Annotated in this window: 49 protein-coding genes (1 of these 49 running past the window's edge); 42 read left to right on the top strand and 7 right to left on the bottom strand. The window is 48.2% G+C overall.

All coding sequences use genetic code 11. From position 1 onward, the window contains the following. Positions 1 to 937: 937 nt before the first annotated feature. From DFP94_RS07320 to DFP94_RS07205, 24 genes are all read left to right on the top strand, one after another. The gene (locus DFP94_RS07320; RefSeq protein WP_114495830.1) at positions 938 to 2,803 is read left to right on the top strand and encodes an assimilatory sulfite reductase (NADPH) flavoprotein subunit; all 1,866 of its coding nucleotides are present in this window, start codon (positions 938 to 940) and stop codon (positions 2,801 to 2,803) included. Between the two features lie 53 nt (positions 2,804 to 2,856). After that, a complete protein-coding gene (gene cysI, locus DFP94_RS07315) occupies positions 2,857 to 4,587 on the top strand; it encodes an assimilatory sulfite reductase (NADPH) hemoprotein subunit (RefSeq protein ID WP_114495700.1) in 1,731 nt (576 codons plus the stop codon). A gap of 148 nt (positions 4,588 to 4,735) precedes the next feature. Beyond that, the gene (locus DFP94_RS07310) at positions 4,736 to 5,464 is read left to right on the top strand and encodes an FHA domain-containing protein (protein ID WP_245954548.1); all 729 of its coding nucleotides are present in this window, start codon (positions 4,736 to 4,738) and stop codon (positions 5,462 to 5,464) included. A gap of 45 nt (positions 5,465 to 5,509) precedes the next feature. After that, positions 5,510 to 6,493 carry a glycerophosphodiester phosphodiesterase family protein gene (locus DFP94_RS07305; protein ID WP_114495699.1) on the top strand — a complete coding sequence of 328 codons (984 nt, stop codon included), beginning with the start codon at positions 5,510 to 5,512 and terminating at the stop codon, positions 6,491 to 6,493. A gap of 373 nt (positions 6,494 to 6,866) precedes the next feature. Next, a complete protein-coding gene (locus DFP94_RS07300; protein ID WP_114495698.1) occupies positions 6,867 to 8,597 on the top strand; it encodes a proline--tRNA ligase in 1,731 nt (576 codons plus the stop codon). Positions 8,598 to 8,667: 70 nt separating this feature from the next. Continuing rightward, positions 8,668 to 9,723: an ABC transporter ATP-binding protein gene (locus DFP94_RS07295; protein ID WP_114495697.1), complete on the top strand. Its 1,056-nt coding sequence runs from the start codon at positions 8,668 to 8,670 to the stop codon at positions 9,721 to 9,723. Beyond that, complete coding sequence (locus tag DFP94_RS07290) at positions 9,716 to 10,519, top strand: ABC transporter permease (protein ID WP_114495696.1); 804 nt, start codon at positions 9,716 to 9,718, stop codon at positions 10,517 to 10,519. Before DFP94_RS07295 ends, DFP94_RS07290 begins: the two co-directional genes overlap by 8 nt. A 5-nt stretch (positions 10,520 to 10,524) precedes the next feature. Beyond that, entirely contained in the window at positions 10,525 to 11,313 is a 789-nt protein-coding gene (locus tag DFP94_RS07285; protein ID WP_114495695.1) for an ABC transporter permease, read from the top strand. 254 nt (positions 11,314 to 11,567) lie between these two features. After that, positions 11,568 to 12,431: a phosphotransferase family protein gene (locus DFP94_RS07280; RefSeq protein WP_114495694.1), complete on the top strand. Its 864-nt coding sequence runs from the start codon at positions 11,568 to 11,570 to the stop codon at positions 12,429 to 12,431. 30 nt (positions 12,432 to 12,461) lie between these two features. Beyond that, positions 12,462 to 12,887 (top strand): hypothetical protein, encoded by a 426-nt coding sequence (locus DFP94_RS07275; RefSeq protein WP_114495693.1) that lies wholly within the window; start codon positions 12,462 to 12,464, stop codon positions 12,885 to 12,887. 309 nt (positions 12,888 to 13,196) lie between these two features. Further along, positions 13,197 to 13,628, top strand: a complete 432-nt coding sequence (locus tag DFP94_RS07270; protein ID WP_114495692.1) for a VanZ family protein — start codon at positions 13,197 to 13,199, stop codon at positions 13,626 to 13,628. A 291-nt stretch (positions 13,629 to 13,919) separates the two neighbouring features. Next, positions 13,920 to 14,177 (top strand): DUF2164 domain-containing protein, encoded by a 258-nt coding sequence (locus tag DFP94_RS07265; protein ID WP_245954544.1) that lies wholly within the window; start codon positions 13,920 to 13,922, stop codon positions 14,175 to 14,177. A gap of 89 nt (positions 14,178 to 14,266) precedes the next feature. Further along, positions 14,267 to 15,076, top strand: a complete 810-nt coding sequence (locus tag DFP94_RS07260) for a DUF2785 domain-containing protein (RefSeq protein ID WP_114495691.1) — start codon at positions 14,267 to 14,269, stop codon at positions 15,074 to 15,076. A 199-nt stretch (positions 15,077 to 15,275) separates the two neighbouring features. After that, positions 15,276 to 18,950, top strand: a complete 3,675-nt coding sequence (locus DFP94_RS07255) for a nitrate reductase subunit alpha (protein ID WP_114495690.1) — start codon at positions 15,276 to 15,278, stop codon at positions 18,948 to 18,950. Then, positions 18,940 to 20,481, top strand: a complete 1,542-nt coding sequence (gene narH / locus DFP94_RS07250) for a nitrate reductase subunit beta (RefSeq protein ID WP_114495689.1) — start codon at positions 18,940 to 18,942, stop codon at positions 20,479 to 20,481. The genes DFP94_RS07255 and narH overlap by 11 nt, the downstream gene beginning before the upstream one ends. After that, the gene (gene narJ, locus DFP94_RS07245; RefSeq protein ID WP_114495827.1) at positions 20,474 to 21,043 is read left to right on the top strand and encodes a nitrate reductase molybdenum cofactor assembly chaperone; all 570 of its coding nucleotides are present in this window, start codon (positions 20,474 to 20,476) and stop codon (positions 21,041 to 21,043) included. The genes narH and narJ overlap by 8 nt, the downstream gene beginning before the upstream one ends. Continuing rightward, a complete protein-coding gene (narI, locus tag DFP94_RS07240; protein ID WP_114495688.1) occupies positions 21,030 to 21,728 on the top strand; it encodes a respiratory nitrate reductase subunit gamma in 699 nt (232 codons plus the stop codon). The genes narJ and narI overlap by 14 nt, the downstream gene beginning before the upstream one ends. 25 nt (positions 21,729 to 21,753) lie before the next feature. Further along, entirely contained in the window at positions 21,754 to 22,215 is a 462-nt protein-coding gene (locus DFP94_RS07235) for a GAF domain-containing protein (protein ID WP_114495687.1), read from the top strand. Further along, positions 22,212 to 23,267 carry a sensor histidine kinase gene (locus tag DFP94_RS07230; protein WP_114495686.1) on the top strand — a complete coding sequence of 352 codons (1,056 nt, stop codon included), beginning with the start codon at positions 22,212 to 22,214 and terminating at the stop codon, positions 23,265 to 23,267. Before DFP94_RS07235 ends, DFP94_RS07230 begins: the two co-directional genes overlap by 4 nt. Positions 23,268 to 23,323: 56 nt before the next feature. After that, positions 23,324 to 23,971 (top strand): response regulator, encoded by a 648-nt coding sequence (locus DFP94_RS07225; protein WP_114495685.1) that lies wholly within the window; start codon positions 23,324 to 23,326, stop codon positions 23,969 to 23,971. A 21-nt stretch (positions 23,972 to 23,992) separates the two neighbouring features. Beyond that, a complete protein-coding gene (locus DFP94_RS07220; protein WP_114495684.1) occupies positions 23,993 to 24,508 on the top strand; it encodes a hemerythrin domain-containing protein in 516 nt (171 codons plus the stop codon). A gap of 187 nt (positions 24,509 to 24,695) precedes the next feature. Further along, positions 24,696 to 26,204, top strand: a complete 1,509-nt coding sequence (locus DFP94_RS07215; protein ID WP_114495683.1) for a nitrate/nitrite transporter — start codon at positions 24,696 to 24,698, stop codon at positions 26,202 to 26,204. Between the two features lie 66 nt (positions 26,205 to 26,270). Beyond that, on the top strand, positions 26,271 to 27,293 hold the full coding sequence (gene moaA, locus DFP94_RS07210; RefSeq protein WP_425459234.1) for a GTP 3',8-cyclase MoaA: 1,023 nt from the start codon (positions 26,271 to 26,273) through the stop codon (positions 27,291 to 27,293). Positions 27,294 to 27,319: 26 nt separating this feature from the next. After that, the gene (locus DFP94_RS07205) at positions 27,320 to 27,733 is read left to right on the top strand and encodes a hemerythrin domain-containing protein (protein WP_245954542.1); all 414 of its coding nucleotides are present in this window, start codon (positions 27,320 to 27,322) and stop codon (positions 27,731 to 27,733) included. Positions 27,734 to 27,845: 112 nt separating this feature from the next. Here DFP94_RS07205 and DFP94_RS07200 read toward each other — a convergent pair whose 3' ends face one another. Further along, a complete protein-coding gene (locus DFP94_RS07200) occupies positions 27,846 to 28,562 on the bottom strand; it encodes a YwiC-like family protein (RefSeq protein ID WP_114495682.1) in 717 nt (238 codons plus the stop codon). A gap of 198 nt (positions 28,563 to 28,760) precedes the next feature. Here DFP94_RS07200 and DFP94_RS25935 point away from each other — a divergent pair, with 198 nt between their 5' ends. The 12 genes from DFP94_RS25935 (at position 28,761) to DFP94_RS07140 (ending at position 38,500) form a co-directional block, all read left to right on the top strand. Further along, positions 28,761 to 29,183 (top strand): zinc ribbon domain-containing protein, encoded by a 423-nt coding sequence (locus tag DFP94_RS25935; RefSeq protein ID WP_245954540.1) that lies wholly within the window; start codon positions 28,761 to 28,763, stop codon positions 29,181 to 29,183. Between the two features lie 30 nt (positions 29,184 to 29,213). After that, positions 29,214 to 29,723 carry a DUF4362 domain-containing protein gene (locus tag DFP94_RS07190; RefSeq protein WP_114495681.1) on the top strand — a complete coding sequence of 170 codons (510 nt, stop codon included), beginning with the start codon at positions 29,214 to 29,216 and terminating at the stop codon, positions 29,721 to 29,723. Next, the gene (locus DFP94_RS07185; RefSeq protein WP_114495680.1) at positions 29,716 to 30,369 is read left to right on the top strand and encodes an HD domain-containing protein; all 654 of its coding nucleotides are present in this window, start codon (positions 29,716 to 29,718) and stop codon (positions 30,367 to 30,369) included. Before DFP94_RS07190 ends, DFP94_RS07185 begins: the two co-directional genes overlap by 8 nt. After that, a complete protein-coding gene (locus DFP94_RS07180) occupies positions 30,366 to 30,875 on the top strand; it encodes a GNAT family N-acetyltransferase (protein WP_114495679.1) in 510 nt (169 codons plus the stop codon). Before DFP94_RS07185 ends, DFP94_RS07180 begins: the two co-directional genes overlap by 4 nt. 301 nt (positions 30,876 to 31,176) lie before the next feature. Next, entirely contained in the window at positions 31,177 to 31,899 is a 723-nt protein-coding gene (locus tag DFP94_RS07175; RefSeq protein ID WP_114495678.1) for a YebC/PmpR family DNA-binding transcriptional regulator, read from the top strand. A 43-nt stretch (positions 31,900 to 31,942) separates the two neighbouring features. Further along, entirely contained in the window at positions 31,943 to 32,167 is a 225-nt protein-coding gene (locus DFP94_RS25430; protein WP_114495677.1) for a hypothetical protein, read from the top strand. Between the two features lie 170 nt (positions 32,168 to 32,337). Continuing rightward, on the top strand, positions 32,338 to 32,748 hold the full coding sequence (locus tag DFP94_RS07165) for a VOC family protein (protein WP_114495676.1): 411 nt from the start codon (positions 32,338 to 32,340) through the stop codon (positions 32,746 to 32,748). Between the two features lie 124 nt (positions 32,749 to 32,872). Next, on the top strand, positions 32,873 to 34,705 hold the full coding sequence (locus DFP94_RS07160) for a UbiD family decarboxylase (RefSeq protein WP_114495675.1): 1,833 nt from the start codon (positions 32,873 to 32,875) through the stop codon (positions 34,703 to 34,705). 171 nt (positions 34,706 to 34,876) lie between these two features. After that, positions 34,877 to 35,587, top strand: a complete 711-nt coding sequence (locus tag DFP94_RS07155; RefSeq protein ID WP_114495674.1) for a response regulator transcription factor — start codon at positions 34,877 to 34,879, stop codon at positions 35,585 to 35,587. Continuing rightward, positions 35,584 to 36,951: a sensor histidine kinase gene (locus DFP94_RS07150; protein WP_114495673.1), complete on the top strand. Its 1,368-nt coding sequence runs from the start codon at positions 35,584 to 35,586 to the stop codon at positions 36,949 to 36,951. The genes DFP94_RS07155 and DFP94_RS07150 overlap by 4 nt, the downstream gene beginning before the upstream one ends. A 60-nt stretch (positions 36,952 to 37,011) precedes the next feature. Beyond that, the gene (locus tag DFP94_RS07145) at positions 37,012 to 37,758 is read left to right on the top strand and encodes a PepSY domain-containing protein (protein ID WP_114495672.1); all 747 of its coding nucleotides are present in this window, start codon (positions 37,012 to 37,014) and stop codon (positions 37,756 to 37,758) included. Between the two features lie 124 nt (positions 37,759 to 37,882). Beyond that, positions 37,883 to 38,500 carry a PepSY domain-containing protein gene (locus tag DFP94_RS07140; RefSeq protein ID WP_181873039.1) on the top strand — a complete coding sequence of 206 codons (618 nt, stop codon included), beginning with the start codon at positions 37,883 to 37,885 and terminating at the stop codon, positions 38,498 to 38,500. 383 nt (positions 38,501 to 38,883) lie between these two features. On the opposite strand, the gene DFP94_RS07135 is transcribed toward DFP94_RS07140, so the two are convergent. The 3 genes from DFP94_RS07135 to DFP94_RS25930 form a co-directional block, all read right to left on the bottom strand. After that, positions 38,884 to 39,594, bottom strand: coding sequence for an ABC transporter permease (locus tag DFP94_RS07135; protein ID WP_114495670.1), 711 nt, complete (start codon positions 39,592 to 39,594; stop codon positions 38,884 to 38,886). Further along, on the bottom strand, positions 39,569 to 40,516 hold the full coding sequence (locus DFP94_RS07130; RefSeq protein WP_114495669.1) for an ABC transporter ATP-binding protein: 948 nt from the start codon (positions 40,514 to 40,516) through the stop codon (positions 39,569 to 39,571). The genes DFP94_RS07135 and DFP94_RS07130 overlap by 26 nt, the downstream gene beginning before the upstream one ends. Positions 40,517 to 40,660: 144 nt before the next feature. Further along, positions 40,661 to 40,903 carry a hypothetical protein gene (locus DFP94_RS25930; protein ID WP_245954538.1) on the bottom strand — a complete coding sequence of 81 codons (243 nt, stop codon included), beginning with the start codon at positions 40,901 to 40,903 and terminating at the stop codon, positions 40,661 to 40,663. A 391-nt stretch (positions 40,904 to 41,294) separates the two neighbouring features. Here DFP94_RS25930 and DFP94_RS07120 point away from each other — a divergent pair, with 391 nt between their 5' ends. The 4 genes from DFP94_RS07120 to DFP94_RS07105 all read left to right on the top strand — a co-directional run bounded on the left by DFP94_RS07120 (position 41,295) and on the right by DFP94_RS07105 (position 44,455). After that, on the top strand, positions 41,295 to 41,954 hold the full coding sequence (locus DFP94_RS07120) for a TetR/AcrR family transcriptional regulator (protein WP_114495668.1): 660 nt from the start codon (positions 41,295 to 41,297) through the stop codon (positions 41,952 to 41,954). A gap of 247 nt (positions 41,955 to 42,201) precedes the next feature. Continuing rightward, positions 42,202 to 42,504 carry an ArsR/SmtB family transcription factor gene (locus DFP94_RS07115; RefSeq protein WP_114495667.1) on the top strand — a complete coding sequence of 101 codons (303 nt, stop codon included), beginning with the start codon at positions 42,202 to 42,204 and terminating at the stop codon, positions 42,502 to 42,504. A 164-nt stretch (positions 42,505 to 42,668) separates the two neighbouring features. Continuing rightward, positions 42,669 to 43,844, top strand: coding sequence for an MFS transporter (locus tag DFP94_RS07110; protein ID WP_114495666.1), 1,176 nt, complete (start codon positions 42,669 to 42,671; stop codon positions 43,842 to 43,844). Positions 43,845 to 43,915: 71 nt separating this feature from the next. Then, on the top strand, positions 43,916 to 44,455 hold the full coding sequence (locus DFP94_RS07105) for a DinB family protein (protein WP_245954596.1): 540 nt from the start codon (positions 43,916 to 43,918) through the stop codon (positions 44,453 to 44,455). Between the two features lie 107 nt (positions 44,456 to 44,562). Here DFP94_RS07105 and DFP94_RS07100 read toward each other — a convergent pair whose 3' ends face one another. The 3 genes from DFP94_RS07100 to DFP94_RS07090 all read right to left on the bottom strand — a co-directional run bounded on the left by DFP94_RS07100 (position 44,563) and on the right by DFP94_RS07090 (position 47,768). Then, positions 44,563 to 45,435 carry a carbohydrate ABC transporter permease gene (locus tag DFP94_RS07100; protein ID WP_114495665.1) on the bottom strand — a complete coding sequence of 291 codons (873 nt, stop codon included), beginning with the start codon at positions 45,433 to 45,435 and terminating at the stop codon, positions 44,563 to 44,565. Positions 45,436 to 45,455: 20 nt separating this feature from the next. Continuing rightward, the gene (locus DFP94_RS07095; RefSeq protein ID WP_114495664.1) at positions 45,456 to 46,313 is read right to left on the bottom strand and encodes a carbohydrate ABC transporter permease; all 858 of its coding nucleotides are present in this window, start codon (positions 46,311 to 46,313) and stop codon (positions 45,456 to 45,458) included. A 111-nt stretch (positions 46,314 to 46,424) separates the two neighbouring features. After that, positions 46,425 to 47,768 carry an ABC transporter substrate-binding protein gene (locus DFP94_RS07090; protein WP_114495663.1) on the bottom strand — a complete coding sequence of 448 codons (1,344 nt, stop codon included), beginning with the start codon at positions 47,766 to 47,768 and terminating at the stop codon, positions 46,425 to 46,427. 308 nt (positions 47,769 to 48,076) lie between these two features. Between DFP94_RS07090 and DFP94_RS07085 the strand changes: the two genes are divergently transcribed. Together DFP94_RS07085 and DFP94_RS07080 are read left to right on the top strand one after the other, a co-directional pair. Next, positions 48,077 to 49,090 carry a UDP-N-acetylmuramate dehydrogenase gene (locus DFP94_RS07085; protein ID WP_114495662.1) on the top strand — a complete coding sequence of 338 codons (1,014 nt, stop codon included), beginning with the start codon at positions 48,077 to 48,079 and terminating at the stop codon, positions 49,088 to 49,090. Between the two features lie 254 nt (positions 49,091 to 49,344). Continuing rightward, positions 49,345 to 49,905, top strand: partial view of an NAD(P)/FAD-dependent oxidoreductase gene (locus DFP94_RS07080; RefSeq protein WP_114495661.1) — the 5' portion only. The gene runs 60 nt beyond the window's last position; the window shows 561 of its 621 coding nt (coding positions 1–561); it begins with the start codon at positions 49,345 to 49,347; the stop codon falls past the right edge of the window.

Below are 49,905 nucleotides of genomic sequence, written 5' to 3'. Positions count from 1 at the left end.
TGCTGTGCTGTACTCTCATATGGACTACCTCCAGCTAATTTTTATTGTATATTGTTTAGCCTGTAAGTGTCCAAGGTGATTAGGGGGCTTTATAGTAAGGTGTCAACAGGTGCCAACTTAACTGGAAAACCTACAGCTAATTTCGAAGAATTAGCTGTTTTGAGACAATTAACTGGAAAACCTGTAGCTAATTCGGAGGGTTTGAGCCATTTCAGTAAAAAAGCGTGAAATTAGCTGGAGTTTTTCCATCTAATTCACTCCGACCGCCCAAACAAGCCTAATTAACTGTAGCAAATCCAGTTAATTGAGCAGAATATGGAGATTGTTGAGAAGTCGATGGAAAGGTTGCCAATTCAAAGATAAGATACGACACTTACGTCGGATAAATTAGGATAATGGATATAATAACAAGCATATATCCCTCAAAAAAGGAATTGAATCCAAGATCGCAAACTAATCTGGTTTTTCAACCGTTTCATATTTTGAGCCTTTCTTAAATCTATCAGCATGTCATGGACGAATAAGTTTAATTGGTATAAAATCTATATAAAGTTAAATTATTACAAATGATAGTGTCACAAAAAGCAATATCTCATGTTTTTTGGAAGTAGGGGTACATACGGTTTGACTACAAGAACAAAATATATTTTAGTAACTCTGCTAAGTTTATTACTTATTACCGGTTGTTCAGAAGAAAAGCGAGAAAGAGTAAGCCTGCTTTCGAACAGATTAGTTTACTTTGAATGCCATGAGCATTACCGTTTCCGGTAGTGCTCTTTGTTGTTTCAAGGCTATATTCCCCTTTATCAGTAAACCTAATCGAACCTATAAGATCATTCGAATTGACCGTATACAACGAGCTATGATAAGTTCAAGTAAGAATAATTCTGATTATATTGGTAGGAATTGAATTTATGGATGCTACGAGGTGGAAATGGTGGAACTTCTAGTTACAAACAGTCCTTTTAATCAGGAGCAAGCGGAATTGCTGAACCGTCTGCTGCCTTCATTGACTGAAATTCAGCGTATATGGCTCAGCGGTTATTTGACGGCTGTGCAAGGGACGACGGCCGCTAATGCGGCTCTGACAGGAACGGTCTCTATAACAGGAACAAATACTGCGGGAAATACATTGGCGACAGCACAAGCTGTTCCCAAAGAGGTAACTGTATTGTTCGGGTCTCAAACCGGCAACAGCAACGGGTTGGCAAAGAAGCTTGGTAAACGTTTGGAGGAGCAGGGTTTTCAGGTTACGCTCACTTCAATGGGTGATTTCAAGCCGAACACGCTGAAGAAGGTTGAAAACCTGCTGATTGTCGTAAGTACGCATGGAGAAGGAGAACCGCCGGACAGCGCGATCGCTTTTTACGAGTTCTTGCATAGCAAAAGAGCGCCGCAATTGGACGGCCTGCGGTATTCGGTACTTGCGCTCGGCGATATGTCTTACGAATTCTTTTGCCAGACCGGCAAAGATTTCGATAAGCGTTTGGCGGAGCTCGGCGGTAAGCAGATCGTTCCGCGGGTCGACTGCGATGTTGATTTTGCAGAGCCGGCCGCGGAGTGGATGACTCAGGTACTCGGCGTACTGGCGGAGGGTGCGGGAAAAAATACTGCAGGTGCAGATGCTGCTTCAATTTCGGCAGTAAGTGCCGTAACAGGCAGTGATACAGAGGAGGAATACTCCCGAAGCCGCCCGTTCCAGGCCGAGGTACTGGAAAACCTGAACCTGAACGGCCGCGGCTCGGCCCGCGAAACGCGTCATGTGGAAATTTCGCTGGAGGGCTCGAATCTCCAGTACGAACCGGGTGACAGCCTTGGGATTTATCCGGAGAATCATCCCCGTCTTGTGGATGAGTTAATCGGTGCGATGGGTTGGAATGCGGAAGAGTCTGTCCCTGTCAGTAAAAACGGGGATAGCCAACATCTTCGCGAAGCGTTGTTACGTAATTTTGAAATCACGGTGTTGACCAAGCCGTTGCTTACCCAGGTGGCCGAGCTGACCGGAAATGCAGGTTTACAAGAACTTCTGCGTCCCGATAAAGCAGAAGAACTCAGGGCTTACCTTAATGAACGGGATTTGCTAGACTTGATACAAGATCACTCTCTCAGAGGCGTTCCGGCCAATCAATTCATCTCGATTTTGCGCAAAATTCCACCGCGGTTATATTCGATCGCCAGCAGTCTAAAGGCAACTCCGGATGAGGTGCATATTACCGTTCGGGCGGTGCGATACGAAGCTAACGGACGTAACCGTTACGGCGTATGTTCCGTGCAATTAGCCGAACGTCTGGAGCCAGGTGCCTCACTGCCGGTATTCATTCAGCACAATCCGAACTTCAAACTCCCCGAAAATCCGGATACCCCGGTCATTATGATCGGTCCCGGGACGGGCGTAGCCCCATTTAGGGCGTTCCTCAGCGAACGTGAAGAAACGGGAGCGCCAGGAAAGACCTGGTTGTTCTACGGAGATCAGCATTTCTCGAGCGATTTCCTGTATCAGATCGAATGGCAACGCTGGTTGAAAGAGGGCGTTCTTACCCGCATGGATGTAGCCTTTTCCCGCGATACGGATCAGAAGGTGTATGTACAACATCGGATGCTGGAGAAGAGCCGCGAGCTTTACGAATGGCTGCAAGAAGGCGCGATCATTTATGTTTGCGGTGATGAGAAAAAGATGGCCCATGACGTGCACGCAGCGCTAGCGACTATTCTAGAGCAGGAAGCCGGATTCAGTCCGGAGGAAGCTGCGGAATATTTGACCCGAATGCAGCAGCAAAAACGTTATCAGCGGGATGTCTATTAATTCGTAAGTACGATGAAGGTTGAAGCCCTTGACCCGCGAGAGGAGAAAGATACATGTCAGAAAACCATTTATTGTCGCCGAACAGTGCGCCGCACAGCGACGTGGAAGATATTAAAATCCGAAGCAATTATTTGCGCGGAAAGCTTGAAGAAGTGCTGGAGGACCGGATCACCGCCTCGATCCCGGAGGACGAAAACCGGCTGATGAAGTTTCATGGCAGCTATATGCAGGATGACCGCGACCTCCGCAATGAACGCAATAAACAAAAGCTGGAGCCGGCCTATCAATTTATGCTGCGGGTCCGAGCGCCGGGAGGCGTGGTGACTCCAGACCAATGGCTGATGATGGACCGGATCTCGCAGGCTTACGGAAACGGGACGATCCGTTTAACGACGCGTCAGTCTTTTCAATTGCACGGGGTCTTGAAATGGAATATGAAAAAGACGATTCAGGAAGTGCATCAATCTCTGCTAACTACGCTGGCGGCTTGCGGCGACGTTAACCGGAACGTGATGTGCAATCCAAATCCGCATCAATCGGAAATTCATGCCGAAGTATATCGTTGGGCGAGCCGGCTGAGCGAGCATCTGGAGCCGCAAACCAAGGCTTATCATGAAATTTGGCTGGACGGTGAAAAGGTCCTGGACAGCCAAGGGCAAGAAACCGAGGATAAACAGGAACCGATTTACGGCAAAGTGTATCTGCCCCGCAAATTCAAAATTGGTCTCGCAGTTCCGCCATCGAATGATGTAGACGTTTTTTCCCAGGATTTAGGTCTGATCGCGATCGTCGAAGACGGCAAGCTTAAAGGCTTTAATGTTGCGGTGGGCGGGGGCATGGGCATGACGCATGGGGATGTGAAAACCTATCCGCAGATCGCCCAGGTGATCGGCTTTTGTACACCGGAGCAAGTCATCGAGCTTACGGAGAAGACGGTAACGATCCAACGCGATTACGGGGACCGTTCGGTCCGCAAGCATGCCCGGTTCAAATATACGATCGACGACCGCGGAATCGACTGGTTCGTGGAGGAGCTTACCCGCCGTCTGGGATGGAGACTGGATGAGGCGAAGCCTTACCACTTCGAGGACCATGGCGACCGTTATGGCTGGGTCAAAGGAAACGGCGGCAAATGGCATTGTACTCTTTTTATCGAGAATGGCCGGATCAAGGATGAGGAAAATTATTTGCTGATGACCGGACTCAGGGAAATCGCTAAGGTGCATATCGGAGATTTCCGCTTGACGGCGAACCAGAACCTGATCATTTCGAATGTATCAACCGCAAAAAAGAAAAAGATCGATGAGCTTATCGCCCAATACGGGATTACTTCCGGGCAGCGGTATACCGCCCTTAAGCTCAACTCCATGGCTTGTGTGGCGCTTCCGACCTGCGGATTAGCCATGGCCGAATCCGAACGTTATCTGCCTTCGCTCTTGAACAAAGTGGAGCCGCTACTAGCGGAGAACGGCCTGCAGGATGATGAGGTCGTCATCCGGATGACCGGCTGCCCGAACGGATGCGCCAGACCGGCGCTGGCGGAACTTTCTTTTATCGGCAAGGCTCCGGGCAAATACAATATGTATCTCGGCGGCGGGTTTGCCGGAGAAAGACTGAACAAGCTGTACAAGGAAAACATCGGGGAACCGGAAATACTGGACTCTCTGCGGACTCTTTTTACCCATTATGCCCAAGAGCGACGTGAGGGCGAACATTTCGGGGACTTCACGATTCGCGCAGGTTATATTAAAGAAGTGACTTCAGGACAAGATTTTCATGCATAATCAACTATAGAATTATTAATGGACAAGAGCTTTTGCCGTTTACAGCGGTGAGGGCTCTTCTTTGGTTTACGGAAGTGTTTATCAGTCAAATATGAGGATTTTATCATTCAGCGGCGATTTTGTTAGAATAAGAGATAAGCTAAGATTAATGAAGACAGGGAGTCTGGAGGGAAATCAACTGGAAACCTACGCATGTTTGTATATTATCCGCGGGGAGCCGTACCAGCCCGGCACATGCTTTAATTTAAACGAAACGGAGACCGAGGTGGGCAGGGCGACGAAAGTTAACGCACCGGTTGTGGCATTCACCAACATCTTCATATCCCGGCGGCATTTGAGCATTCGGCTGGAGGGAGAGAAAGCGGTGCTCTATGATTTGGGAAGCCGGCACGGAAGCGAAGTCAATGGAGTCAGGGTCATTCCCCATGCCCCGTATGTACTCGAAAACAACGACAGGATTCACTTGGCGCGAGGAACCGTTATCCTGCATTTTTCTTACACATCTGGGGAGCAGACGTTGGAATTCGACTCGATCAAGGAAGCAACGGATACCGCGGAACGGGAGTCGGGGCATGTCGTCATTTTGTGGGAAAAGCGGGAGTGCCATATTGACGGCCGGAAAATTCCGATGTCGGAAAAAGAGTTTCTTCTGATTCGGCTGCTGCATGAGCATTCGAACCGGCTCGTCTCTATAGTAGAGATTAAGAATATCGTATGGCATGATCGGAGTCTTGGTGCAGACGGATTGCCGGATGTGTCGGCAGATGAAATCAGCGCCCTCATTTATCGGATTCGAAAGAAATATGGCAAGCATGCTTTTCAGATTACCGCTGTCCGCGGAAATGGCTATATTCTCGAGAACGACCTATTTACATAAGTCCGGAGCGGTAGTTAGGCCGAGTTTCAAATGGTGGAGGACGGTATGAAAAAATTGAAGCGATTGTTCAAGCGTAAGCGATTTTGGATTTTGGCAGGATTGATCCTGTTCATCTATTTAAACAATTCCTCGCTATTTGTCGGCGAACGCGATGGAGGTCCCAAATTGCTGGCCCACCGTGGTTTGGCTCAGACCTTCTCCATGGAAGGCATCGAGAACGACACATGTACGGCAGAGCGGATCTATGAGCCGGAACACCCTTACCTGGAAAATTCGATCGCCTCCATGGAAGCGGCTTTTAAGGCTGGGGCGGATATGGTGGAGCTTGACGTCAAGCCGACAAAAGACGGGCAATTTGCGGTGTTTCATGACTGGACGTTAGAGTGCCGTACGGAGGCGCAGGGGACGACGAAAGATTTTACAATGGCTGAGTTGAAGCTGCTGGACATCGGTTACGGTTATACGGCCGACGGAGGGAAAACCTACCCTTTCAGGGGCAAAGGGATTAATCTGATGCCTTCGTTGCCGGAGGTGCTGAAGCATTTTCCGGATCGATCGTTCTTGGTGCACATCAAAAGCAATGATGCGGAGGAAGGGGTTCAGTTGGCGCAGTATTTTGCGGATTTGTCTCCGGAAAAGCTGGAGCAATATACGGTGTATGGCGGCGACGAACCGGTTGCAGCATTGAAGGAAGCGCTGCCGGATCTTCGGGTCATGTCGAAAGCGACGCTGAAAAAGTGTCTGGTCTCCTACGAGGCGTCCGGCTGGACGGGATATATCCCGGCGGCCTGCCGGAACACGGAGTTGCATATTCCCGAGAAAATCGCCCCCTGGATCTGGGGCTGGCCGGATAAATTTCTATCCCGCATGGATCGCGCAAATACGCGGGTGATCGTTGTGGGGGGAGACGGCAGCGATTTTTCAAGCGGCTTTGACAGCCTGGAAGATGTGAAACGGCTTCCTTCCGGGTACAATGGTTGGATTTGGAGCAATCGGGTCGACCGGATTGCGTCGGTCAAGCAGAAATAAAAAAATTGAGCAAAAATTGAATATACGTTACTGCTTGACTATTGCGGACTTATCATGTAATTTAGGCAATACAACTTCTATAAACGAAAATGCTTTGACCAAGGCCCCATTGTACAAAATCGCCACTCAGAGAAGAAACCCCAGGCTGAAAGGTTTCCCGTAGCGATGTAACGATGATCCTACCTTGCGAGCAGCAACGAGCATGCCTTTTACTTGAGCCATTCAGCTTCGTTGCCGGCTTTAGCCGTTATCATTTTAAGGACCGTATCTCTTGCGGTCAAAACTAGGGTGGTACCACGACACATTCGTCCCTGACGGATGTGTCTTTTCTATTTTGCGAGGCATGTTGAAATGCCGAAGGGAGAGTTATGCCATGCGTCAAAGTAAATTACTGCTGAATACTTTACGGGAATCCCCTGGAGATGCCGAAACGGCCAGCCATCAGCTGCTGCTTCGCGCCGGCTTGATACGCCAGTTGGCTGCGGGAATATATACATATATGCCGCTCGGCAGACGGGTGCTTCGCAAAGCGGAGCAAATCGTGCGGGAAGAAATGGATCGTGCCGGAGCGCTGGAACTGCTGATGCCGGCGTTGCAGCCAGCAGAACTGTGGCAGGAATCCGGCCGGTACGAGGTGTATGGGCCGGAGCTGATGAGACTGTCCGACCGCCACGGACGAGAATTCGCTCTTGGACCTACGCATGAGGAAGTCATTACTACGCTGGTGAAACAGGAGATAAACTCTTACCGCAAATTGCCGGTAACTTTGTATCAAATCCAGACGAAATACCGGGACGAGCGGCGTCCGAGGTTCGGCTTGCTGCGGGGCCGGGAATTTCTGATGAAGGATGCCTATTCGTTTGATAAGGACTTTGAAGGGCTGGACCGGTCGTATTGGGAGATGTACCATGCATATCATCGGATATTTGAGCGCTGCGGAATGAATTTTCGCGCGGTTGAAGCGGATGCAGGGGCCATTGGCGGTGAAGGGGGAACCCACGAATTTATGGCACTGGCAGAAATCGGTGAGGATACCATTGCGGCTTGCACGTGCTGCGATTATGCAGCAAACCTTGAAAAGGCGGAGTCGGGCTCATCTTCCAAATTCATTATTGGAACCGGGACGGGAAATTTGGAAAAGCCGGAAAAGTTCCATACGCCTAACATCAAGACGATTGATCAACTTGTGGCATCGCTAGGAGTAAAGACAACGGAAATTCTAAAGACCATTGTGTTCGTGGCTGACGGTACGCTGGTGGCCGTCGTGATCCGGGGAGACCAGGAAATCAATGAATTGAAGGTGAAAAATTTCTTGGGGGCTGAAATGATCGAAATCGCCGATCCGGCGGACGTGCAGGCCTGGACCGGGGTTCCTGTCGGTTTCGTCGGCCCCCATGGGTTGAATCTTCCGATACTATTGGATCACACAGCTGCTGGGATGGAGCAAGGCATCGCGGGGGCGAATGAGCTGGATTATCATTACCGCCATCTTGTCCCGGCGCGGGACATGAAGCAGGCAAAAATCGGCGATTTTCGTACTGTGAAGGAAGGCGACCCATGCCCTAGATGTGAAGAAGGAACCTTGAAGTATTACCGTGGCATTGAGGTTGGGCATGTGTTCAAGCTTGGAACCAAATACAGCGCAAAATTGGGCGCAACTTATCTGGACGCTTCCGGTCAGGCCCAAAGTATGATCATGGGTTGTTACGGGATAGGAGTATCGCGTATTTTATCCGCAGTCATTGAGCAAAATCATGACGATAACGGGATTATCTGGCCGCTGGCATTGGCGCCGTATCAGGTGCATTTGATTCCGGTATCGCATAACGATGAGACTCAAATGCAGCTTGCGATGAATTTGTACAGGCTACTGCAAGAAAAGGGAATCGAAGTGTTGCTGGATGACCGCGATGAACGGGCCGGCGTAAAATTCAAAGATGCGGATCTGATCGGACTCCCTGCGAGGATCGTGATCGGCAAGGATGCCGGTCAGGGATGGGTTGAATTTGCTGAGCGTCGCACGCCTGGGATCAAAACAACGATCCCCGTTGAGGAAGTCTTGGAACGCATCAGGATGAACCTTGGACTGGCGCTTTTTCCATAGCTGCTATATAATCGTAAAGCGATCTTTGAATCGATTTATTCATCTCAAGTTTAGCGAGGTACATCACAATATGAATGCAATTGAAGTGAAGGATTTGCGCAAGACGTTCAAGGTTCAGAAGAACCGTGAAGGGTTGAAGGGCGCTTTTCTCGATTTGTTTAAACGGGAGTACAATGAAGTCGCCGCGGTGAAAGATATCTCTTTTAGAATTCCGCAAGGCGAAATTTGCGGATACATTGGCGAGAACGGGGCAGGTAAATCGACGACGATCAAAATGTTGACCGGGATTCTCGTACCAACGTCGGGCCATTTGTCGGTAGGGGGCTATGTCCCTTACGAGGAGCGCGAGAAGTTCGTGCAGCATATTGGCGTGGTATTCGGGCAGCGGAGCCAGCTGTGGTGGGATATCGGGGTGATCGAATCCTTCCAGTTGCTGCGTAAAGTTTACCGGGTGTCCGAGCAGGACTTCAAGCACCGGCTGGACGAGCTGGTGGAACGGCTGCAGTTGCAGGATTTGCTCAACCGCCCCGTGCGCAAGTTAAGTCTCGGCCAGCGGATGCGCTGTGAGCTTGTAGCAGCTCTACTGCACAATCCGTCGATCGTGTTTCTGGACGAGCCGACAATCGGACTGGATATCGTGGTCAAATCGGAAATCCGCGAGTTTCTGAAGGATATGAACCGGGAGCATGGGACAACAATTCTGCTGACGACCCACGATCTCCAGGATATTGAGGCGCTCTGTTCGCGCGTCATTATGCTGGACGATGGCCGGATTATCTATGACGGCGGACTGGAAGAATTGAAGAATCGCTGGGGCACCGGGCGGGAGGTGCAATTCCAGTTCGGTACCGGCACGAAGCTGGCTCAGCTTCAGAGTTGGACGGCGGGACTGCCGCTGGAATGGTCGGCGGACAATGATCTCGGCGCGAAAGTATGGATTCCGCTGGAGATTAACGTATCCGACGTGCTTGGACAGGTGGTCGGCAAAGCCGATATCACCGATATCAAAATCGTGGAAACGAACACGGATGATATCGTTCGCAGCATTTATCAATCCGGTTCGGCCGAAAAGAAAAACGGTGAAGCGGCGGTTCAACAGGACGAGGGCGTGGTGACCCATGTTTAACGGAACCAGCGCTTACTTGGACTTTATCCGGATCCGGTTTCTGACGATGCTCGCTTACCGGGTAAACTATTATACCGGAATTTTAATTTATACGTTGAATATTGGCGTTTATTATTTTACCTGGAAAGCGATCTATGGAGGCGGGGGAGAACTGGGGGGATTCACGGCCTCGCAGATGACGACGTATCTGGCCGTTTCGTGGATGGCCCGGGCGTTTTATTTTAACAATCTGGACCGCGAAATTTCGACAGATATCCGCGACGGGAGCATCGCAATTCAATTTATCCGGCCTTATAACTATATTATGGTGAAAATGATGCAAGGTTTCGGCGAAGGCTTGTTCCGGTTTATGTTGTTCATGATTCCCGGGATGGCGATCGCCATGCTGCTCTTTCCCGTCAAGCTTCCGACCGCGCCCGAAGCCTGGGCAGGTTTTCTGGTCATGTTATTCTTCAGCTTTCTGATCAATTCGCAGCTTAACGTGATTACCGGGTTAATGGCGTTCTTCGTGGAAAATAACGAGGGTTTTATGCGTATGAAGCGGGTCGTAGTCGACCTGTTTTCGGGATTGATTATTCCGATCAGCCTATTCCCGGGCTGGCTTGGCGATATTATGGGCTTTTTGCCCTTTCAGGCGATTACCTATCTCCCGGGTTCCGTGTTCACGGGCCGGATTCAAGGGGTAGGCATCTGGCAGGTGCTCGGGATCCAGGTTCTCTGGTTCGTCCTGCTGCTGATTCCGATGGTCTGGCTATACCGGATGTCGCGGAAGCGCCTGTTTGTGCAGGGAGGTTAAGGAAGATGAAATATTACTTGGGTCTCATCGTAGAATACTTGAAAAACTACATCAAAACCCGGATGACTTACCGGGCCGATTTCTGGGTTGAGGTCATCTCGGATCTGCTGTTTCAGGCGACGAATCTGATCTTTATCTTCGTAATCTTTATGCATACCGACAGTTTGGGTGGATGGAGCCAGGGCGAAGTCGTGTTCGTCTACGGATTTTTTATGGTGCCGTTCGGCGTGTTCAGCTGTTTCATAAATCTTTGGGGATTCAGCGAACGCTACATCGTCAAAGGCGAGATGGACCGGGTCATGACCCGACCGGCGCATAATTTGTTCCAGATTTTCCTTGAAAATGTCGATCCGCCTGCGCTAGTCGGCTCCATTATCGGGATCGTAATCATGGCGGTCAGCGGCTCTCAGTTGGGTCTGCCGTTTGAATGGTGGACCGTTCCCGCCATGCTAGTATTGACGATTAGCGCCGTGGCGATCTATACGGGCATTTACACCGCCCTGACGTCACTGTCCTTTTATTCCGACGCGCCGACAGGCATATTGCCGCTGATGTACAACGTCCAAGGTTACGGGCGATACCCTGTAACCATCTACAACCGGGCCATCCAGGTACTGCTTACCTGGATCCTGCCGTTCGCCTTCGTAGGCGTCTACCCGGCATCGCTGTTTCTCGAGCGCGAGGAGATGAGGAACATGGCGTTCCTCACCCCGCTCGTCGGCGGAGTTTTCCTGCTCATTGGACTGACCGCCTGGAATTATGGGGTAAGACGGTATCGTGGAGCCGGATCCTAAATAAGCTGGTTTCTATTAAGGATTAGATATTTTTGAGCCTTAGAAGGGAAGATCCTTCTAGGGCTTTTTTTGATGAAAGACTAGACCGGTCCCGAAAGATAGGGGCTATCTCCATTCATGATCACATTGTATAATTATGGAATGCGATTGGCCGAAAAACGCCTCAATCCAAGACAAGAGTTCTCTAGGCTGGGGCGTTACGTGGTTATATGAAGTATAGCGTTATATGACAGAACACTGGGGGATGAGCAATCATGCTAAATCCAATCACCCAAGTCTATTGGGTGGAGAGAAAGTTCGATCCATTATTGGAATCAAGTGACGATGATTCAATTAGAATTAGTTCATTGGATTCGGGACTCGAAGCTGAAGTGACCCGAATTAGCACCGATCATCAAAGTTATGTGCTCAAAGTTTGGAACCGGGACTCCAGGCCGGACATCGGCTATCAATACCGGTTGCTGGACACGCTTAACAACCGGGGGTTCTCCGTCTCAAAACCATACGGTTGGGGTTACGATCAAGACAAGAATCAGGTATTGTTAACCAGCTTTGACGGAAGTCCGATCGGGAAAATCAATCAAAAGATTCTTAAAACTCTAGCAAAAATGTTGATCAATATACATAGTATTCCATTAGAAGACTTGGATAGATGGCAGTTACACAAATATGATTTCATGACCTACTTTTACCCGACTGCTGAAGACCACCCCGATATAAAGGCTTTGTTAGTCCAATTACTTCAAAGCACTGACCTGAAACAAGATCGAATTATTCATGGTGATTATAATCTCGGAAATATATTGGAGGCGGAGGGGAAGTACACTATTATCGACTGGAGTAATATCCAGCTTGGAGATCCAAGATATGATATGGCCTGGTCGACGATTCTAATGAGAATCTATGTCGGTGAACGGTATGGTTCGCATTTTCTTTCGGCATTTTTAAGTGACTCTCCTTATTCAATAGAGGAGATGGAATTGTTTGAAGCGATTGCGTGCCTACGGTGGTTATTGTTGAATAGGATCGCTCCTGATCTTCCGAAAACGAAGGATACTTTATCCCGGGTAAAAATGATTTTGAAGAACAACCCGCATTTATCTGAAGAATTTCTTTAAAAATATGTTGAAAGAAAGATGGGGTTAATTATGCAGAGAAATTTGAAAGACGATATTATTTCCACTTCGGAAAGTTTTTCCACTAATTTCGCCGACAAGGGAAACTTTGATTTTAGTGTAGAAAGCCTGCAAGCCGTAGATGATATTCTGGAGGAATTGAGTGATTTTGAAATGGATGAAGAAATGTTGGATTCGGTATCTTCGATGGCAGGGTGTTATATTTTTGAGGTAGCAAGAAGAAATTTTGGCGGGGAGTATTTTTGGATCGAGAAAAAAGAGCAGCCGGTTCTGATCACGGGTGAACCTGATTTTTCAATTTCTTTATATGCTTTCGATAAAGTTAAGGGAAGAATAGAAAATGGAAAAGAGGATCATATTCCATTTTACTTTGACGGATTTATCAGTGCAGTTGAAAAGGGAAGAAGATCAAGTGGTTATTGCGCAACTATAGTCTAGTGTATCAAGCTATTCTGGAAATACCTGAATTTTGGGAGTATTTGAAAGATAATGAGGATTGCATTTTTTATACTGCCTTTCAAAATATCACTTCATTTTAGATGAAGTTGATGAATTTGTGGAGCATACCGTTTCGATAATCAAAGACAAAGCTGGGAATAACCTTGGCTTAATCCGCCTATGGAGGATGAATATGAACCGTTCCTATGAAAAACAATCCGTTGATAAAAAGTGGAAGGCTTTGCTAATAGTATTCGGTATCTGCGTATTTATTTATATTATTGGTACTGTTTTTAATGGATTGGTAGCATGAAGAAGAGAAACTCAAATACCATCATCCCTATAGTTCTATTAATCGCTTATACCATCTTGCTGACCTATTGGATGGTTTGGGGGTTTGGGAGAAGCACGCAGGCGGATTTTATGTATAATTTAAAACCACTATTCACCATTAAGCAGTTTCTTCACGTTGATAGCAGTCATAGTGATGCTGCGATGATCAACCTCATTGGAAATATTGTCGTATTTACTCCATTTGGAGTTTTATTGCCCATGATCCTCAAAGGAAGGTTGTCTAAGTCGTTGCTTATCTTTATTGCCGGACTTTTTATTTTGGAGACCGTACAGTTGTTGTCGCGAAGAGGAAGTTTCGATATTGATGATTTTATCTTGAATTCGCTAGGATATTTAATCGGTTTTGGGGTTTACAAGCTTTTCATTAGGGGAGCGCGCAATGTGTAATACTATACAATTATGTTTAGCGCAAAGTGAATCCGATATAAGGTTGTTCTGGGATACGTTCAATAACTACATTAACGAGCTGGCTCTTCATGTTTCATTAGGCGATGATTTTGACCGGGTATGTCACTTATTTTGACGAAAACGGGAAATGCTTTTTGATGGAATACTATGTGGAGCCGCATTACCGCAATTTAGGGTATGGTACATTGAAGTCCATGGATATGGATGAAGACCATAAATACTTTTACCGCAAAGCGTTGTAAGAATCTATGCATTACAGGAGGAGAATCCATGATCATTCCAGTAAAAATTCCAAAAGAACATAAGGAAGAAATGATAAAAAGCGTTCAGGCCTTTTTTGAAGAAGAACGATCGGAAAGCATCGGGGAGTTGGGCGCTGACCAACTCATCGACTTCATGATAAAAGAGTTGGCTCCTTATCTTTATAACAAGGGTATCGAGGATGCCAGAAAAGTAATCTTGGAAAAAATGAACCAGGTCGATGATGAGTTATACGCACTGGAAAAGCCGATCAACCGTAACAGATAAGCGTTGAGCAAAGTTGGAAGATACCCATGGCACGATTTAAATTGTTCTAATATAGACTTGAAGCGACGGCAAACCAAAGGAGAACAAGCATGAATCTCAAACAACAACTACAAGAAATAAGCGAAAATGAGTATAAGATTCCGGAAGGTATTTCGATCGATACATTGGTTTGCGAAATGATGTCCAGCATTGGTTCGGTAGATAGTGAACTTAGAGATAGTTTAATTTATATGACTTTGTATTATTGGACAATAAGGAATGAAATCAGTCCGGAAATAATGAAAGAAATGCTTTACACATGCCTGGATGAAGACCACTTATTTCTGGGGCTTGGCGAAAATGAGAGCGACACGGTTTTTACGCGTGCTTTTTCGGTATTGGTGGTTCCTTTAGCATTAACTTGTAATACACAGATCAATTTTTTGACTGAAGAAGACATTCAATACACGTTTGACAAAATTACAACCTATTTTCATCAAGAGAAAGATTTTCGGGGTTATGTTGAAGATAAAGGCTGGGCCCACGCCGTGGCGCATGCGTCGGATGCTCTTGAATCCATCGTTAATTCTTCGTACGTAAGAGCAGACGGCCTGCTGACAGTGTTGGAGTTAATTTTAGAGAAAACGCATGTAAGTAACCCCTATTACATTCATCTTGAAGATGAAAGAATGACGAATGTGATAGTTACGATCATTAACAGAAACGTTTTGAGCGATGAACAGTTAATGAATTGGATACGCCGAGTCGGGACTTATCCTGAAACGGGGATCATATCCGATGATTTTAATCGAAAAGGGAATGCAAGGAACTTGCTGCGCAGCGTGTATTTTAAACTAATAGATCAGCAGAAGGAAGGCCTACTGCTCAGTGAAATCATAACTGTATTGAATAAGATGTAAAATTTATATAACAGATTTAAGCCCAAAAAATGCTCGACATTTTTTGGGCTTTTTTGTGAATAGGGGTTTCTAAGGGATCATGAGGGATTTCCCTTATGGGAAGCGAGGATAAACACTTTCATAATGTAAGTAGAAGAATGAATGCAATTGGATTCCCCTCTAATGAATTCATTCTAGGAAGAAGGAGTGATCACTTCGCATGAAAAAGAGATCAGGTCTAAAATTTTTCAAACCTATTGAGAGTTATTCGGGAAACTGGTCGATTCTTGAGGAAAAAAGCCGGGAATGGGAAAACATGTACCGCGGACGCTGGTCCCACGATAAAGTGGTGCGCACAACGCACGGGGTGAACTGTACCGGTTCCTGCAGCTGGAAAGTGTTTGTCAAAAACGGAATTATTACTTGGGAAAATCAACAAATCGATTATCCGTCCTGCGGACCGGATATGCCGGAATTCGAACCGCGCGGCTGTCCTAGAGGAGCTTCCTTCTCCTGGTATGAGTACAGTCCGCTTCGGGTGAAATACCCTTATATGCGCGGCCGCTTGCTGCGGTTGTGGAAAGATGCATTGGCAAAACATGATAACCCTGTTGATGCTTGGGCGAGCATTGTGGAAGATCCGGAAGCCTCCAAATCTTATAAACAGGCCCGCGGTAAAGGCGGCCATGTCCGGGTGACCTGGGAGGTTGCATCCAAGTTAATCTCGGCCCAACTGATTTATACCATCAGAAAATATGGACCCGACCGTATTGCCGGGTTTACGCCGATCCCGGCCATGTCGATGATCAGCTACGCTTCCGGCGCGCGCTTCATTTCCCTGCTGGGCGGCGAAATGCTCAGCTTCTACGATTGGTATGCGGATTTGCCGCCGGCATCCCCGCAGATCTGGGGCGAACAAACCGACGTTCCGGAATCGTCCGACTGGTACAATTCGGGATATCTCATCATGTGGGGATCCAACGTTCCGTTGACCCGGACACCCGATGCGCATTTCATGACGGAAGTCCGTTATAAAGGAACCAAAGTCGTATCCGTGGCACCCGATCATGCCGAAAACGTAAAATTCGCGGACAATTGGCTGGCGCCTAACCCTGGAACCGATGCGGCGGTTGCGCAAGCGATGACGCATGTCATTCTGGACGAATTCTACATGCAACGCCAAGAACCGATGTTTATCGATTATGCCAAGCAGTATACCGATATGCCGTTCCTGATTATGTTGGAACCCCATGAAGGCAAATACAAAGCAGGCCGTTTCCTGCGTGCAAGCGATCTTGGAAACGATTCGGAACATGCGGAATGGAAGCCGGTCATTTATGACGAAGCGGCTAACGAAATCATGGTTCCAAACGGGACGATGGGCCAACGCTGGGAGAAAGACGTGAAATGGAACCTGATTCTCGAACGGGAAGACGGAACCAAGATCGAACCGGCGCTCTCCGTAGAGAACCATGGAGCAGAGTGGACGGAAATCGTATTCCCTTATTTCGATGCCAACGGAAACGGGACATTCAACCGGACGATCCCGGTTAAAACCATTACCTTGGCCGACGGCAGTACTCGGCTCGCCGCAACCGTGTTCGATTTGATGCTCAGCCAGTATGGCGTGAAGCGAATCGACAGCGGTTTGGAAGCGAAAGGGTATGACGACTCAAGTTCTCATTATACGCCTGCCTGGCAGGAGAAAATTACCGGAGTGAAGGCTTCGCTGGTCGTACAAATCGCTCGTGAATTTGCCCAAAACTCCCTCGATACCGGCGGACGGTCGATGATTATTATGGGCGCCGGCATCAATCACTGGTTTAACAGCGATACGATTTACCGTTCGATCTTGAATCTTGTTGTGCTTACGGCGTCGCAAGGCGTCAACGGCGGGGGCTGGGCTCACTATGTAGGCCAGGAGAAATGTCGTCCGATTGAAGGCTGGTCGTCGATTGCCTTCGCCAAGGACTGGCAAGGCGCTCCACGTCAGCAAAATGCGACCTCGTTCTTCTATTTTGCGACGGACCAATGGAAATACGAAGAAATGAACAACGAATCGCTCAAATCGCCTACAGGCGGCGAGATCAAATATAGCCATCCCGCGGATTACAACGTGCTTGCGGCACGGCTTGGCTGGTTGCCTTCTTATCCGCAGTTCAATAAGAGCAGTCTCGCTTTTGCGGAAGAAGCGGCGGCCAAAGGCCAAACGAGCAATGCGGATATTATTCAACATGCTTATGAACAAGTCGTATCCGGGGAGACGAAATTTGCGGTAGAAGATCCGGATGCTCCGGAAAACTTCCCGCGCTCCCTGTTCGTATGGCGTTCGAACCTGATTTCCAGTTCGGCCAAAGGCCAGGAGTTCTTCATGAAGCATCTGCTGGGAACTCATAACGGGCTGCTGTCTACGGCGAATGAGGAAGAGAAGCCACAGGAAATGGTCTGGCGCGATGAAGTGGAAGGGAAGCTGGACCTGCTGGTTGCCCTGGATTTCCGGATGACGGCTACGCCAATGTATGCGGATGTCGTTTTGCCGGCGGCGACGTGGTACGAAAAAGTGGACCTTTCCTCCACGGATATGCATCCGTTCGTGCATCCGTTCAATCCGGCGATCGATCCGCTCTGGGAATCCAGATCGGACTGGGACATCTACCGATCGCTGGCGCAAACCTTCTCGGAAATGGCGAAGGAGCATTTGCCGGGCGTATACAAAGACGTTGTATCCTCGCCGCTGGGGCATGACTCCGTCGCGGAAATTAGCCAACCGTTCGGCCAAGTCAAAGACTGGAAGAACGGGGAAGTGAAGCCGGTACTCGGCAAGACGATGCCGAACTTCTCCATTGTGGAGCGGGACTACACGCAGATTTACGACAAGTACATCACGCTGGGTCCTAACCTGGAGACGGGAAAAGTCGGCGCCCACGGGGTTTCGTTCCCGGTTCACGAAGAATATGAGGAACTGAAAAAAATCAACGGCACGCACTTCGATGAAAGCATCAAGAACGGGCGTCCTAAGCTCCATACCGCCAGACACGCAGCGAATGCCGTGCTGCACATCTCTTCGGCGACGAACGGGAAAGTATCGCAGCGGGCTTGGGAAGCTGCCGAACAGGATACCGGTGTTCAATTAAAGGATATATCGGCCGACCGTGCAGCGGAGCGGATCACGTTCGCCAGCATCACGGCCCAGCCGCGTGAAGTCATCCCTACGCCGGTGTTCAGCGGGTCCAACAAGTCGGGCCGGAGATACTCTCCGTTCACGACGAATATCGAGCGTCTGGTACCGTTCAGAACCTTGACGGGCCGCCAGCATTTCTATCTGGATCATGAGATCTTTATGCAGTACGGCGAATCATTGCCGGTGTATAAACCGACATTGCCGCCGATGGTGTTCGGCCCTCATGACAAGCAGGTGTCCGTCGACAAGGATACCCTAGTGCTTCGCTATTTGACGCCGCATGGCAAATGGAACATTCACAGCACCTACCAGGATAACCTGCACATGTTGACTTTGTTCCGCGGCGGTCCGACCGTATGGATCAGCCGGGAAGATGCGGAGGCGCATCAAATTAACGATAACGATTGGGTTGAAGTATATAACCGCAACGGTGTCGTAACCGCGAGAGCCGTCGTCAGCCATAGAATGCCAATGGGAACCATGTTTATGTACCACGCCCAAGACAAACACATTAATGTTCCGGGATCGGAAATTACGAAAGAACGCGGCGGCAGCCATAATGCGCCGACGAGAATTCATATGAAACCGACGCAAATGGTCGGCGGTTATGCCCAATTGAGTTATGGTTTCAATTACTATGGGCCGATCGGCAACCAACGGGATGTTTACGTGGCTGTCCGCAAAATGAAGGAGGTCGATTGGCTTGAAGATTAAAGCGCAAATTGCCATGGTGATGAACCTGGATAAATGTATCGGCTGCCATACCTGCAGCGTTACCTGTAAGAGTACATGGACTAATCGCGAAGGCGCGGAATACATGTGGTTTAACAACGTGGAAACGAAGCCGGGGATCGGATATCCGAAACGCTGGGAAGATCAGGAGCAGTATAAAGGCGGATGGACGCTGCGCAAAGGGAAATTGGAGCTAAAAGCCGGAACGAAGCTGTCCAAAATCGCATTGGGTAAAATTTTCTATAATCCGGATATGCCGGAGATGAAGGATTATTATGAACCTTGGACTTACGACTATGAAAAACTGACCAACTCGGGCGAGAAGAAGCACCAGCCCGTAGCCCGTCCCAAGTCGGCCGTAACCGGCGAAACCATGGATTTGAACTGGGGGCCGAACTGGGAAGACGATTTGGCCGGCGGACATATTACCGGTCCTAAGGATCCGAACATCCAGAAAATCGAAGAAGAAATCAAATTCAATTTCGAACAGTCGTTTATGATGTATCTGCCGCGGCTGTGCGAGCATTGCCTGAATCCAAGCTGCGTCGCTTCTTGCCCTTCAGGAGCCATGTACAAACGGGATGAAGACGGAATCGTGCTCGTCGACCAGGAAGCCTGCCGCGGATGGCGGTATTGCATGACGGGTTGCCCTTATAAAAAAGTGTATTTCAACTGGAAAACCAACAAAGCGGAAAAATGCACGTTCTGCTTCCCGAGAATCGAAGCCGGTCTGCCGACGGTATGTTCCGAGACTTGCACAGGGAGAATTCGCTACTTAGGCGTGCTCCTCTATGATGCCGATAAAGTGCTGGAAGCGGCGTCGACGCCGGACGAACAAGATCTTTATAAAGCGCAGTGCGATCTCTTCCTGAATCCGAACGATCCGAAAGTCATCGAACAAGCGCGCAAAGACGGACTTTCCGAAGAATGGATTGAAGCGGCCCAGAACTCGCCGGTCTACAAACTGGCGATCGAATACAAGCTGGCTTTCCCGCTTCATCCCGAATACCGGACCTTGCCTATGGTATGGTACGTACCGCCGCTTAGCCCGATCATGAGCCATTTCGAAGGGAAGGACTCGATTCAAAACCCGGACATGATCTTCCCGGCGATTGAAGAGATGAGAACTCCGGTTCAATATCTCGCCAACATGCTGACCGCCGGTGACACCCAAACGGTAAAAGAAGCGCTGCAGCGCATGGCGATGATGCGCCAGTATCAACGGGCCCAGTTCTCGAAGCAGCCGTTTGATGACAGCCGGTTGCAAAGAGTAGGCTTGACTGCCCGTCAAATCGAAGAAATGTATCGCTTGCTGGCCATCGCCAAATATGAGGATCGCTTCGTAATCCCGACTTCCCACAAAGAAGGGTACATGGATCCTTACCGTGCGCAAGGCATGGAAGGATTCGGCATGGACTGCGACGGTTGCGGCCCGGCTTCGCCGAAAGCTAACACCAAGAGCGGCAGAGAACTGTACGAAGAGAACTTCTATGGGGGGATTTGGCGTGATTGATTTGGCGAAGCTTAACGACCACAAAGAAGCCTTCGGCTTTTTTGCCCGGCAATTGGCCTATCCCGATAAACAAACTTTTACGGAAATGACGATGGACGGGGCATTCGCCCCCTCCATCGATCCTCTGATCGAGACTTACCGGGGAAACATGCAGCGGCTTAGCATGGACGAAATCGAAGAGCTGTACGTGCAAACCTTCGATTTCCAGAAAGCATCGACCTTGTATATGACTTTTGCCAAATATGAAGACAGCAAAGAACGCGGAAACATGTTGACCGCGCTGAAGGCGATTTACGAAATGTTCGGTCTGGACATTACGGAGAGCGAACTGCCCGATTACTTGCCTTTGATGTGCGAGTTTCTGTATGCGGCAGAGTGGCCGGACAATGAACACGCCGAAGCCGGCATCAATACGATGGTAAACATCGTGGAAGACGGGTCGTATCCGTTGATGAAATCATTGGAAAAGTATAACAGCCCATATTATTATCTCGTGAAGGCTTTGAGAGAAACGTTCAAACTTTGTCTCCGGAAGGAGGTTGAAATTCATGAACATGATTGATCAATTTGCCTGGGTGATCTTTCCATATTTATGCGTTGCCGTCTTTGTTGTAGGCCACATTTTCAGATACCGGTACGATCAGTTCAACTGGACCGCCAAATCCAGCGAGTTCATTGAAAAGAAGCAGCTTATGGTTGGCAGCCTGTTGTTTCATATCGGGATTATTCCGGTCATCATGGGTCATGTCGCCGGTTTGGGGATTCCTAAAGAATGGATGAACGCGCTTGGCGTTAATGATCATTTGTATCACATCGGCGCGATGTATGTCGGAGGACTGTTCGGGGTAATTACTTTTGCCGGCATGCTGATTTTGACGGCGCGCCGGATTACGAAACGGTCGATTCGCAAGTTAAGCTCGACCTCCGATATCATCGTAAACCTGTTACTGGTCTTTATCGTTTTTATGGGGATGTATTCAACGCTCGTTACAAACAATGTGCAGCCGGAATTCGACTATCGCGAAACGATTTCCATTTGGTTCAGAAACTTGTTCCTGTTCCGTCCGGAAGCTGCATTAATGACTTCCGTTCCGGTGACATTTAAGATTCATGTACTGTCCGGATTTCTCATTTTAGCCTTTTGGCCGTTTACGCGCCTGGTCCATGTTTGGAGCGTCCCCTTGAATTATGCCCGGAGAAGCTATATCCTTTATAGGAAGAATCGTGGGCAATCTGCACGGCATTAAGGAGCTATATTTAGGAGACATGGATATGAGTCAATCCTCCAATCAGTACCAGACGAAAATAGATCAAATCAGAGAGCGGTTGGGATATGATTTCGTCTCGCTTGCCTTTGCGCAGTCTGCCCAGAATGGATTTGTCATCACCTGGCAGTATGCTTCCGGCAATCTGAACAACCGCTATAAGCGGATTGTGCTTCAGTCGGGCAAGGGGATCGCTGGCCTGGTCTTTAAAACAGGCAAACCGATGCTGGTATCCAGCGTAAAAGACGAGTTGAACCCTCGAGATATGTTTAATTATCCCATCGTTGTGTCGGAACGTTTGAATAGCCTTGCTGCTATTCCTTTATATCATTTGGAACGGGTTGAAGGTGTATTGTTAGCCGGCTACCGGGGCGGCAAGGTGATTACGAGCGAGAATTTCCGCCAATTATATGAGTCATTACAGGGACAATTCGGAGATTATGGGATAAAGGAGTCGACATTCCGATGATCCAACCGTCTACCGAGGTTTCGACCGAGTTATTGCTGAACATGTACGAGAAGAGCTCGGATGCGATCTTCTTTTTTGATGCGGACAATCGCATTATCGCAATGAACCAGGCGGCCGGTAACATTACCGAACCTCCTGTGGCGAGTGATACCGGATCCGGAGAAATCGATGAATTTTGCTTTACATGCCGGGGCTATACGAGTGATGATGAACAGATGTCATGTCTGAACTGCTACTTATCCAATTCGTCGAAGGACTTCTCTTCGTTTCAGGTGTATCTTGAGACGAAGAGTCGGGGAATCATTCCGTACTCCGCAAGTTTTCAACAGATCGATTTGGAAGCCGGCGTCCGGGTTCTCATGCTGCGCGATTTAACCAATCAATTGCAGACGCAAGAGAGCTTGAACCGGAACACGATGATGAAGAGCATTATTAAAGCACAGGAAGACGAGCGAAAACGGATTTCCCGGGAGCTGCACGACAGCGTCGCCCAAGAGATCCTTAGCTCCCTCGTAGATTTGCGCATTCTAAAATACTTGAATGTGCAGGATGATGCGCTGCAGAAAATTCAGCAAACCGAAGCTTCACTAACCCGCCTGCTTGATCAGATTCGCAATTTGTCCGTGGAACTCCGGCCGGCTTCGCTTGATGATCTGGGGCTGGAAGCCGCTTTTCGCTCGCATTTCAAATGGGTTGAGAAAAATTATGGAGTGATCGTGCATTTTACGGCGGAGCTCAATGGAGGCCGTTTTAACAGCGAGATCGAAACCGTAGTTTACCGTGTTTGTCAGGAATCCATGCTAAATGCGATGAAATATGCGGATGTCGACGAAATTGCGGTGCGGTTATTCGAATCCGAGCATGCCTTGGAGATGGTCGTAATCGATCAAGGAAACGGCTTTAATGTCAACGCCAGAGATCCGAAAGGAACGGGTCTGGGGTTATATGGGATGAAAGAGCGAGCCGAGTTGGTGAACGGGGAATTGACGATCACTTCGGAGATCGATAAAGGCACGACCGTGCATTTGGTGATTCCAACCAGACCCGCCTGATGAACTTCGTGATAAGCAAGCGAAATAAATGAATCCAACAGACGGGGGGATTGTGAGTGAAGATTGTGATCGCGGATGATCATGCGGTAGTGCGAAGCGGTTTTGCCATGATCATTAACTTTCAGGACGATATGGAAGTCGTAGCGACTGCGGCTGACGGGATTGAAGCTTATAAAATGGTTTCAAAGCATAGGCCGGATATCCTTCTGATGGATCTTAGCATGCCTCCCGGTGAGAGTGGACTCATTGCAACCGCTAAAATTAACGAAGATTTCCCGGATACCAAGATCTTGATTCTTACGATGTACGATGATGAAGAGTATCTGTTTCATGTGTTAAAGAACGGCGCCAGGGGCTATGTTCTGAAAAATTCGCCGGACGAACAGCTGGTGTCGGCCATCCGGATGGTGCATCAAGGCGGGATTTATATCCACCCCCAAATCGCGACATCGCTCGTCCGGGAATTTATTAATAAAGATCAGCGGGTCGATGAAAGCAATCCGTATCAGCTTTTGTCGACACGTGAAATAGAAATATTGCCGCTAGTAGCCAAAGGGTACGGAAACAAAGAGATCGCGGAGATGCTTCATATCTCCGTGAAGACCGTCGAAGCTCATAAAGCCAAATTGATGGATAAGTTGAACTTAAAGACCCGGCCTGAGCTGGTAGAATATGCATTGAAAAAGAAGCTGCTTGATTTTTAACGAAAGAGGTCGCATAAGAACATGGAGAACACCAAGTTTAGGACCCCGTTGCCTGCCATGCGTATCCTTGAAAATGAGCATGGCTACTTGTCTCACCTAATGAGTCAATGGCATTCCATTGTGCTGAATCTTCAAAATGACCGGTACACTACGGACCAGGCAGGGCAGGAATTCGTACGCTTACGTCAGCTTTTGGCCGAGTTCAAGGCACCATTGGAGCAACATACGAAGAAGGAAGAGGCCTTTTTCTTCCCGCTGTTAGGGCAGTACATCGGGCATGATCAAGGCCCGCTTGTGTCGATTGAAAATGAACATGAAGAAATTGTCGCCTACATTGATCACTTTCTTCATCATTCTGACGGAAATTTTTCGATGCAGGAGATGAAGGATATGTCACGCGATGCGGGTGAGGCATTCGAGATCCTGACAGTTCATTTCGTGAAGGAAGAATCGGTGCTATTCCCTATGACGGCGCAGGTTTTGAAGCAAGCGGAGCAAGAGCGGTTGTACGAGGAGTTGCACACCTTAATACTTTGAGGCAGGGAAATGCCTGATGAAAAAGCCCCAAATCAGCAACATTGATTTGGGGCTTTTTTGTGACTATAGGGATTTCGCGAACCTGATTAGGGGAGTTCCCTATGAGGATACGGGGAATGTCTGCGTTACAATACGGGTGGGGAATCTTGAATTGGTTCATTCATAAACTTGGAAAAGGTGATGCTGTTTGATTAAAAAAGTCCAATTACCATTACAAACACTGAATCTCATCGTCGGCTTTGCAGTCTGGGTCATTATTTCTTCTTTACTTCCATTTATGAGAGAAGACATTAACATTCCCGCAAGTCAAACCGCAATTATTACGGCGATCCCGGTTGTACTTGGCTCCGTGCTACGAATTCCGCTGGGTTATTTCGCAAACATCATAGGCGCACGTCTGGTCTTTTTAATCAGCTTTGTTTTACTGTTGTTTCCTGTATATTATATAAGTGAAGCGAATTCTTCTACAGATTTGATCATCGGCGGATTGTTCCTCGGGATCGGCGGGGCCGTATTTTCGGTCGGCGTTACCTCTTTGCCGAAATATTACCCTAAGGAACGGCATGGTCTGGTTAACGGAGTATATGGTCTGGGCAACATGGGAACCGCGGTTACCACGTTCTCGGCTCCGCTGATTGCCAACCAATTCGGGTGGGCGACTACCGTTAAATTCTACCTGGTCCTGCTGCTCGTGTTTGCGGCATTAAACTTTTTATTCGGCGACCGGAAAGAACAAAAAGTAAAAACCTCCATGATCGAGCAAATCAAAGGTGTTTATAAAAATGAAAAGCTTTGGCTTTTTTCGTTGCTATATTTTATTACTTTCGGTTCTTTTGTGGCATTCACGGTGTATCTACCTAACTTCCTTGTCACAAACTTTGATCTTAGCAAAGTGGATGCGGGCATCAGAACTGCCGGGTTCATTGCGCTTGCCACCTTTTTGCGCCCTGTCGGCGGCTGGCTGGCGGACCGGTTTAACTCCTTGTATTTGTTAGTCGGCGTATTTTCTTTGTTTACCGTTTCCGCCATCGTGTTGGCGTTTTCTCCGACCATTGCGCTGTACACGGTAGGATGTTTGGCCATCGCTGTCAGCGCCGGCATCGGCAATGGTGTCATTTTCAAACTGGTGCCGCAATATTTTAATAAGCAAGCGGGGATCGTTAACGGGATCGTATCGATGATGGGCGGCCTAGGCGGATTTTTCCCTCCATTAATGCTTTCTTTGATTCACTCGATCACGGGACAATATTCGATCGGTTTCATGCTGCTTTCCCAGGTTGCCTTGGCGAGCTTGATCCTGGTCATTTGGATGGTCTATCAAAATAAGCTGAGTATCTCCTCGGAAGTGTTCAACCGTACCGCACAGGGCATTTTGGTCACGGATCAGAAGGGAACGATCACGGCGGTCAATCCGGCCTTCACGGCATTGACGGGCTTTACGGAAGAGGAGGCGCTCGGCAAAAAGCCGAATATTCTACGAGCGGAAAAACAGTCGGCCGATTTTTATGAAGTGATGTGGAATAGCATCAAAGAAAACGGAATGTGGCAGGGCGAGATTTGGAACCGGCGCAAAAATGGCGATGTCTATCTGCAATGGTTGAATATCAGCGCGATTAAAGATGAGACGACCGGTGAAGACATCAGTTACGTGGGGGCTTTTTCGGAGCTGACGAACGATCAGAGAAAAAGTGGTTAATACTTACAGTAAGCCCTAATTGGAGCGGTTTGAATTTGGGATCACGCTAGCGAAAGGATAATAGACATGATGACGTCAAAGACCAGAGTACATGACACGCTGCAAAGACCTTTGCGCGATCTGCGGATCTCCGTAACGGATCGGTGTAATTTCCGCTGCATCTATTGCATGCCGAAGGAGATTTTTGGGGACGATTATGCTTTTTTACCTAAAAATGAGCTCTTATCCTATGAAGAGATCAGCCGGCTGGTTGAACTGTTCGTTTCCCTGGGCGTCAAAAAGATTAGGCTGACCGGCGGAGAACCGCTGTTGCGAAGTGATCTGAAAGAGCTTGTCAAGAAAATCGCCTCGATCGACGGGGTGGAAGATTTGGCATTGACGACAAACGGCTTACTGCTTCATCGGTACGCAAGCGAACTGTATGAAGCGGGTTTAAGACGGCTGAATATTAGCCTGGATGCACTTGATCCCGAACTGTTCGGAACGATGAACGGAAGAGGGATTCATCCTTCGCGGATCCTTGAGAATATCGATGAGGCGAATCGGATCGGATATGAAGTCAAGGTAAATATGGTTGTCCAAAAAGGAATGAACGACCGGGAGATCATTCCTATGGCAGAGTATTTTAAAGACCGGAAGATTACGCTTCGCATGATCGAATTTATGGATGTCGGCACGGACAACGCCTGGAGTTATAAGAAAGTAACGACAAAAGCGGAAATGATGCAAACCATCGGCCAAAAATACGAACTTACTCCCGTTGAACAATCTTATTACGGCGAAGTGGCCAAATACTACCGTTATGATCAAAGCACCGCCAAGCTTGGCTTTATAACCTCGGTGTCCGAATCGTTCTGCTCAACCTGTACACGTGCCAGACTGTCTTCGGAAGGCAAGCTGTTTACTTGTCTTTTTGCAACGGAGGGTTTTGATTTGCGATCGATGTTGCGCGCAGGAGCGTCAAACGAAGAGCTGCTGGAAGCAATTATGAAGGTGTGGGAGCTGAGAACCGACCGGTATTCCGATGAACGGACCGAGTATTCGGCGAAGCATAGAAGCAAAATCGGGATGTCCTATATAGGCGGTTGATCCCGTTTAAAGAAAGGAAGATGACGATGGCTGTTGGACCTTCCCTGCGGCAATTACATGCCCACAAAGCAATTCATAGCGGCGGACTTGCGGGTGCAATATCCAAGACGGAAGAGGTTCTTGAACTATTTAAGGGCGGCGAATTCGAGATGGCAAACACTGCGGCGGATGACTTGCTTCTATATTGGGAAAACCGGATCATTAGTCATGCCGATGCGGAAGAGGAAGGGTTCTATCGGGAGATTGCGACCGGTAAGCCTGAAATGCAGGAAACCATTACAAAGCTGACCCGGGATCACGACCTGCTCCGAATTATTGTTGCGGATATTCATAAACTGCGTCAAAGTGAAGGTTTAAGTCAGGAAGTGCTCAGAATGCTTCATGCTCTGATTGTCGTGAATGAAATTCATAGCCGGGATGAAGAAAGCTTGCTTTTTTAAATCACCGGCAAAAGTAGATATAATTATTAAGGTTCCTATGCGGCATTACGAATGCCGGGATAGGAACCTTTTTACTAGCAACATTATTCAACTCAGGTCGCGGATCGTGAGATTAGAATAGGGCCAAAGCCGTGCCGGCCACCAGGACAGAGAAGGCAATTTCCATCATGCCGCTTTGTTTGACGGTTGTTTTGGTTTTTGGAATCCAGATCGCCCGGACAAGCAAGATCAGCAGCGGAATCAGGATTCCCGGGGGGAACAGAAGGGCTGCAATCACGAGCGAAGCCAGATGATAACCAATGGAGAAACGGAAAAATACCGCATTGTTTTTTTCCCGGATAATCGTTTTTACATAAAAAATGGTACCCGTGAAGTAAAGGATGCTGAGGATGAACAGCTCTGCAGCCATTCTCCAGTTATCGCCGCCGCCGATATGATAAGACACAAACAGGATCAGGCTGAACTGAATGACCGCGGCAAGATCGTTCGCAAAAGCGCGTTCGCGTTTACGTTTGGCGTAATAGCAGTTAACTGCAAAAAGCGGGAAAAACATAGGAATCCACTTCCATAATTCCGGGGCCATAACCAGCAGGCTTACGGCAACCGGTATCAGCAAAACACCATAGAACAGCATGGGTTTTCCATACACCTGCAATTTCTTGGTCCGCACCCATTGCAGAAAAGGAAAAGAAAACAAATATACCAGCAACCAGCCCAGAAATAGCACTCCATGCAGCAACACCGGCTTAGCCGCGAACATGCCGAACAAAAACGGGATAAGCAGCATGGCCCATGCGCCGTGCTGGTTGGGAATGTAACCTTTTTTCATGGGGGAAAATCCTCGCTTTCACCATATCAACGTACACCTTTAATTTTACCGCTTAGAAGCGGTTGAACAGGTGACGGTGGTCACTTCTATCCTATTTGTTTATAATTAGGTATAAATAAAATACCACCAGCGACCCGGCTTAGGATATGTGATATCTAAGGCCGGGTTTATCGGTTTCGGCAAGGAGCGATTTGGAATATGCTGGAATGTCCATGGTGCAATCGGGAGATCGAAATCAAACATGGCCGATGCCCGGAATGTCACCGCAAACTCTACGAAGTTTCGGGAAAAGATTTTGAAACCGTAAGCTATGAAGATGACGGCGAGGACACTATGAACTTCGTTATGTACAACGATGATTCACTCAATGATCTGTCCGTCGAACAAATGATAGAAAACCGGTTCAAGTGTTCGAAGTGCGGAGAAACCGAATGCAAGGTCCGGGAAGTGGCCATGACCGGGATAGGATTAAGCAAGCTGCTGGATATTCAACACCGCCATTACCTATTTGTGTCATGCACCACTTGTGGTTCCGTGGAAGTTTACGATCCTGATATTTTGCATGGCATAAAAGCGGGCAGAGCGGGCACGATCATGGATATTCTTTTTGGCGGGGGATAAGGGAACAAACCGAGGAGGGAGGTGCTTGTCATGAAAAAACATCGGTGGTTCGTGGTGACCATAGTTATTTTGCTGACCTCTTGCAGCCCGGTTCCGGGCAAATCATCGCCAGCCTCGTCTCATCCGAAGCTGAATTCCAGCGAAGCGGCAAACCGGGGTTTTGTGGTAGCGGGACCGTCAGGAATGTATAATGTGGAGGTCATAAAACAATTTGTAGATAATTTTAAAAAGAAAATGGCTGGCAAGATTACACTTGCCCGGTATACGGATGAAGGCGATCCGATTTATGTCGACCTTGATTATAACGGGAAAGAGATCTCTTATAGCTATGATAACAGCTGGGACGAATACGGCGGAGGCAACCGCGGAATCAGCACCGCGATCTGCTCCACGATCGGCGAGAGAACCGATTCCCTGGGGGAACGCAACGGGACGGAGTACTATTTGTCATCCTGTACGGGCGACGCACCCAATAGCTATCCGGAAAAGAAAGAATATTTTTTGTTGTTCGTAGAGGAGACGGAAGAAAAAAATGAATAACCATAGCATTATTGAAGCGGCCGTAAGCTTCGTTAAAAATGAATTGGAATTTGAGCCGAGCGGACACGACTGGTGGCATATCGAACGGGTAAGAAACCTGGCGGTTGCCATTGCCAAGCAGGAACAAGCCGATCTTTTAGTATGTGAATTGTCGGCCCTTCTTCATGATATCGCCGATGAGAAGTTGAACGATACTAAAGAGGCCGGATTGGAAAAGGTTTGTTCGTGGCTCATGAGTCACGGAGCCGAGCGGCGGTTGATGGATCATGTCATGCTCATCATTTCCACCATGTCTTATAACGGAGGTAAAAATCCGCCGATGGACACCATCGAAGGGAAAGTAGTACAGGATGCGGACCGTCTGGATGCCATGGGCGCCATAGGCATTGCTAGAACCTTCATCTATTCGGGGGCGACGGGGCGGCCGATGCATCAGCCGGGAAAAGATTTCAGCGACGCCGATTACAGATCTAGCGAGAAATCGGCGATCTATCATTTTTATGAGAAGCTATTGAAGCTCAAAGGTCTTTTGAATACGGATTATGCAAGGGAGTTGGCCGAGGAGCGTCATGCATTCATGGAGTCTTATTTGAATCAGTTTTACAAAGAATGGGACTTGATGGAAGAGGGGGGCGATACTAGATGATTATTATGGAGACAAACCGGCTATGGATCCGGCAGCATTCAGCCGATGACTTGGAAGAGCTGCACTGTATTCTGGGAGACGCAGACACGATGTCGTTCTGGCCGGCCCCTTTTACAAAAGAACAAACGTCATCCTGGCTTCAAAAGAATATAGAGGCTTATAGTACTTTAGGATTCGGCCGATGGGGAATGGTCCTGAAGGAATCCGGAAAACTCGTTGGTGATATCGGATTTATGAGAGTGGAACTGGATTCGCAGTTGGAGAATGATCTCGGATATATTATCTCCTCTTCTTATTGGGGCCGGGATTTGGGTACGGAAGCCGCCGCCGCTTGCCTGGAATACGGATTTAGTACTCTGGATATGCGGCGTATTTGCGCCAACATGCCGCTGGAGCACCATGCCTCGAGACGGGTTGCCGAAAAAATCGGGATGACTTGCGAGAAGCAGTACATAAATCAAAGAAATCGCGAGAAATGGACGTATTTGTATAGCAAAAGCATGTAACGGAACCCGAGCAAGTAAGATCTGTCATTTAAACGCCGACCCCTTGATTACAGAACACATCAAATGGAACGCGCCAAGCTTCTGTTATCGGCACCGCGCGATCGTCAAATTTACAAATCGGAATGAAGTAGAAGCAAACCGGGAGAAGCTGGCCGAGTGAGTAACCCAATGGATTGAAGCGGCAGGGTCATCCGAAACCTGGTCGCTTTTCTATGGAAACGACATAAATCCGTAGTTTTTTCATCCACTAATTAGGTGTTATAATAGAAAACGTAAATTTTATAAAGAAAGCAGGTACACCATGGGTCGTAAATGGAACAATATCAAAGAGAAGAAAGCTTCGAAAGATGCAAATACTAGCCGGATCTATGCGAAGTTCGGCGTAGAGATTTATGTGGCGGCCAAAAAAGGCGAGCCCGATCCCGAATCGAACCGGGCTTTGAAAGTCGTGCTTGAACGTGCTAAAACATATAACGTACCCAAAGCGATCATCGACCGCGCGTTGGACAAGGCTAAGGGCAGCGCGGAAGAAACTTACGAGGAACTGAGATATGAGGGATTCGGTCCTAACGGTTCGATGGTTATCGTGGATACTCTAACGAACAACGTCAATCGTACCGCATCGGCCGTACGCTCCGCATTTAACAAGAGCGGGGGAAACATGGGCGTCAGCGGATCCGTTGCTTATATGTTTGATGCGACTGCTGTATTCGGCGTTGCCGATAAAAGCCTGGACGAAGTGTTCGAGCTTATGATGGAAGCCGACGTGGAAGTCCGCGACATCGTGGAAGAAGACGAGACGGTCATCGTTTACGCTGAGCCGGATCAGTTCCATGAAGTTCAGGAAGCTTTCAAACAAGCCGGGATTACGGAATTCACCGTAGCCGAATTAACGATGCTCGCCCAAAACTATATTTCTCTTCCGGAAGACTCGATACCGCAATTCGAAAAGCTGGTAGACGCGCTGGAGGATCTTGAAGATGTTCAGCAGGTGTATCATAACGTAGAATTTGAAGAGGAATAAATTACTTCAACTATGTATTACATGTTGAAAAAAAGCCGCTAAAATGCGGCTTTTTTTTATCTCTATTACCGGAGGTACCTCCAGCATCGGGATAGTCATGGCGATGGCGTTCGTCAAAGAGAGCGCCACGGTAGCGATTGCCGATTTAAACGAAGAGCTGGGCGGTCCCCGGGTCATTGCGGCTACTCCCGGTACAGTCCCATACGACTTCGGCAGCCGGTTCATCGAAGCCATTGCCCAACAACGCGATGGAAATCAAAAAAAGTAAATGGAAATGACCTGCCTATACGTGCGGACCTCACTTCAATATGAAGGAAGGTCCGCATTCCTGTTAGAGATATCTGAAATTTTTATTTCCCAAATTTCGGATTTCGTGGTAGGATATCTACGAACCTTTGTTCCTGAAAATCAAAAATATTTCGATGAGGTGATATCCGAATGGCAGTTCAATTGAATCAGATTTTTGTCAATTTACCGGTCAAAAATTTGGACAAAACCATGGTTTTTTTTAAGCAAATCGGCTTTGAATTCAATCCCCAGTTTACGAATGAGCAAGCGGCTTGCTTAGTTATCAGCGAGCATATTTTTGCGATGCTGTTAACCGAACCCTACTTCAAAACGTTTACCGAGAAGGAAATTGCGGATTCGACCAGTCATACAGAAGTTATTCTGGCCTTTGCCGCCAGCAGCAGAGAACAGGTGGATGAAATCGTAAACCGGGCCTTGGCGGCCGGTGGGTCTAAATATAATGATCCGGTGGATCACGGATTTATGTATAGTTGGAGTTTCCAGGATCTCGACGGGCATTTGTGGGAAGTCATGTATATGGATCCGGCGACTTTGCAGTAAGGAAATTTTCCGCAAAATTCAATTGAACCGCGGTTGATACGTTCGGGAAACTAGATTATGCTAATATTACTTGCTTATAAAATCAGGGTATCAGCATATGTCAATAGAATGGAGTTAATCCCGAATGTATCGCAATATGGAAGAATGCATCCTCGATCTCGAAAAACACGGACATCTGATCCGGATTCATGAAGAGGTAGACCCTTATCTTGAAATGGCGGCGATCCATCTCAGAGTTTATGAGGCTGGGGGGCCCGCTTTGTTATTCGAACGCGTCAAAGGCTCCAAGTTTCGCGCGGTCTCGAATTTGTTCGGCACGGTGGAGCGGAGCAAATTCATTTTCCGTAAAACCTGGAACAACACGCAAAATATTATCGCTTTGCGCAACAATCCTCTGTCTGCGCTTAAAAATCCATTGAAGAGCGTGGGTACCGGTTGGGCGGCCTTAAAGGCGCTGCCGATGAAGCAACTCGGGAGCCGTCCGGTCGCGGCGCAAGAAATCAGTATCTCCGACCTTCCGTTAATTCATCACTGGCCGATGGACGGTGGAGCTTTTATCACGCTTCCCCAGGTTTATACGGAAGATCCGGACAAGCCGGGGATCATGAACTCCAATTTGGGCATGTACCGGATCCAACTCAGCGGGAACTCCTATGAGCAGGATCGTGAAATCGGAGTCCACTATCAGATCCACCGCGGCATCGGCATTCATCAGCATAAGGCGAATAAAAAAGGAGTTCCGCTGAAGGTAAGCTGTTTTGTCGGTGGACCGCCAGCGCATACGTTATCCGCGGTGATGCCGCTGCCGGAAGGCCTCAGCGAACTGACGGTCGCCGGGATGTTGAGCGGACGCCGTTTTCGCTACAGTTATCTCGACGGGTTCTGCGTCAGCAATGAAGCTGATTTTGTCATTACCGGCGAAATCCATCCCGGCGAGACCAAGCCGGAAGGTCCCTTCGGTGACCATTTGGGATATTACAGCCTGGCCCATCAGTTTCCGGTAATGCGGGTACATAAAGTGTACGCCAGACCGAACGCGATCTGGCCGTTTACCGTAGTCGGCCGGCCTCCACAAGAGGATACCGCCTTCGGCGAGCTCATCCATGAGCTGACGGGCGATGCCGTCCGGCAGGAAATTCCCGGCGTCAAAGAGGTGCACGCGGTCGATGCCGCCGGCGTGCATCCGCTGCTGTTCGCGATCGGAAGCGAACGCTATACGCCGTATCAGCAGGTCAAACGCCCGGCGGAGCTGCTCACGATCGCGAACCGGATTCTTGGAACCGGACAACTAAGTCTGGCGAAGTATTTGTTCATTACGGCCGAGGAGAGCATCCCGCTGGACACCCATCGCGAGGACGATTTTTTAACTTACATTCTGGAGCGAATGGACTTGCATCGGGATATTCATTTTCAGACCCAAACGACCATCGACACGCTCGACTATTCCGGCACCGGATTGAACAGCGGCAGCAAGGTCGTGTTTGCGGCCTATGGGGATAAGAAAAGAGAATTGTGCCGGGACGTTCCGGAAGTTCTGCAGGGAATCCGCGGATTTGAAAATCCCCGGCTGATTATGCCTGGCATCGTGGCGTTGCAAGGACCGCAATTCGAGAACTATCAACAAGCGCAGCAGGAAATGGAAGCCTTCAGCCTGGCCGTGCAGGAAAAGGGATCGCTGGATTCTTGTCCGATGATCATCGTATGTGACGACAGTTCCTTCTTGAGCGAGACTTTGCGGAATTTCCTGTGGGTTACTTTTACCCGCAGCAATCCATCCCATGATATGCATGGGGTAAACAGTTATTATAAGGACAAGCACTGGGGCTGCGATAACGTCATCATCGACGCTAGATCCAAGCCGCACCAAGCTCCGCCGCTAATTCCGGATCACTCCGTGGAGCGGAAGATCGACCGTTTGTTTGCCCAGGGGGGCAGCTTGAGCGGGATCAAGCTATGAATATGCATTTGTTTAATAGAAATCACAGATCATTTAAGGAGAAACGCCTCGAGAAGGGGCGTTTTTTTGTTTGTGGCCGGAAAATCTCGCCGTTTCAAGAAACCGCTGCTTAGAGTAGCCGGTTTAGTATAATATTAAAATGAGGTAGCACTTAACAGCGGAGGGTAACGAATGAAAGAAGCGATATTGATCATTGAAGATGAAGAAAAAATCGCACGGCTGCTTGAAATAGAATTGGAAGCGGAAGGTTATGGCGTTGGTAAAGCCAAGAACGGGACGGATGGTATCGATGCGTATCGCAGCGGCCATTGGGATCTGATTATGCTTGATATTATGCTCCCGGAGATGAGCGGAATTGAAGTGCTCCGCCGCATACGCCAGTTGGACGAGCGTATCCCCGTCATTTTACTTACGGCTAAAAGCTCGGTCGAAGATAAAGTATCCGGCCTTGATCTCGGGGCCAACGATTATGTGACAAAGCCGTTCCGGATCGAGGAGCTGTTGGCCAGGATCCGGGCCGCCTTACGTTTGCATAATACAGTCGCAAATACTCCGTCAGCGGAAGCTTTGCCGGAAGGGGATTGGATAAGCTTCGCCGGACTGAGGCTGAACGAGCAAACGCGGGAAGTTCTTCGCGACGGCGATCCGGTGGAACTGACCCCGCGTGAATACGATCTACTGGTGTTTCTGCTTAAGCATCAACGCCAGGTATTAAGCAGGGAGCAGATCTTACAGGGGGTATGGGGTTACGATTATTACGGGGATACCAATATTGTGGATGTATATATCCGGTATGTCCGTAAAAAGATTAATCATGACAGAGCTCGGGAACTGATTCATACCGTACGCGGGGTAGGATATGTTCTGAAGGAGCAGTCATGAAGCTGAGAAGCAAAATACATTTTTATACTTCCGTTTTATTCGCCGTGCTGCTGATCACGGTGAATTTATCGGTTTATATTTTGTTCGCGCGAATGTCCGTCGGCAACGAGATCAAGCGGGTCGAAGCGGGAGCGGAATCGATCGTTAAGGGCGTGCGGCAATCGGCGGGCTTAATTCCGCCGGACGATCTCTTAAGGGCGTACGCTCCGCTGGATGGGATGTTGCGGGTCGTAAAGGAAGACGGTACCAGCACGCCGCCGGTAACGACCTCTACGGAGCAGCAGCTCAGCAAGCTTGAGTATGCCTTCGAGGAAGAGCGGCAGACCAAACGCATTGAAGTCGGACAGACAAGTTATGTCTGGGTCTCGGTGCCGGTGATTTGGACCGACGGGAAAGTCGTCAACGTCCAGGTCATGGAAAGTATAAATAATACGGAAAACAGTCTCTACGCGCTTCGAACGGTGCTTGTCGTGGTAACCTTTATCGCCTTGATTCCCGCGGTCTTGTCGAGCCGGATTTTAGCGGAGCGAATGATGAAGCCGATCACTTCAATGATCGGCACGATGAAGGAAATTATGTCGAGCGGACGGTTCAAGCGGCTTAGCCAAAGCGGAGCTTCCAAAGACGAACTGAGGGAAATGGAAGAGACTTTTAACGAGATGATCGGCAAGCTGGAGTCTAATTTTGAACGTCAAGAGCGGTTCGTTTCGGACGCATCCCATGAACTGAAGACGCCGCTAACGGTGATCGAGAGCTATGCAAGTTTGCTGGAGCGGCGCGGAAAGGAACGTCCGGATCTCTTTGACGAGGCGGTTGAAGCCATTCTATCGGAAACCGTCCGCATGCGCGAGATGACGGAACAACTCCTCATGTTGGCCCGGCGGCCGGAAGGTTGGAGCATCAAGCTGGAATCATTTGATCTGGCCCGGGTGGCCGAGGAATCGGTTCGTTCTTTTCGCAATGCCTATCACCGTGAGATAACCTTCTTCGCGGAAGGCTCCTTTTGGCAAACTACGGATGCAAGCAAGCTGAAACAGCTTTTGTTCATCTTGCTCGACAATGCGCGAAAATACAGTGAAGCAGTGATTACCGTGCGCGTAGGCGGAGACGAGCAAGCGCATTGGATTACGGTTGAGGACCAGGGGATCGGCATACCTAAGGATGAGCTGGACAAGGTATTCGACCGCTTCTATCGGCTGGATCCTGCAAGAACAAGAGGGTCCGGCGAGGGCGGCTATGGATTGGGGCTTGCACTGGCAAAAGATATCGCAGAGGCTATCGACGTAAGAATTCAGCTTGACAGCATCGTGGATCAGGGGACGACCGCCTCCCTTATTTTTCGGAAAAAGCAAAATGGTGAATGATTCTCATGAAATTCTCATTTTTACCGGATATACTGGGGTGGACGGGAATGATGAAAGGTGATGGCAATGTTTTCACAGATGAGACTTAGATTCTGGTTTGCAGGGATTCTGGTGATTGCAGCGTTTGCCATGTTGATGATATGGCGGCCTTGGGAGAGCGGGGAACCGGCGATTACCGCACAGGATGCCGAGCAAACGGTCCTTGATCAATATCCCGGTAAAATTGAACAATCCGTTTCTGAAGACGGTCAATATAAGCTGCGGCTTCGCTCTGAATCGGGATTGTATCAGGTGGATGTCGACGCGGATTCAGGAAAAGTCATTTCAATTACGCAAGTAGAAAATAAGGGGGATACGGAACCAAAATCGCTGCTAAGCCGTGAGCAGGTGAAGGCGGGTTTGCAATCTAGCACTAAAGGGGGGGAAATTGTTAAGTTGGAGCTTATCGATCAGGCTGGGAAGCAAGTATACCATGCGGTTGTTCGTCAGCAGAACGACGGTCCCCTGGAAATGACCCTTGACCCTTATACGGCAGAAATACTGAGTTCCCGAATTGTTTCATCCTCACAACAAGGAAAAGGGCCGCAGGATAAGCTGCTAACGGAAAGCGAAGCCTCCAAGCTTGCCTTAGCCGAAATTCCCGGGGAAGTGGACGATGTGGAACTCCGCGGCGTGGACAGCGGCACGCCATATTATTTAGTGGAAATCGATCTTGTCGACGGCCGGGAAGCAACGGTGGAGATTAACGCAATTTCGGGCGTGATCCGGACGGTGACCTGGGATGAGGATGAACCCGATAAAGATTGAAGAATAAGCTTATCTATCATGTTCTCAGCAAATTCTAATGTTTCTCTTTCCGACTTCTCATTCGGGCGAGGTAATCTAAATGTGCGGACAACGCAAGACAGACTTTCGAAGGAGGCATTTTGTGATGAGGAAACGAAATTTGTGGGTAGGTGCAGCATCCATCATGCTGCTGATAGGGGCTACTACGGTAGCGGCGAGCGGCAATGTCACGGGCGAAAGTACCGGCGCTATCCAAAACGGGACGGGCTCGGCTGCTTCTTCCAAAACTGCGGTTCAGCCGGCGGGAAAATCCTATATTACGATTGAACAGGCAAAAGCCGCGGCATTAAAAACAGAAGCAGGGCGCGTCAAGGATGTGGAACTCGAGCGCAAAGCCGGCAAGGTATATTACGAAGTTGAGATTGATCAGACAAATGGAGATGTGGATGTACTTGTGGACGCCGTGACGGGGGAAATTTTGGGAGTCAAGGATAAGGAAAAAGACGATGACGATGATGATTTCTTCAAGGAATCGAACACAACGGTGCCTGACAAGGTAAAAATTACATCCGATCAAGCTTCCGCCATAGCGGTTAAGCAAGTTACAGGGGGGAAGGTCGTAAAGGTCGAACTTGATTACGATGACGGTCGTTACAAGTATGAAGTGGAGCTGAAGACCGCGCAAGGCGAAGCCGATGTCGAGATTGATGCTACTACAGGCAAAGTGTATTCGGTGGACCAGGATTTTGATGATAGGGATTAATCCTATTAACTAAGCAAGGCAATTTTTTCGTAATGAAAGAAGATCTTAAGATGGGCGGGGATCCCTTGTACGGGAATAAACCCATCTAAGGTCTTCTTCTTTTTTGTGTCGTTATTTATTCCTTTAAGCTGAAAAAGTGTAAACTTATCTCCACTTAGTATTACTGGAGTTTGAGTCTAGCCGTATACGTTTCGGTTTGAACGGATGCGCCACACTGATTTTATCGATTATTATATTGAATTGTTGAGCAGTGGAATCAAGCATCAATATGAGAAATTTAGTCCAGTGGAAAATTATGAAGCGATTCAAAGAGTTAGAAGCCACATTGAGCGTGCATCATCTTCTTCCAAATGTATTTCTATGCAGAAGTATTTCCTAGTAAATTATCGTTGCTCCCTGTTTTGCAACCATTTGACCGTCCCAATGAAGCCGGCCAGTCCTATTAAAAACACCAGAAAATAACTGATACCTGCCAAGGGAAAGGATGCGACGCCGTTTTCCTTCAAATGCAAAGCAGGTACAGACCAGGGCAGATACGTGCCAATGGCAGTAGGCCCGAATACCAATGCCAGCATCAAAGTTGTAAAAGCAAAGCCGATCGGCACCAGGTAACCGCGCGATATACAGGCCAATAGGGCAAGAGGGGCACTTAATAATAGGTGGAGAGCGCCAATGATAAGTATTAGGAACAAATAATGTTGTACAATCGCAAACGAAAAGCCAGGAAGTCCAATAGCAAAACCAATCACTAGGGCATAAGCAAAGCTGATCAACATCATTACAAAACACCAGAAAATAATTGCGACATATTTGGCAATCGCTATTTTACCGCGCGATATAGGCAGAACGAGCAAATCCTTGAGCGTCCGATCAGAATACTCACGGCCAAATGTCCAGCTTGTCACCAATCCAAACCCCAGCAGCCCAAACACGGATGCATACAAAAACGCGGTCCGTTCAAAAAAAGAAGGCCAATCGGGCTGTCCCAAGAACAACGTGATGACAAACAATATAAATAGAAGCGTGCCCCATAAAACAAAGGATCGACGCAATTTGTAAACTTCAACGCTACAGGCTGTCAACAATGGTCTCATTCAGTTTTCCCTCCTCAACTCCGATTACTTTGAGAAAATAATGTTCCAAATTCTCTTCTTCAATTTTAAGCATGGTGAGCGGCACTTCATGATGAGCAAGCAATCTCGCAATATGTTCGGGATGCTTCACGGCATGATCATCCGGTAGTGCAAAGCAGTTATTCGAAGTCGAATGCACCGCATACCCGGAGTCTGAAAGAATAGCTTGAGCCTTCCGAGCATCCTTCGTTCCGATCATCAACTGCTTTCGGCGGATGGTTTCAAAGTCTTTTGTTGTCAGTTCTTCAAGCAATACACCTTTGTGAATAATGCCGATTCGAGAAGCCAATTTGGACATTTCCTCAAGGATATGGCTCGATATAAACACGGTAACCCCATGTTGAGAAGCTAGAGCTTTCAGCATTTCCCTTATCTCGACAATTCCGGCTGGATCAAGTGCATTAGTTGGCTCATCAAGAATCAGAACATCCGGCTTATGAATTAACGCTTTGGCCAATCCAAGTTTCTGCGCGTTACCAAGTGACAAATCTCTTGCCTTACTATCCGCATATTGGGTCAAATTCAATTGCTCCATCATTTCGTCAACTGCCCTCGGAACCGGTAATCCTCGCAACCTGGCCATCAAACTCAAGTTTTCCCTAACCGTAAAGTTAGGGTAGGCATAAGGAACTTCCACCATATAACCTACTCGTCTCGACAAATCGGGATTCCCATTCGCCCAGCGCTGACCAAACAAATACACTTCTCCGGAAGAAGGCTTACTCATTCCGAGAAGAGCTCGAATGGTTGTCGTTTTCCCTGCGCCATTCAACCCCAGGAAACCATAAATTTCTCCTTTTTTAACGGAAATCGAAACGTGATCTACAATGACTTTATTTCCGTATTGCTTTGTCAGGTTAATGGTTCGAATAATTTCTTCCATAGAAACAGTCCTTCCCGTATCATCAATTTAAACTCAGTTCATTAAAAGTGCCGGTGGTCACCTGAGATGTTGTAAAAGATCGCCGCCGGTTTTTCCAAAAATCGATGCAGTTTGCAAAAGCCAAAAGCGTCCAGCCATTCAACCCTACGGACGTTGACCCGGTAGATGGACAGCCAGGAAGCATCCGTAAGCCGATACACATCCAGCCCCGGCGTGACGGTCAAACATGGCTTGATACGCCTCTGGCGACGGCTGCTCTGGTTCTTCGATGTCTGCCGGAATTGTAGCCTGCAGTTGCCAAATTTCGGATTTCGGCAGCGGTGTCACCCCGACCATCCCCTCCGAAGATGTCCAGATATGGATATGGTCACGATCTAACCCTTCCAATCGTACATCGCCACGATAGGGGGTCTCAAGTTCGGCGCTGGCTGCAACGGTAATAGCCGGCTTGTCCACACTCCTGCCATCTGCGGTATAATAACGAACAGGCAAGTCCACAACACCTGTGTCAATAATGTAGTGAACGGCCTCCAAATCATCGACGACTTAAAGCGAGCGAGGCTGGATTCCTTTGGCGCGAGAGGCAACCTTATATCCCTGTGGGTCCGGCCCCGACAATGAGAACATCAACAAAAGACGGCATGGTATTCATGGATAGACTCCTCCTTGATCATTGATTTGATATGCTACATTTGTTACACTACACCGTGCAGTGTAATTTGTAAAGCAGGACTCTAATCGATTTCTGATTGTATACCTATAAGGGGGAAACGCGAGAATGGATAATACGGAAAACAAGAAAATCCGCAAAGGCTCTTCAGACAAACGAGCTAAAATTATTGCGGCGGCACGAGACCTGTTTCTTTCAGATGGGTTTGATCGTTCCAGCGTCGATGCGGTCGCAGCTAAAGCGGGAGTTTCCAAACGGACAGTTTATGATTATTATGGCGACAAACAGAACCTACTGCTTGCCGTTGTGGAAGAATCCAGTTCGGCGGTTCTGGGCATGATTGAGCAAGGGATTTCAGACCACCTCTGGGAATTCGAGGATCTGGAGCAGGCGCTCATCTTATTTTGCGAACAAATCGTAGCTTCTGCGAACGGTTCGTCCGATTACATTGCTTTGATCCGTCTGGTTATGGTGGAAGCCGCCAACCTGCCAGACTCGTTTTTTGAAAGGCTGGATAACGCAACTGAAGAGGGGATTATCAGGAGGTTTACAGAGTTTGGACAAAACGGATTGCTCGAAGTGCTCGATCCTAAAATGGCTGCAAAGCACTTCGCAGCATTAACGTTTTTATTGGTATTTAATCAACCGAGAAAAACCGGGACATTAGAGGAGGATCAAACCAAACGTATCATCACTGAAGGCGTACGCGTCTTTCTTTGCGCTTATGCACCACGTACCGGTCAAAACGAAAATCAACCATCATCCTGATCGCGATTTTGCTTAACGAGAAAACCGGTGATCGATTAAGCGAACGTGCTTTACGTCAAGGCAACTCGTGCGGATCTGCAAGCGGAAGTATAAATAATAGCTGAGAAAAAGCGCTAAGTCGGCCACGTCCGAAGGCTTAGCGTATATTTTAGTTAAAATGTTGGCGGGACCCCGTTATGCAAAAGTAAAGTCAGATCGGTTTTTCGCTTGAATTGACATATCGGAAATCATCGATATAATAATATCTATGAAACCAATCGAAATTTTTAAAGCATTGTCGAATGAGTCAAGGCTGCAAATATTGCAATGGCTTAAAGAACCGGATCGCCATTTTATGCCCCATGAAGGGATTGATATGAACGAAACAGGGGTATGTGTCAGTCAGATCACGAACAAGCTGAATATGACCCAATCCACGGCCTCACAGTATTTGACCATGCTGCAACGGGCCGGCTTGATCAAGACGAAGCGGATCGGTAAATTCACTTACTACCAAAGGGATGAAGAAGCCATCTCTCAAATTGCTGATTATTTCAAGCAGGAAATTTAGCACCTAACCTGGGTTCTTGCCAAGAATTCAGGTTACTTAAATGAAATACAATTCGATATTTTGCGATATATAGATTTGTTAATTAAACATATCGACATATACCAAAGTGTCTTTATATAGATGGCATTATTCATAGCAAATTTGCATCTACGGGGTGGAGAGAAATGAACAAGGCATGGAGAATATACATACTGGCTATCGTCAGTTTTTTAGTCGGTACATCCGAGTATATTATTTCCGGGATATTGGATAAAATCGCAGGGGATTTAGGCATTACTCTAGCCGCTGCAGGTCAACTCATAACCATCTTTTCGCTGGTATATGCGATCGGTACGCCGATTCTGATGGCGTTGACCGCCCGCATGGACCGGCGCAGACTGATTCTTTACGCGCTAGGCATCTTCATCATCGGCAACTTATTGTCTTATACATTGCCGGGATACGGACTGTTTGTAGCGGCTAGAGTGATCATGGCGCTCGGAGCGGGCATGGTGGTCGTGACCGCGCTCAATATTGCGGCAAAGATCGCTCCTCCAGGAAGGCAGGCCAGTGCAATCGCTACTGTGGTTATGGGATTTACGGCCTCTTTGATTATTGGCGTTCCGTTGGGAAGAATGGTTGCCGGCGCCTTCGGATGGAAGGCCGTATTCGGAGGCATCGCGTTCCTGGGCGTTGTTGGGTTAATCGTCCTGTATTTCTCGATTCCCCGAACGGAAGGGGATAAGCCGGTTCCTTTGCGCCAGCAGCTTTCCCTGCTCAAAAAACGTAACGTTGCATTGGGATTATCCATCACCTTTTTTTGGCTGGGCGGTTACTCGGTGGCATACACCTACTTATCGCCTTATCTCCTGAAGGTCTCGGAGATACCGGATCATTTGCTTAGCGCCCTGCTACTGGCCTTCGGCATCGCCAGTCTCGTAGGATCCAAACTCGGCGGATTCAGTACGGACCGCTGGGGAGTCACGGTTACGCTGGTTAGCGGGATGCTTCTGCATATTCTCATGCTGATTATGCTGTCTATGGTTACGGGGACACTGGCCGGTGTTGCCGCCATATTAATTCTGTGGTCTTTTGCTGCATGGTCCTCCGGACCGACGCAACAGTTCCATATGACAACGTTAGAGCAGGAATCCTCAGGAGTACTGCTGGGTTTAAACCAGTCGATGATGCAACTGTCTATGGCTGCAGGAGCGGGACTCGGCGGAATCGCCGTCGAGCATGTATCCCTGTCCTCCATCACCTGGATTGGAGCCGGTGGCGTGGCCATTGCCGTTATAGCCGCACTTATTCTGGCTATTCACACTTCAGCCGCTAAAGCGGGCGAGGCGGTTAAATCCTGAATGAGGGGGCTACCTACGAATGATAAATGTGTTAAAATTGCAGGAGAAAATGCCATTATACTTATTTGGAGGTGTCCGTAATTACGGTACATGAACGCAAATCCAACATCATTTCTCCTTTGCCTGATTTCGAGCCGGAAATTGGCCGTTGGCTGTGGGGAATGGATGATGTCAGAAGAACGATTAAGACCAAACTGGCCGATATTAGCCAAGAGATGCTGGACTTCAAACCGGAAGGTAAAAGCTCCATAGGCTCTCTGTTATATCATATTGCTCTCATTGAGGCCGACTGGCTTTACGAAGAAGTGCTCTGTTCTCCCTGGGATCCGGCCATTAAGGCGCTGTTTCCGGCCGAGTGCCGAGATGAAAGCGACGGGTTGTCCTCGGTGGAAGGGGAGGATGCGATATCTCATTTTGCCCGTCTGGATCAGGTTCGTGAAACCTTTAAGGCGAATTTCCGGGGCATGAGCCTCGAAGAATGGCGACGCCCCCGGGTCCTACCCGCATATGACGTTACCCCGGAATGGGTCGTGTATCATTTGATCGAACATGAGGCTAATCACCGCGGTCAGATTTTTACGATATACAATCAACTGAATAGTCAGCTTTAATCTTGGTTAATCCGTAAGGCACCGGAGCGTCATACATTGACGGAACGTCCGGTGCTTTTTCTTATGGCGTGATTGTATAAGAGTTTCCGATCGATCCCCTGCATGGCTCATCCTTTAACGGCGCCTTCGGTCAACCCTTTTTGAATGTACTTGGAGATGAACAGGTAGACGATCAGGACAGGGATGACGGTGAGGGAAACGGCGGTCGCCATCAGACCGAAATCGGTGCCGTATTGCGAGCTGATCTCATTGAGCAAAGCGACGATCGGGCGGACGGTTTCTTTATTAACGAAGATTAACGCCGAGAACAGGTCGTTATACGACCATAAAAAGACGAAGATGCTGGCCGAGGCAAAGACCGGCCTTGATATCGGCAAAAATACTTTGAGAAACATTTGGAAGCGGTTGGCGCCGTCCACGAAGGCCGCATCTTCCAATTCTTTCGGGATCGTCGCCATATAACCTGCCATGACCAGGATCGCGAAGGTCAGATTGCCTGCCGTGTGGGGCATTATCAGCCCCCAATACGTATTTACCAGATCGGTTTTGATCAGCAGCTCGTACACAGGGACGACCGTGGCGAATGCCGGGATGAGCAGGGTTGCGTACAGTAGCGAGAAAATTGCCTTTTTTCCCCGGAATGTAAATCTCGACAAAACATAGGCGGCCAAACCCCCAAAAACCAGCACCAGCAACACCGTGCTTCCGGACATGATCAAGCTGTTGACATAGCTTTTGCTGATGCTAATTCGTTCAAAGGCATTGTCATAGTTAATCAAAACCGGATTCCAGGCGATGCCGAACGAATTGTTCATAACGTCTCTGGATACCTTGAAGGAGTTGTTCACGATCCAGAATAAAGGATAGATCGTAGTCATGGCCCATGCGGTCAGAATAAGGTATATAAATGCCTTGCCGAAGTTCAACCGTCTGAATTTCACGCGCCGTACGCTGCGTTCCGCAGAAATGGTTGGCTGCATAAATGTACACCCCTAATGGCTTAATAAGTAATTTCTTCCCTTTTCATCAAACGGTTGGCGAGTAAAGCCAGCAAGACACCGAAGACCACCATATAAATCGCCACGGCTGATCCATATCCGAAGTTCTGATCCACCATCGCCTTTTTATACATATAAGTGCCCAATACCTCCGTACCGTTCTGCCCTTTGGAGATGACCCAAATGAATTCAAAGATTTTGAGCGTACCCGTGATTGCAAGCGTAATTACTACCTTGATATCGCTAAGAATCAACGGAATCGTAAGCTTGGTCGTTCTTTTGAAGGTGGTGATTCCTTCCAGGCGTGCCGCTTCATAATAATCCGCAGGAATTTTCGACATTGCCGTCAGGAACAGAATGAAATAAAATCCGACATAATGCCAAACCGTTGGGATGGAGACGGCCCGAAGCGCGTTGCTTTCGTCAAGCCACAGCACTTTTTCAATGCCGAAATTTGAGAGCAGACTATTTAAGAGACCGAAGTTATAGTTATAGAACAGAACGAACAGCAGGGAAATCGCCGTTCCGGAAATGACTACCGGGAAGAAGAAAACGGTTCGGAAGAAGCTTTGCAGTTTGGAGATATTTTCTACCAGAACGGCTAGTACCAGGGCGATGCCGACCTGAAACACAATAACGTAAAGCATGATCTCCAACGTGTGCAGGGTTGCCGCACCAAGGAATTTGTCCGTGAACAACCGGGTATAGTTATCCCAACCGATAAACTTCTTGTCAAAAAAGCCTTTCGTACGGTAAAAACTTAAATATAAGCTTTTAAAGAACGGATAGTATAAAAAGGCAGTCATCAACAGAGCGGACGGGAGGAGAAAAATAAAAATATACTTTCTGTCACCCTTCATAACCATCACCTTTGCCCGTGAATTTGCAAATCTTGCGGTGAAAAGGGTACGCCGCCCAGGTTAAGAAGCAGGGCGGCGTTCATCTCTTTTACCTTTTACGGCTTAAGCAACTCATTTCTTATTGGCATCCTCGACCTTCTTCGCGCTCTCGACCGCTTGCGCCGACGTTTTCTTGCCGGTAGCCACCTGCCCGACGCTGGCGCGAAGATCGGAAAACGTCTCCGGAGCCACTTTACTGTCAACCGGCGCGCTGATCGAGTTTGCATTGGCGGCCATGGCAAACCCGTCGATCGCCACTTGAGCGAGTCCCGTGACCTCAACGTCCGCGGCTGGCGTTCCGCCGTTAGCGCTGGCGATTTTCTGAATGCTGGCCGGAGAAGTCAGATGCTTCAGCAATTCAACGACCGTATCTTTCTTGGCGCTATCGTCATATGAAGCTTTGGAAATATAGAATCCCGAGCCGAACCCGCCCACGATGTCATTGCCGCTTCCTGCTCCGCCGGGAACGGTAGGGAACGGAAGGACCGTCGAATTGTTGCGGGTATCCTCGCTCCATCCGCCGACTGCCCAGGAACCTTCAATCGTCATTGCGGCAAGAGCTTCGCTGTAATAGTTGCCGGACATGCTCAAATCGATCGTTGCCGCATCTTTCGGAAAAGCACCGAGGTCATGCAGCTCTTTTATGGCAGCATAGGCTTTTTCCCAGTTGGGATCGACGCCGTCGATTAAGCCTTTGTTCTGGCCTTCCGGACCGGCTGCCGACAGAATCGTATGCTCAATCAAATAATGGGATTGGTCAAACGGGACGGAAAGCGGAATGATTCCTTTGGCGGAAAGGGTTTTCACGGCTGTCGTCAGCTTCTCCCAGTCTGTAGGAAGTTCAAGATCGTTATCTTCGAATAATTTCTTGTTCACGAACAGGCCTTCATAGAAGCCGGTAAGCGGAGCGGCATAAATATTGCCGTCTTTTTGGGTGGCTAGTTTAAGGGCGTCAGGGATAAATCCGTTCTTCCAGTCCGGATTGGCATCCAGAATTTCATTCAAGGGAACTACTTTTCCTGCATTCACGAAACCTTCCGCATCCGCGCCGATAAAGTAGAACAGCAAATCGGGTTCGTTGCCGCTGGTCATGTCCGTATTCACTTTGGTCCGGAAGCCGTCATCATTGGCAGATAAAGTATCGTTTTCAATCGTGACATGCGGGTATTTTGCCGTGAACTCATCAATCGCGCCCTGGAAAGCCTCACGGGCAGCATCCGTGCCCCCGAACGTGGAGAACACACGAAGCTTGACAGGGTCCGGATCTTTTGCTTCTTCGGCAGGCGGATCATTCGTTGCCGTAGCCGAATTCTCAGTAGCGGCTGGCGTCGGGTTGGCGTTTTTATTGCCGCATGCAGCCAGAAACATGGAGAACAACAACAGGATGCTTAATAAAACCATAGAAGACTTTTTCAATACAAATCCCCCCAATGAAAATTAATTAAAATTTGTCATTCTGGTTGGTTAAAAAGAGTTTACTGGATGCCCAGGAATACTTATAGGGGGAACATTTTATAAAAAGGGGATAAAATCTTATAATATGGATAATATGGAACGAAATAGAACAAATGCCGACAAATTGAAACGGGATTCGTGTTGCCTAATTTGCAAGCTTGAAAGCTGTGAAGGAAATTGCAATTTGGACGAACTGCACACATAATATACATTAGCGTATATTATGTGTGCTTATTTTTAGCCGAGCATCAAGAAAGAAGGAGTTTCAAATGACATCCTTGGATTTGCCATGTATCCTTAAGGACCAGCCTTTATCCAATTATTCAACTTATGAAATAGGAGGCAAGGCACGCTTTTTAGCACTACCCCGTAGTGACAATGAGGTGCTTGAAGTATTGGAAGCCGCGATGTCCCATGGCATGAACCCGCTCTTTTTCGGCATGGGGTCCAACCTGTTGTTTCCTGACACGCCGAACCCCGAGAACTTATATATATCTACCCGTTCGCATAGGGAAATCTACCTGCAAAACGACCGTTTACATGTATCTGCAGGAATGCCCATGTCGTTGCTTGCTTTGATCGGAGCGGTGATCGGCACTTCTGATTTCGATTTCAGTTTTTTGCTTCCCGGTACTTTGGGAGGAGGGATTTACATGAACGCCAAATACTTCAGTCATTACGTCAGCGACTTTATTGATACGGTCTACTATGTAGATCTTGACGATATCGGCCGAAACATGCAGTCGATCACGGTGGAGCATTGCGAATTCGGCTACAAGCAATCTGTTTTTCAAAGAAAAAACTGGTTCATCATTGGAGCAGATCTGCGGTTCAATCAAGCTCCGAGCCATCCGGACGCTTTGCAGCCGTTTCTTAGGGAGCTCGATCGCGCCATGCTGGAAAGCTCCAGCCTGAAGGTATTTTCGGCCTTTTACATGGACTATCTTGACCGACTCAAGCAGGAACACGATCCATCCGCCATTCCCATGCGCAGCATCATCGCTGACCGGACCGGAAAGATGCACTTTAATTATCCTTCCTGCGGTTCGGTCTTCAAAAACAATTACGCCATCGGGGAACCGATCGGCAAATTGGCGGACCGGTTGCACTTGAGGGGAAGGGAGTATGGCAAGGCCATGATCTCGCCCGTTCACGGAAACGTGATTCAAAACCGGGGAGGCGCCAGAGCGGAAGACGTCATTTATTTGATCCACCTTGTTCAGGAAGAGATCAACAAGCATTTTGGATTTGTTCCGGAAGCGGAACTGGTCATCGTCTCTTAATTTACGAAGGTTTAATATTGTGAAGCAGCCCGGATGGAAGCGGATCCGGGCTGCCTTTTGTTCTGTAACAGAAGCTTATTGGCCGTTTAGAATTATATTGACCATTATAGGGTACCGGGGTATTCTATATATAAAATAAAATGTATCCGCATTTCGGAAAAGAGGGGGGATCCATAATCCTGTATAACGAGTTGCTCATTAATTTAATGCCATTAAATATAATAATTAATATAGTTAATTAAAAGGAGGGAAACATGGATAATACCTTAAAAATAGCCATATCTCCGCCTGTTCAGCTCGGCGGGACCTTATTTACCCCCGAGCAGTTGATGAAGATCGGCAGTGTCGTCGGATCCGATTCCAAGATTGAAATGACCGGATTCGGGCAGCTTTATATCGAGATACCTTTCGAAGAAGCCGAGCTCATTGAGGAGCAGCTGCGTAGTATCGGTCTTAAAGTTTATCCGGTAGGTTTCGTGACAAAAGGATTGATTGCATGCCATTTCTGCAAGGGAGCGGAGGAGGCGGGACTGGAGATCGCGCAGACTCTGAATCAAGCGATTGCCGGTATTGCAATTCCTGCACCGATTAAGGTGGGATACGCCGGCTGCGCGCTCGGCACGAGCGAACCCTTGCTCAAGGATATTGCGGTCGTCAAAATGAAGAACACGTTTGATATTTATGTGGGCGGGAATCCCAAAGGGGTAAAGGTCACCTTGGGGAGCAAACTCCTGTCAGGCTTAACGGAAGACAGGCTTGTCCCGGTGATTACAACGGTCCTTGAATTTTATAAAGCGAATGCGAAACCGAAAGAA

The sequence above is a fragment of the Fontibacillus phaseoli genome (genome assembly GCF_003337355.1).
In the GTDB taxonomy this organism is placed as follows: domain Bacteria; phylum Bacillota; class Bacilli; order Paenibacillales; family Paenibacillaceae; genus Fontibacillus; species Fontibacillus phaseoli.
The sequence above is the reverse complement of the archived record's forward strand: the minus strand, read 5'-3'. Positions and strand labels throughout refer to the sequence as shown.

Excerpts from the sequence above, each read along its gene's own strand:
- DFP94_RS07120 (WP_114495668.1), top strand. The coding sequence starts at position 41,295 with ATGGATAATACGGAAAACAAGAAAATCCGCAAAGGCTCTTCAGACAAA.
- DFP94_RS07220 (WP_114495684.1), top strand. The coding sequence starts at position 23,993 with ATGGAGAACACCAAGTTTAGGACCCCGTTGCCTGCCATGCGTATCCTT.
- DFP94_RS07160 (WP_114495675.1), top strand. The coding sequence starts at position 32,873 with ATGTATCGCAATATGGAAGAATGCATCCTCGATCTCGAAAAACACGGA.
- DFP94_RS07310 (WP_245954548.1), top strand. The coding sequence starts at position 4,736 with ATGAAGACAGGGAGTCTGGAGGGAAATCAACTGGAAACCTACGCATGT.
- DFP94_RS07280 (WP_114495694.1), top strand. The coding sequence starts at position 11,568 with ATGCTAAATCCAATCACCCAAGTCTATTGGGTGGAGAGAAAGTTCGAT.
- DFP94_RS07145 (WP_114495672.1), top strand. The coding sequence starts at position 37,012 with ATGGCAATGTTTTCACAGATGAGACTTAGATTCTGGTTTGCAGGGATT.
- DFP94_RS07175 (WP_114495678.1), top strand. The coding sequence starts at position 31,177 with ATGGGTCGTAAATGGAACAATATCAAAGAGAAGAAAGCTTCGAAAGAT.
- DFP94_RS07290 (WP_114495696.1), top strand. The coding sequence starts at position 9,716 with ATGTTTAACGGAACCAGCGCTTACTTGGACTTTATCCGGATCCGGTTT.
- DFP94_RS07110 (WP_114495666.1), top strand. The coding sequence starts at position 42,669 with ATGAACAAGGCATGGAGAATATACATACTGGCTATCGTCAGTTTTTTA.
- DFP94_RS07265 (WP_245954544.1), top strand. The coding sequence starts at position 13,920 with ATGATCATTCCAGTAAAAATTCCAAAAGAACATAAGGAAGAAATGATA.
- DFP94_RS07260 (WP_114495691.1), top strand. The coding sequence starts at position 14,267 with ATGAATCTCAAACAACAACTACAAGAAATAAGCGAAAATGAGTATAAG.
- DFP94_RS07205 (WP_245954542.1), top strand. The coding sequence starts at position 27,320 with ATGGCTGTTGGACCTTCCCTGCGGCAATTACATGCCCACAAAGCAATT.
- DFP94_RS25430 (WP_114495677.1), top strand. The coding sequence starts at position 31,943 with ATGCGGCTTTTTTTTATCTCTATTACCGGAGGTACCTCCAGCATCGGG.
- DFP94_RS07270 (WP_114495692.1), top strand. The coding sequence starts at position 13,197 with ATGAAGAAGAGAAACTCAAATACCATCATCCCTATAGTTCTATTAATC.
- DFP94_RS07095 (WP_114495664.1), bottom strand. The coding sequence starts at position 46,313 with ATGAAGGGTGACAGAAAGTATATTTTTATTTTTCTCCTCCCGTCCGCT.
- DFP94_RS07135 (WP_114495670.1), bottom strand. The coding sequence starts at position 39,594 with ATGAGACCATTGTTGACAGCCTGTAGCGTTGAAGTTTACAAATTGCGT.
- DFP94_RS07115 (WP_114495667.1), top strand. The coding sequence starts at position 42,202 with ATGAAACCAATCGAAATTTTTAAAGCATTGTCGAATGAGTCAAGGCTG.
- narI (WP_114495688.1), top strand. The coding sequence starts at position 21,030 with ATGAACATGATTGATCAATTTGCCTGGGTGATCTTTCCATATTTATGC.
- DFP94_RS07100 (WP_114495665.1), bottom strand. The coding sequence starts at position 45,435 with ATGCAGCCAACCATTTCTGCGGAACGCAGCGTACGGCGCGTGAAATTC.
- cysI (WP_114495700.1), top strand. The coding sequence starts at position 2,857 with ATGTCAGAAAACCATTTATTGTCGCCGAACAGTGCGCCGCACAGCGAC.
- DFP94_RS07255 (WP_114495690.1), top strand. The coding sequence starts at position 15,276 with ATGAAAAAGAGATCAGGTCTAAAATTTTTCAAACCTATTGAGAGTTAT.
- DFP94_RS07085 (WP_114495662.1), top strand. The coding sequence starts at position 48,077 with ATGACATCCTTGGATTTGCCATGTATCCTTAAGGACCAGCCTTTATCC.
- DFP94_RS07305 (WP_114495699.1), top strand. The coding sequence starts at position 5,510 with ATGAAAAAATTGAAGCGATTGTTCAAGCGTAAGCGATTTTGGATTTTG.
- DFP94_RS07300 (WP_114495698.1), top strand. The coding sequence starts at position 6,867 with ATGCGTCAAAGTAAATTACTGCTGAATACTTTACGGGAATCCCCTGGA.
- DFP94_RS07190 (WP_114495681.1), top strand. The coding sequence starts at position 29,214 with ATGAAAAAACATCGGTGGTTCGTGGTGACCATAGTTATTTTGCTGACC.
- moaA (WP_425459234.1), top strand. The coding sequence starts at position 26,271 with ATGATGACGTCAAAGACCAGAGTACATGACACGCTGCAAAGACCTTTG.
- DFP94_RS25935 (WP_245954540.1), top strand. The coding sequence starts at position 28,761 with ATGCTGGAATGTCCATGGTGCAATCGGGAGATCGAAATCAAACATGGC.
- DFP94_RS07285 (WP_114495695.1), top strand. The coding sequence starts at position 10,525 with ATGAAATATTACTTGGGTCTCATCGTAGAATACTTGAAAAACTACATC.
- DFP94_RS07200 (WP_114495682.1), bottom strand. The coding sequence starts at position 28,562 with ATGAAAAAAGGTTACATTCCCAACCAGCACGGCGCATGGGCCATGCTG.
- DFP94_RS07130 (WP_114495669.1), bottom strand. The coding sequence starts at position 40,516 with ATGGAAGAAATTATTCGAACCATTAACCTGACAAAGCAATACGGAAAT.
- DFP94_RS07140 (WP_181873039.1), top strand. The coding sequence starts at position 37,883 with ATGAGGAAACGAAATTTGTGGGTAGGTGCAGCATCCATCATGCTGCTG.
- DFP94_RS07295 (WP_114495697.1), top strand. The coding sequence starts at position 8,668 with ATGAATGCAATTGAAGTGAAGGATTTGCGCAAGACGTTCAAGGTTCAG.
- DFP94_RS07180 (WP_114495679.1), top strand. The coding sequence starts at position 30,366 with ATGATTATTATGGAGACAAACCGGCTATGGATCCGGCAGCATTCAGCC.
- DFP94_RS07185 (WP_114495680.1), top strand. The coding sequence starts at position 29,716 with ATGAATAACCATAGCATTATTGAAGCGGCCGTAAGCTTCGTTAAAAAT.
- DFP94_RS07150 (WP_114495673.1), top strand. The coding sequence starts at position 35,584 with ATGAAGCTGAGAAGCAAAATACATTTTTATACTTCCGTTTTATTCGCC.
- DFP94_RS07155 (WP_114495674.1), top strand. The coding sequence starts at position 34,877 with ATGAAAGAAGCGATATTGATCATTGAAGATGAAGAAAAAATCGCACGG.
- DFP94_RS07165 (WP_114495676.1), top strand. The coding sequence starts at position 32,338 with ATGGCAGTTCAATTGAATCAGATTTTTGTCAATTTACCGGTCAAAAAT.
- DFP94_RS07230 (WP_114495686.1), top strand. The coding sequence starts at position 22,212 with ATGATCCAACCGTCTACCGAGGTTTCGACCGAGTTATTGCTGAACATG.
- DFP94_RS07235 (WP_114495687.1), top strand. The coding sequence starts at position 21,754 with ATGAGTCAATCCTCCAATCAGTACCAGACGAAAATAGATCAAATCAGA.
- DFP94_RS07275 (WP_114495693.1), top strand. The coding sequence starts at position 12,462 with ATGCAGAGAAATTTGAAAGACGATATTATTTCCACTTCGGAAAGTTTT.